Here is a 57,671-nt window from a genome sequence, read left to right as displayed (position 1 = left end):
CATCGGCGAGGGCCGATGCTCACCGAGCAGCGCGAAGAACGAAGAGCTCACGGACCTGGCCACGGTGTTCCTCCGGATGGGCATCTTCGTGGCGAACGCGTCGATCACGTTCCAGCCCACCACGCGCGGCTGGTCGGCTGAGCCCCTGGGTGAGCTGAGTGAGCGGGCCCTGCTGGGATCGGGGGACTTCAGGTACTCCCACCTGGGTTATCTCGACGAACCTGAGTACGGCTACGCGTTTGCCTGCCTGTGCGGGCTTCGCCGAGAACAGGATCCTGCGTGGGCGGTTCATCTCGACCCGACTCTCCGCGTCCTGCTGCGGCGTAGTCTCGCGTATTTCAAGAAGATCGCGCAGACATCGTGAGAATCCGCGTTCTGCGGAGGCTTCCGAAGCCGGCACGCGCCGGTGTCGGTAGTGTGCCGCCATGGGTGATCAGGTACGGCTGCGGCCGATCGTGGAGGCAGACCTGCCGGTGATGAGCGGGCTGTACGACGACCCCGTCGAAGCCTCGGAGTTCGGTTTCTTCGGGTACCGCAATCCGGGGACGCTGCGCCGAATGTTCGAGCAGGGGTTCTTCGACGACAACGGCGGCAGGCTGGCCGTGGTGCGTGACCTGGCCCCCGCCGAGGGCCCGGGCGGTGCCGAGTCGGCTGAGGTGTTGATCGGCGACGTCGGGTGGCGCAGCGTGCAGACCGCACCGAATTCGGCCACGTGGAACATCGGGATCGGGCTTCTGGCGGCCGAGCGGGGGAAGGGGTACGGAACGATCGCGCAACGGCTGCTCGTACGTTATCTGTTCTCGTACACGCGGTACCACAGGATCGAGGCCGGGACCGAGACCGCCAACCTGGCCGAGCAGCGCGCCCTGGAAAAGGCCGGGTTCACGCGCGAGGGCGTCGCGCGCGGCGCCTGCTTCCGGGCCGGCGCATGGCGGGACATGGTGCAGTATTCGATTCTGCGCCCGGAAACGGACCTCACACCCTGAGGCGAGCAGCAGCCCCGCGTGGGCCGGCCCGGAGCGCGCGCAGCGGCCCGCAGCGGCGGGCGGGCAGCGGCTATTTGAGGGAGGCCACCTGTACCTCCGCCGCGTCGAGGGCCGCCTTGAGCCGTGCCCGCAACTCCCGAGCCACCTCGAAATCCTTCTGCGGCGCGGTGCGCGCCTGTATGCGGATCACCACGTACGCACCGTCCAGTGACTCAACGCCGACCACCTTCGGCTTGTCGTCGGTGAAACGGTCGCGCCACGCCTCGTCCGAGAACAGTTCGTCCGCGGTCAGCGCCATGATTTCCCGCGCCCTGCCCACATCCTCGGTGTAGGCCACCGGCACGTCCACCACGACGCGGGACCAGCCCTGCGACTTGTTGCCGACCCGGTTGATCGAGCCGTTGCGCACGTACCACATGACGCCGTCCGCGTCCCGCAGCTTGGTGATGCGCAGGCCGACCTCCTCGACCGTGCCCTTTGCCGCGCCCGCGTCGATCACGTCGCCCACCCCGTACTGGTCCTCGAAGACCATGAAGATCCCGGAGATGAAGTCCGTGATCAGGCCCTGAGCACCGAGGCCGAGAGCCACCCCGACCACCGAGACCGAGGCGAGGATCGGTGCGATCGGGATGGTGAGCACCGAGACGATCATGAGTCCGCCGATCACGAAGATGATCGCCGAGGCCAGCGAGCGCAGCACCGAGCCGATCGCCTGGGTGCGCTGACGCGTGCGTTCGCCCGCGATCAGGCCGGTGCCGCCGAGCAGCCGGCCGGCCCCCTGCGCGGCCCGGGTCGCGTGCCGCACCACCCGGTTGATCGCGCGCGTGGTCGCCACCCTGATCACCACACAGGCCACGATGATCGTCAGGATCTGAGCCCCGTGGCTGATCAGCAGCGAGCCGTGCACCGAGAACCAGTGCCCGAGGCTGCTCGAGTCGATGTGGGAGGACATGGACGTGGCGGAGGGCGACGGCGGGTTCACTATCGGGAACGCGGCCGGGAATGCGGGCACCGGTCGTGTCATCCTTTCGGGCCAAGGGGGTGGCGGGACGGTCCGACCGTAGCCGAAACCCGGACGTCAACGACCAGATTCCGAGGGGATCAGGAACTATTCATGCCGTTAAGTCCGTTTGATCCCGCGATGCGGCGCCGAATTCGTGCACTCCGCGTTGAAACACGGTGGCGTGGGAACAACACAGGCAGCCACACTGGATACACGCCCGACGACGGGCGGCTGCGGTCAGGCTTGGCAAGCCTGCTGCGCGGCGGATGGGCCATGGTTCCGTCATGGCCGGACCGCCCGCAGGGCTCGACGCCTTCGGGCACCGCACCACCCTCCCGTCGGGTACCCGGAGCCCGGTGCGAGCCACGCGCCGGGCGCTGATAGGAGGAGGCACCCGTGCCCCACTCGCTGGTCCTGAACGCTTCCTACGAGCCACTCTGCGTTGTCCCGCAGCGGCGCGCGGTGGTCCTCGTCCTCAATCTAAAGGCCATAACCCTCGAAGAGGCCGGCTCCCCGCTGCACGCGGCCTCGTTCGAACTGCCCGCCCCCGCGGTGGTCAAACTGACACGCTATGTCCGCGTTCCCGTGCGTCGCGGCGTGCCGCTGACCCGCAGGGCCGTCTTCGCACGCGACGCCGGGCGCTGCGTCTACTGCGATGCCCCGGCGACCAGCATCGACCATGTCATCCCGCGCTCGCGCGGCGGTCGGCACGCCTGGGACAACGTGGTCTCCTCCTGCCGCAGGTGCAATCACGTCAAGGCCGACCGGCCCCTGATCGAACTGGGCTGGAGGATGAAACGGCAGCCGGTCCAACCGAGCGGGTCCGCCTGGCGGATCCTGTCCTCGGGAAGGACCGACCCCCGCTGGATGCCGTACCTCAGGGGATACGGTGCCGATGTGGAACTGCTGCCGTTCGAGCCGCACTGGCCGGACGGCATCGTCGTCTCTGAGGGCGCGAGGAGCCAGCGTCTGGCCGCGTGACCGGCCGCGGGCTCAAGGGTTCCGAGGCGGCGTCGCCCGGCGGCACGGCCGGCTCCCGAGACGATCGGACAAGTGAATGATGGAACCGCCGCGATGGGGTACCGGGCGTTGTGAGCGCTTCGCAACACCGGCTTCCAGAGCGGCGGATTCCGTCTGTAACGGCGCTGTGAGAACTTGGTAACCATGAACTCCGTGACGCGGCATGGCGCGGATCAGGACGTCCGAGACCGGCGGATCGACGAGCGCGAGCAGTCGGGTACGGTCGGCTCGCCGGCCGTCTGGCCCGAACTGATCGAGACGGCGCGCGCCTACCGGATCGCCACCGACTATCACGACTGGCACGGCAGACGCGTCGAGGTCCCGGTCGAAACCCTGATCGCCGTGCTGGCCGGCTTCGGCGTGGACGCTTCGACCCCCGCCTCCTGCCGCGACGCGCTGCGGGAGCTGACGGACCGTCAGTTCCGGGCGCTGCCGCCGTGCGTGGTGGTGCGTCAACTGCCGGAGCGGGCCGGGCACGCGGCGCAGGCCACCGCGGTACCGCGGGTGACCGTGCACGCGCCGCCGGGCTCGCCGCCCGTGCTCTGGATCGCGCTTGAGGACGGCGGCCGGCGCTACGACGTGGCCCTGCTCTCGTCCACGCCCACCGAGCGTCGTGGTTTGACCGCTTATACGTTCGCCCTGCCGATAGCGCTGCCGATCGGCTGGCACACGCTGTTCGCCCGGATCGGCGGCGAGGTGAAGCAGACGTCGCTGGCCGTCGCGCCGCACCGGTTGACCACGCCGACCCGCCGGCGCGCCTGGGGCTACACGCTTCAGTTGCATTCGGTGCGCTCGCGCCGGTCGTGGGGGATGGGCGATCTCGGCGACCTGGCCGAGTTGGCCGCGATCGCCGGCCACGACCTTGGCGCGGGCTTCCTCGTCGTCAATCCGCTACACGGCAGCAGCGGCGTACCCCCGGTCGATCCCTCGCCGTACCTGCCGGCGACCCGGCGCTATCCGGACCCCATCCACTTGCGCATCGAGTCGGTACCTGAGTACGCGTATGTCCCGACCGAGGTCCGCGAGCAGATCGACCAGATCGGAGCGGAGCTGCGCAAGCGGGATCTGTCCGATGACCTGATCGACCGTGACGATGTGTGGGAAGGAAAGGCGCTGGCACTGCGCCTGCTGTACTCGACGCCACGCACGGCTGGACGCTCGGCGGCGTACCGCGCTTACCTCGCGCGTGAAGGCCGCGCGCTGCGACTGCACGCGACCTGGTTGACCCTCGCACAGTTGTACGGAGGCAACAGCGCCGCGTGGCCGGAGACGCTGCGGCGGCCCGATACGGACGCGGTCGCGCAGTTCGCGGAGTTGCAGCAGGCGGAGATCGACTTTCACTGCTGGCTCCAGTGGTTGCTCGACGAACAGCTCGCGGCGGTCCGCACCGCCTGTGCACACGCCGGGATGCCCTACGGCGTCTTCCACGATCTGGCCGTCGGCGCGCAGGCGGATGGCGCGGACACGTGGGCGGATCTGGACGTTTACGCGCGGGGCGTCACCGTCGGCGCGCCCGCTGACGAGTTCAACCAACTCGGCCAGGACTGGAGCTCGCGGCCGTGGCGGCCGGACCGCCTCGCCGAGACGGGGTATCTGCCGTACCGCCAGATGCTCGCCGGGGTCCTCCGGCACGCCGACGGTGTGCGGATGGACCACGTCATGGCGCTGTTCCGGCTCTGGTGGGTGCCGGCCGGCGCGAAAGCCAGCCAGGGTACGTACGTCTACTACGACCACGAGGAACTGCTGGCGGTCCTCACGCTGGAGGCGCACCGCAGCGGCGCGCTCGTGATAGGGGAGGACCTCGGGACCGTCGAGCCCTGGGTCCGAGAGGCGCTGGCCGATCGCGGCATCTTCGGCACCAACGTGCTGTGGTTCGAGCGCGACGCCGACGGCAGCCCGCATCCGCCCGGCCGCTGGCGGGAGAACTGCCTGGCCGCGGTGACGACGCACGACCTGCCGCCGACCGCGGCGCTGCTCAGCGGCGCCCATCTGCAACTGCGCGACCGGCTCGGCCTGCTGGCCCGGCCGCTGCACGAGGAGAAGGAGGCGGACCGCGCCAACGTCCAGGCGTGGATCGACCTGCTGCGCGGCTGCGGGCTGCTGCGCGCGGGCGCCGGCGAACAGGAGACGATCGAGGCGCTGCACCGCTTCCTGGCCTGGACTCCGGCCCGGCTGATCGGCGTTTACCTACCCGATGCGGTCGGTGACGTGCGGCCGCACAACCTGCCCGGCACCTCCGGCGAGGTGTACCCGAACTGGCGGCTGCCGTTGGCGGACTCGGGCGGCAGGCCGGTGCTGCTCGACGAGTTGGCGGCGCATCCGCGGGTGCGGTCGCTGGCCCGGGTGCTGCGCGCGCTCGCGTGACGTGCCTTCAGCACAGTCGGGAGGCGGGTCTGTCCCGCGGCGGTACGGCGGCTCGGCCGCGATCGGGGCGCGAACCACGCCCGAATGCGGACCTGAACGCAAGGCGGCTTTCGTTTTGAGCTACCGTTTTCACGTGTCCATCACCACGCTCTTCCGTACGACGTCCCAGGCGCGACTGCGCGTTGCGGCCCGGGCGGGTGCCGTCGCCGCGGCGACCGCTGTCCCGCTGCTGGCCGCGTCGAGCGCGTTCGCCGCATATCACCATTACGACGGCGAGGATTCCGGGCCGGGCCTGAGCGTCCTGCAGACTCTCGGCATCTATCTCGGCATTCCGCTGGCGCTGTTCCTGCTCATCTCCTTCCTGGTGGTGATGCCCGGCTGGGTCCGCGGCGACCGCAACCGCCGCGAGGTCGGCTGGGCCGGCCAGAGCGGCCAGGCCGAGGCATCCACCTCGGAAAACGCGCCGGGGTCCGGTTCGTCGTCCTCCGCGCAGCAGGGTGTGGGCGCGGGCAAGTCCCCCGGGAGCGGTGGGGCCAGTGGCTCCTGGTGACCGGGCGACCTCCGACGACGTGTCCGGCGAGCAGGTGACCCCCGTAGCGGCCACCACGGGCGCCGCCGCGGATCGCGCCGCCGCGTCCGCTTCGGCCCCGCACGGTACCGCCGTGAACAGTCCGGTCCCGAGCACTGCCGGGTCCGTTCGAGCGGCCGGCCCGCTGATCGACTCGACGCAGATCCGCCGGGCCATCCGGCTCGCCGAGAAGCGCACCGACCTGAACTGGTCGGTCTTCATCGGCACCCTCGGTGAGAACCCGCGCGCACAGGCCGAAGCCCGGCACGCCGAACTCGGTCCGGCCGCGGACAAGTCGGTGCTGATCGCGGTGGACCCGGCCGTGCACCGGCTGGAGATCGTCACCGGCACGAACGCACGCGCCCTGCTCGACGACCGCTCCTGCGCCCTCGCCGCCGCTTCGATGACCTCGGCCTTCTCCGTGCGTGACCTGGACGGCGGCATCGCGCACGGCATTCTCGCGCTGGTCGAGCACGTCCGGCACCGACCCACCAGGTGAACCGCGCTCCCGACGGCGTGAGCCGGATCACACTGGCAGCTTAGTTACTCGCCAGTAAACTCCGCAGCAGAGGCGTCGACCACGTGTGGCGGCGACGATGAAGCGGAGGTCTGCTGACACCATGGTGCACGCGGTGGAATCTGCCGGGCCCGCTCGCCGGGACCGGCCATGGGTCATGCGCACGTATGCCGGCCACTCGACCCCGGCCGAGTCGAACGCGTTGTACCGGCGCAATCTCGGCAAGGGGCAGACCGGCCTGTCGGTGGCTTTCGACCTGCCCACGCAGACCGGCTACGACCCCGACGCCGACCTGGCGGCCGGGGAGGTCGGCAAGGTCGGCGTGCCGATCGCGCATGTCGGCGACGTGGAGGCGTTGTTCGACGGCATTCCGCTGGCCGCGATGAACACCTCGATGACCATCAACGCCACCGCGATGTGGCTGCTCGCGCTCTACCAGGTGGCCGCCGAACGACAGGGCGCCGACATCAGCGCGCTGGCGGGAACCACGCAGAACGACATCGTGAAGGAATACCTTTCGCGTGGCACCTACGTCTTCCCGCCCGGTCCCTCGCTGCGGCTGACCACGGATCTGATCGCGTACACCGTCAACGCCCTGCCCAAGTGGAACCCGATCAACATCTGCAGCTACCACCTGCAGGAAGCCGGGGCTGATCCGGTGCAGGAAATCGCGTACGCGCTCTCGACCGCCATCACCGTGCTCGACGCGGTACGCGACAGCGGACAGGTGCCGTCGGACGAGTTCGACCGCGTCGTCGAGCGGATCTCGTTCTTCGTCAACGCCGGCGTCCGGTTCGTCGAAGAGCTCTGCAAGATGCGCGCCTTCACCCGGTTGTGGGACGAGATCACGCGCGAGCGTTACGGCGTGACCGATCCGGCGAAGCGGCGCTTCCGCTACGGCGTTCAGGTCAACTCGCTCGGCCTGACCGAGGCGCAGCCGGAGAACAACGTCGCCCGGATCATGCTGGAGATGCTGGCGGTCACGCTGTCCAAGGACGCGCGTGCGCGCGCCGTGCAACTGCCCGCCTGGAACGAGGCGCTGGGGCTGCCGCGGCCGTGGGACCAGCAGTGGTCGCTGCGGATGCAGCAGGTGCTGGCCTTCGAGTCGGACTTGCTCGAGTACGGGGATCTGTTCGCCGGTTCACCGGTCGTGGAGGCGAAGACCGCGCAACTGGCCACCGCGGCACGCGCCGAGATCGAGCGGGTGCAGGCGATGGGCGGGGTGGTGGCCGCGGTGGAGTCCGGCTATCTCAAGGCCCGACTGGTCGCCCAGCATGCGCTGCGCCGCGCCCGCATCGAATCCGGCGAGCAGATCGTGGTGGGCGTCAACGCGTACACCGAGACCGAGCCGAACCCGCTGACCGCCGACCTCGATGCGGCGATCCAGAGCGTGGATCCGCGGGTACAGGAGCATGCCGTCGACGCGCTCCGCGCTTGGCGTGCGGCCAGGGACACCGCGGCGGTCGAGGCGGCGCTGGCCCGGCTGCGCGCCGACGCGGCCGACCCGGCGGTGAATCTGATGCCTGCGACGCTGGCCTGTGCGCGGGCCGGGGCCACCACCGGCGAGTGGTCCGGGGCGCTGCGGGAGGTGTTCGGCGAGTACCGTGCGCCGACCGGTATCTCAGCGGACGCGCCGACCGCGAACGCCTCGTCGGAACTGGTGGCGCTGCGCGAGTACGTGCGCGAAGCGGGCCGCGAGCGCGGGCGCAGGCTGCGCATCCTGGTCGGGAAGCCGGGGCTGGACGGCCATTCGAACGGCGCCGAGCAGATCGCGGTGCGCGCGCGCGACGCCGGATTCGAGGTCGTATACCAGGGCATCCGGCTGACCCCGGCGCAGATCGCGGCCGCCGCCGTCGCGGAGGACGTGCACTGCGTCGGCCTTTCCGTGCTCTCCGGCTCGCACCTGCGGCTGGTCCCGGAGGTGATCGGGCGGCTGCGCGCGGCCGGTGCCGGCGATATCCCGGTGGTGGTCGGCGGGATCATCCCGGACGCCGACGCGAAAGTGCTCAAGGAGTCGGGCGTCGCCGAGGTCTTCACGCCGAGGGACTACGACATGACGCGGAGCCTGACCCGCATCGTGGACCTGATCCGCGCCTCCTGACGCATCCGCGCACACCGTCGTGTGCGCGTTCCGTCATGTGCGCATCCTGACGCGTCACCGCCCGGGCCAGGGCGTCTCGCGCCTGTGCCCGGGCGGTCGTGTGCTGCTTCAGGAAGCGGCCGCGGCGGGCGCGGGCTGGCCGTCCACCAGGTCGTGGGCCTTGATGAACTCGTCGCCGAGCACCTCGTGCGCGGCCTTCAGGTGGTCGAGGTCCACTTCGCCGTGCTCGGCCGCGTGGCCGTCGAGCGCGCCGAGGATCCGCTCCACCGGGCCGTGGTCGCCGCCGAGCCGCTGCTCGGCGTACACCGCGATGCCCAGCTTGAGGAACAGCTTCGCGCCGTGCCGGTGGATGTTCCACTGCTCGATCGCGTGCTCGGTTTCCTCGAAGCCCTTCTCGGTGACTTCCAGAATCTTGTCGAACATGCTCATATCGGGTCCCCTCACTTCCGCTTGGGAGGCGAGGTGAATCACCGTCACCGTCCCCCCTGTGGCAACAACTTCGGCCAGACTTTACAACCAAACGGGTGATAGAGGCCGGGTCGGCTCCGAACCGTGACGTGTCACCGTCCGTATGCCGTCGCGAACGCTCGGAGCGGATCGGTGACGCCCGGGACGGATCCGTGACGCCGGAACGTTCCCGGACGTTCCGGACACCTCGGACGGGATCAGGACACGGCGCCGTTACCGAGGGCCACGTAGTTGTAGTTGCTGCCGTTGTTCGCGCTGCGGTTGCAGCTCACGATCAGCCGGTCCACGCCGGAAAGCGGGATGCGCACGACGGCCGGCTGGCCGATGGCGGTCTTGTTGACCGACAGCACCTTCCCGTTCTGGTCGGAGAAGGTCATCGTGACGGTCGCCCCGGTCGCGCCCGAAGCGTTGTCGGGGATGCCGAGCGTGGCGGTGAAGACCGAGTAGCCCGCGACGTTCCAGTCGATCGCGGAGTAGCTGGGGCAGTTGAAGCGGGAACTGTAGGGGTAGTCGGTGCCTGAGATGACCACGTCGGTCTTGGTGTCCACGTTGTTGCTCCCGTCTACCGGCGTGCCCAGGTAGGCGACGCCGTTGACGGGCGAGAACGCCGGGTTCGGCGCGCTCGAAGCCGTGCTCTGGGGGCTGGCGCCCGACGTCGCCTCCCCGGACGCGGTGGGGCTCGGCCCGCCGGCCGGCTCGGTGGGCGACAGCGCGGCCGACGGTGACGGCGAAGCGGAGGGCGCCGTCGCGGTCGCGCTCGCGCTCGGCGAACCGGTGGCCCCGGCCTCGGCGGCTTTGGGCGATGTGTGCTTGAGCAGCGCGTACAGCAGCCCCGCGACCAGCGCGAGCAGCAACACGAGCGTGAGCAGCACCCACAGCGCGGTTTTGCGCGGAACCGGAATCGTCTTGGTTGGCGCGCGTTCGACCGGCCCGGGAATACGCACGTCGATCCCGCTGTGCTCCTCGTGCGGAACGATTTCGCCCTCGACCGTGGGCAGCGCCGCGGTCTCCTGTTCCGGTTCTTCCAGCGGCTCGCCGCGCTCTCCCCGCGGCCGCGGGTTGGACTGTCCTGACACGCTCTCCCCTTGACGATGCTCGCAGCTGAGTTGTGCTGGCCACAGTGTCGCGGAGAAACTGATGCACCGTCAGGTATTGGCGCAATCGACGCATCACGGTTGTGCATCAGAGGTGGCGGAAGCGGCGTCGCGGCCGCGGCGATACTTCTCGAACACGGCCTCGGTCAGAAGAGCCGTGAGCTCGGGTCGTCGCGGCCACGCATGACTTCGTAGTCGAGCACGGCGCAGGTGATCCCGCGGTCGACCGCCAGCACCCGGGCCTGCGGCTTGATCTCCTGGGCGGCGAAGACCCCGCGGACCGGGGCCAGCAGCGGGTCCCGGTTGAGCAGTTCCAGGTAGCGGGTCAGCTGCTCCACGCCGTCGATCTCGCCGCGGCGCTTGATCTCCACGGCGACGGTGGCGCCCGCGGCGTCGCGGCACAGGATGTCCACCGGGCCGATCGGCGTCGGGTACTCGCGGCGGATCAGGCGCCAGCCCTTGCCGAGCGTCTCGATCTGCTCGGCCAGCAGCGCCTGCAGGTGCGACTCGACGCCGTCCTTGCGCAGGCCGGGATCGACGCCGAGCTCGTGGGCCGAGTCGTGGAAGACCTCTTCTATCGCGATCACCAGCTGCTCGCCGGCCTTGTTGGTGACCGTCCACACCAGAGCGTCGCCGCCCTGGCCCTCCTCCTTGAGCGTGCATGGCGGTGACATCCAGTTCAGCGGCTTGTACGAGCCTCCGTCGGAGTGCACCAGCACGCTGCCGTCGGCCTTCACGATGAGCAGGCGCCGGGCGCTGGGCAGGTGAGCGGCGAGCCGTCCGGCGTAGTCGACGCTGCACTGGGCGATGACAAGTCGCATGGTTCGAAACCCTAGCCCAGAGCGCTTCGGGGCGTGCGGCCGCATGTCGTTTCGAGGATCGTGCGAAGAGTCGATCAGTGGATCTGACAGCCCATCAGTCATCCGGTGAGGCGTGATTGTGACGAGGTCTCGGCTGAAGGTGTGAGCCCGGCGGCGCGGGGTCATTGAAGTTGTGTGAGCGTTGCGTGACTGACGGGAACGTAACGCAATGACAGCGGGCCGGCGGTGGACGTGGCCGCCGGGCCGGAACCGGCCGGTTGTGGGAAGGAGTGATCGATCGCGGTGACCGAGCGGACCCGGTGATGAGGGTTCACCTGATTCCCACCTCAGGCGGGGAGTCGCCGTCGTGACGGTCTGCGTGGCGCTGTGGAGGACGCCGCGTGGGGAAGAGCCGCTATGACGGGGACGGTGGACGGAAGGCGGGCCGGACCAGGCGCACTCACGGCGCCGGGCCGGCCCGCCCGCGCGTCTGGGCGCGGCGCCCGGTCGCGTGGCACGGTCACTCTGCGCGGTCACCTGGGCGGCCAGGCTGCACGGTCAGGGCGCCGCACGGGCGTGGACCGGCGTGAGCAGCCTCACAGCCGAACCGGCGCGGTCGGGCGCGCTCCAGCACTGGCGCGAGCCGGTCCCGCTGGGGATACTCATCGGTAACAAGCGCCCAGCGCAAGCGGATGCGGGCGACTTTCCAACCCTCAGGGAGTGCGCAATGGGGCGCGAGATCGCCACAGTCGGGGTCGTCGGACTCGGCACGATGGGCGCCGGCATCGCCGAGGTGATGGCCCGCAACGGCCTGCGCGTACACGCGGTGGAGATCGACGCGGCCGCCCTCAACCGGGGACGCGCGCACATCGCGCACTCGACCCGGCGCGCGGTGGCCCGCGGCAAGCTCACCGCCGAGCAGGCCGCCGAACTGCTCGACCGGATCGAATACACCGTGGACCTGGAGCCGCTGGCCGGCGCCGACCTGGTCGTGGAGGCCATCCCGGAGCGGCTCGAACTCAAGCGGGAGCTCTTTCGCAGGCTGGACGGGATCTGCTCGGCCGAGACGATCTTCACGACGAACACCTCCTCACTGTCGGTGACCGAGATCTCGGTGGCCACCTCCCGCCCGGCGCGCGTCGTAGGCCTGCATTTCTTCAACCCGGCCCCGGTCATGAAGCTGGTCGAGGTGGTGCGCACGGTGGTCACCGACCCGGGCGTGCTCGCGGATGTCGAGGCGCTGGCGGCGCGGCTGGGCAAGTCCCCGGTGACCATCGGCGACAAGGCCGGGTTCATCGCCAACGCGCTGCTGTTCGGGTACCTCAACCACGCCGCGTCGTTGTACGAGGCCAAGTACGCCACGCGTGAGGACATCGACGCGGCGATGCGGCTGGGCTGCGGGCTGCCGATGGGCCCGCTGGCGCTGCTCGACCTGATCGGCCTGGATACCGCCTACGAGATCCTGGACACGATGTACAAGCAGTCGCGCGACCGGCTGCACGCTCCCGCCCCGGTCTTCAAGCAGATGAAGACCGCCGGCCTGCTGGGCCGCAAGTCGGGCCGCGGCTTCTACACCTACGAGCAGGCCGACGTGCCGACCGTCGTCGCCGACGCGCTCACCCCGGTCGAGGGCGCGGCCGGCGAAGGCGCGCGCGACGTCAGCCGGGTGGCCGTGGTCGGATCCGGGACGATGGCGAACGGCATCGCGGAGGTCTTCGCCAAGGCCGGGTACGCGACCGTGCAGATCGCGCGCAGCGAAGAGAAGGCAGCGGCCGCGCGCACGGCGATGGGCAAGTCGCTCGCGCGTGCGGTGCAGAAGGGCAAGCTGAGCGCCGAGGACCGCGACGCGGCGCTGGACCGGCTCGTCTCCAGCAGCGCGCTGTCCGACGCGGCCGACTGCGACCTGGTGGTGGAGGCCGTCGTCGAGGACCTGGGCGTCAAGACGGCGTTGTTCAAGGAACTGGACGCGGTGTGCAAGCCGGGCGCCGTGTTGGCGACCACGACATCCAGCCTGCCGGTGATCGAGTGCGCGATGGCCACGGGCAGGCCGCGCGAGGTCGTCGGCATTCACTTCTTCAACCCGGCGCCGGTGATGAGGCTGGTCGAGGTGGTGCACACCGTGGCCACGGCCGCGGACGTGCGGGCGACGGCGCACGCGGTATGCGAGCGGCTCGGCAAGCACGCGGTGGACTGCGGCGACCGGGCCGGGTTCATCGTCAACGCGCTGCTGTTCCCGTACTTGAACGACGCGGTGAAGATGCTGCAGGCGCACTACGCGACGGCGGACGGCATCGACACGGCGATGAAGCTCGGGTGCGGCTACCCGATGGGGCCGTTCGAGTTGCTGGACGTGGTCGGGCTCGATGTCGCGCTGGCCATCGAGCGCGCGCTGTACCTGGAGTTCCGCGAGCCGGGCTTCGCGCCCGCGCCGCTGCTGGAGCACCTGGTCACGGCCGGGTACCTCGGCCGCAAGACCGGAAAGGGCTTCCGCGACTACGGGGCCTGACGTTCGGTGCGATCGGGGCCCGCCAGGCGATAACGGTTCGGTAACCTGGTGCGGTGAGCCCGAGGAGGAACGACGCGCGCGCGAGCGGCCGCGGGCGTTCCCCGGGCCGGGGCGCGGCGCCGGGGGGCGGTGAGCCGCGGGACATCGAGAAGGCGTTCGGCTACCAGCGGATCGAGTCGGCGCGTGACGGCGAGTGGATCGTGCGTTCGGTGACCGGCGCGAGCACGGCGAAGACTTACCGCTGTCCCGGCTGCGACCAGGAGATCAGGCCCGGCGTGCCGCACCTGGTCGCCTGGCCCGCGGACACCGAGTTCGCCGGCTGGCACGGCGGCGGCGGGCTCGACGACCGGCGGCACTGGCACACGCCCTGTTGGAACGCGCGCCTGCGCCGCCGGTAGCCGCACCCGGCTCGGGCCGCCGCGGTTGATCAGGCGTCGCGCCGCACCAGCAGCCAGGCCGAAACGGCGAGAAGTACCGCCGTCCACAGCCCGAAGACCCCGAAGCCCTGCCAGGCGCTGAGGATCTGGTCCTTCGGATAGATCTGCATGATCTGCTGGCCGGCGTTGGTCGGCAGGTACGCCGAGACGTGCTTGCCGATATTGCCTGGCAGTAGACCGGCCAACGGGACGAGCACCAACACCAGCGCGATGACGGTGGTGATCGCGCCGGCGGTATGCCGGATCAGCTGCCCGATCGCGAGCGCGAACAGCCCGAGCACCGCCAGGTACAGTCCCTCGCCGACCACCGCGCGCATCACGTGCGGGTCGCCCAGCGAGGTACGCACCTTCGACGCGAGGATGGACTTGCCGATGCCGTAGCTGGTGAAACTGAGCACCTCACCGACGATCAGCACCGGGATCGTGAAGACGACGCACTTGGCGCAGAGCATCCGCAGCCGGTGCGGCGCGGCCAGCAGCGTCGAGCGGATCATGCCTGTGGAGTACTCGGACGTGGCCACCAGGACGCCGAGCACGCAGATCGCCAGCTGGCCGAGGAACAGCCCGCTGCCGAGGATCTGCGGCACCGGGTCGAGTTCGGCCTGTGCGCGCGCGTCAGCGCCCATCTGCGACCACTGCTGCACGGTCAGGAAGGTGAACAGCGCAGTGAACCCGAGGACCGCGACGATGAGGATCGCGAACGACCACACCGTGGAACGCACGGTCCGCAGCTTGGTCCATTCCGCGGTCATCAGCCTGCCGAAGTTCGCGTGCCCGGTGCCGGTGGACGGCCGGGCGAGCGTGCTGCTGGTCATGACGCGCCTCCGCTCTGCGGCGCACCCTGTGCCGCCGCGGCCTGGCTCTGTGCCGCCGAACCCGGTACCGCATCCCACGTGGCCATCGCCGGTGGATGCTCGGCCGGGCCGTGGAACTCCACGTCCGCGCGGGTCATCTCCATGAACGCCTCCTCCAGCGAGCCGCGCTGCGGGGAAAGCTCATGCAGCACGATGCCCTTGGACGCGGCCAACTCGCCGATCGTCGCCGCCTCGACCTTGTTGACCAGCAGCGCCCCGTCCGGCTGCGCCCTGACCTGCGCCCCGCTTGCCCGCAGCGCCTCCGTCAGGACCTCGGCCTGCGGCGAACGCACCAGCACCACCTGCTCCGCGTGCCGGGCGATGAACTCCTCCATCGGCGTGTCCGCGATCAGCCGGCCGCGGCCGATCACCACGACATGGTCCGCGGTGACCGCCATCTCGTTCATCAGGTGCGACGAGACGAAAATGGTGCGGCCCTCCGAGGCCAACTGCTTGAGCAGCGTGCGAATCCACACGATGCCCTCCGGGTCGAGCCCGTTCACCGGCTCGTCCAGGATCAGCAGCCGCGGGTCGCCCAGCAGCGCCGCGGCGATACCGAGCCGCTGGCCCATGCCCAGCGAAAAGCCCTTCGTCCGCTTCTTCGCCACAGCCGAGAGCCCGACCAGGTCCAGCACCTCGCTGACCCGCGACTTGGGCACGCCCTGGGTCTGCGCGAGGTAGAGCAGGTGGTTGAACGCGGTGCGACCTGGATGCACCGCTCGCGCTTCAAGCAGCGCGCCGACATTGCGCAGCGGGTCCGGCAACTCCCGGTACGGCTTACCGTCGATGAGAGCTCTGCCGGACGTCGGCCGGTCAAGGCCGAGGATCAGGCGCATCGTGGTGGACTTGCCGGCCCCGTTCGGGCCGAGAAAGCCCGTGATACGGCCCGGCTCCACGGTGAAGCTCAGGTGGTCCACCGCGGTGGTCTCCCCGTACCGCTTCACCAGGTCTTTGACTTCGATCATCGGTTACCCCCATTCGCGAGCCATCCTTCCACGATCCGCGCTTGTGCACAGCTCAGACACGGCCGACGGCCGTCACAAGCGGGGGAGCCGTGTGACAGCCGCCGGTTCGTCCGCTGCCCGGCCACGCCGGAACGGCGCGGCCGGGCAAGGGGGCTGACGACGCCTGACCACCTGTCAGGCGTCCCGGTTGCGGAAGACGTAGGCGCCGAGAAGCACGGCCACCGCGCCGTAGATCATGAACACCCCGAAGCCGGTCCACGCGCTCAGGTCGTTGCCGGGCACGTGCTGCGTCGCCCAGACCTGGCCGCCGGAGTTGAACGGCAGCCACTTGTCGAGGTGCTGCTGCCAGTTGTCCGGCAGGAAATTGGCCAGGATGGTCACCACGAACAACAGCCCGACGCCGCTGGTGATCGCGCCGGCCGTGTGCCGCAGGATCGCGCCGAGGCCGAAGGCGAGGATCGCCGAGCCGGCCAGGTACAGCCCGCCGCCGATCACCGCCTGCATCGCGTGCGGGCTGCTCAGGCTGAGCGAGATGCCCTTCGAGCGCCAGAACGAGGAGGAGATCAGGAACGAGACGAACGAGATGACCTCACCGATCACGAACGCGACGAACGAGACGACCAGCAGCTTGGCCGCGAAGACCGGCGCGCGGCGCGGCTGCGCGGTCAGCGAGGTGCGGACCATGCCGGTGGAGTACTCCGAGGTGATCGCCATCGCGCCGAACACGACCATGATCAGCTGGCCGAGGATGATGCCGAAGAGCGTGCGCTGGGTCAGGTCCTCCTGAGCCAGCCTGGCCGCGTTCGCGCCGGAGTGGTTGGCCCGGCCCCAGTTGCCCAGCACGCTGATCCCGATGGTGACCACGACGGCGGAGCCGAGCGTCCACATCGTCGAGCGCACCGAGCGGATCTTGGTCCATTCCGAGCGCAGCGCGCCGCCGAAGCCGGCGCGGCCCGAGGCCGGCGGCAGCGCGGTCAGGCCGCCGAGGGCCGAGGAGGTGGTAGCGGTGGTCATGTCAGCGCCCTCCGTGCTGAATCGCGCCGGAGACGACTTCGGTGGCGACGGCCGCGGCGTCGGCGATCGCGCCGGCGGCCGGCCGTCCGGGCACCGCGGCGTGGTACTCGACGCTGTCCTTGGTCAGTTCCATGAACGCCTGCTCCAGCGATGCCTGGATCGGTGAGAGCTCGTGCACCCGGATCTGGTTGTCGAAGGCCAGGTCGCCGATCTCGGTCATGCCGAGCCTGGTGATGCGCAGCGCGTCCTCGCCGTCGTGCGCGACCACACCGCCCTTCCCGGTGGCCAGCCCGGCGAGCCGGTCCCGCTCCGGGGTGCGCACCCGGATGGTCAGCTCGGAGTTCTGGTCGATGAACTCCGTCACGGTGCAGTCCGCGACCAGGCGCCCGCGGCCGATCACGATCAGGTGGTCCGCGGTGTTCTCCATCTCGCTCATCAGGTGCGAGGAGACGAAGACGGTGCGGCCCTCCGCGGCCAGCGCCTTCATCAGGTTCCTGATCCAGAGGATGCCCTCCGGGTCCAGGCCGTTGACCGGCTCGTCGAACATCAGCAGCTTCGGATCGCCGAGCAGCGCGGCGGCGATACCGAGCCGCTGGCTCATGCCCAGCGAGAAGCCCTTGGCCCGCTTCCTGGCCACCTCGCTCAGGCCCACCAGGTCCAGCACCTCGCCGACCCGCGACTTGGGCAGGTTGTTGGTCTGCGCAAGGCAGACCAGGTGGTTGTACGCGCTGCGGCCCCCGTGGATCGCCTTGGCGTCAAGCAGCGCCCCGACCTCACGCATCGGGTACGCGACCTTCGAGAAGGGCCGGCCGTCGATGGTGACGGTGCCGGAGGTGGGCGCGTCGAGGCCGAGGATCAGCCGCATCGTGGTGGACTTGCCCGCGCCGTTCGGGCCCAGGAAGCCGGTCACCTGGCCCGGCTTGACGGTGAACGTGAGCCTGTCCACCGCCAGCCGTTCGCCGTAACGCTTCGTGAGGCCGTTCGCCTCGATCATCTGGAAATCCCTCGTGTAGTTCAGAACCGTGGATAGTCGTCCGTAGCAGACTTGCGACACCGTATCGGCGGCGCGTGCCGCACCTCGTCCACCCACGGGACGGTCTTTGCGCGGCACCGTCCTACGACTCCAGGTGGACCCACCCTTAAGGTGGATATCGAAATGGCTACCGAAATCACCGCGCACCTGATCCTGCCCGCTCGTCGCGAGCCGATCGAGCTGAAGACCGCAGACGGCCTGACCCTCGTCGGCGAGCTGGCCCTGCCGCTGGAGCGCGAGCCGGTGGCCACCCTGGTCACCTTCCACCCGCTGCCCACGCACGCGGGGATGATGGACAGCCACGTGCTGCGCAAGGCGGCCTGGCGGCTGCCCGCGCTCGCGGATCTCGCGGTGCTGCGCTTCAACACCCGCGGTACCGCCTCGGCCCGCGGGCGCAGCGAGGGCGAGTTCGGGGCGGGTGTGACAGAGCGCTTCGACGTGGCCGCGGCCTTCGAGTTCGCCGAGGGCCTCAACGACCTCGGCCTGCACCTGCCGAACCTGTGGGCGCTGGGCTGGTCCTTCGGCACCGAACTGGTGCTCAAGTACGGCTGCGAGCCGGACGTGCTCGGCGCGATCCTGCTCTCCCCGCCGCTGCACCGCGCTCAAGCCGAGGATCTGAAGGCCTGGGGCGAGTCCGGCAAGCCGGTGACCGTGCTGGTGCCGCAGTTCGACGACTACCTGCGCCCGGCCGAGGCCCGCGAGCGCTTCGCCCCCATCCCGCAGGCCGAGGTGATCGGCGTCGAGGGCGCCAAACACCTGTGGGTCGGCGAGAAGTACGTGCGCATCGTGCTCGACCACATCGTGCGCCGGCTCAACCCGGCCGCGGCGCCGCTGCCGGTCTCATGGGACGGGCCGTACGAGAAGTACGCGGCGCCGATGGGGACACACGCGCCCGGCCGGCCGTAGGCGGGTGCTCGCGGCCGGAACATCCCGCGGCGCCGCGCGAAAGTTCCACGCCCGCGGACCGGCGTGTTCGACGAATCATCGACGTTCGTTCGACGGCGCGCCGGGCGGGGCGCGAGTGTAATTTTCGCGCATATCGCGCCGCGAGTTGGGCCGACCCGGGCGTATCGGGCCGAAGTGTTGACGCGCGCCGCGCGGCCCGTACCTTCCGATCACGAAGAGGCGCGCGGCCTGAGCCGACCGGGACGCGTCGCGTCCGCACGCCGCCGTACCCACCGGCGGCCCACGACCCGATACGGAAAGGCCCGACCCATGATGGTCAGACCACTGAGACGGCTGCGCCTGGTGCTGGCGGCCGCACTCGGTCTCGCCCTGCTGACCGCGCCCGTCACCGCGGCGCGCCCCGCGCACGCCGCCAGCACCCTTGGATCAGGTTACTGGCATACCAGCGGGCGGCAGATCCTGGACTCGGCGAACCAGCCGGTGCGCATCGCCGGACTCAACTGGTTCGGCTTCGAGACCTCGAACTACGTCGCGCACGGCCTGTGGAGCCGCGACTACAAGAGCATGATCGACCAGATGAAGTCGCTCGGCTACAACACGATCCGGCTGCCTTACAGCGACGACATCTTCAAGGGCACCCAGCCGCAGAGCATCAACTACTCGGGCGGTATGAACGCCGACCTGGTCGGCCTCAACTCGCTCGGCGTGATGGACAAGATCGTCAACTACGCCGGCGCGGTCGGCCTCAAGGTCATCCTGGACCGGCACCGCCCCGACGCGAGCGGCCAGACGGCGCTCTGGTACACCAGCTCCGTGCCCGAATCCACCTGGATCGCGAATCTCAAGGCACTGGCCTCCCGGTACCAGGGCAACACCGCCGTCGTCGGAATCGACCTGCACAACGAGCCGCACGACCCGGCCTGCTGGGGCTGCGGCGACACCACGATCGACTGGCGGCTGGCCGCCGAGCGCGGCGGCAACGCGGTGCTGTCGGTGAACCCGAACCTGCTGATCTTCGTCGAGGGCGTCCAGACCTTCAACGGCAGCAGTTACTGGTGGGGCGGCAACCTGCAGGGCGCCGGCCAGTACCCGGTACAGCTGAACGTGGCGAACCGGGTCGTCTACTCCGCGCACGACTACGCCACCAGCGTCGCGCAGCAGAGCTGGTTCACCGACCCGTCCTTCCCGTCGAACATGCCCGGCATCTGGGACCAGAACTGGGGCTACCTGTTCAAGCAGAACATCGCGCCGGTGTGGGTCGGCGAGTTCGGCACCACGCTCGCCTCGACCACCGACCAGACCTGGCTCAAGGCCCTGGTGACCTACCTGCGCCCGACCAGCCAGTACGGCGCGGACAGCTTCCAGTGGACCTTCTGGTGCTGGAACCCCGACTCCGGGGACACCGGCGGCATCCTCAACGACGACTGGACCACCGTCAACACGACCAAGGACGCCTACCTCGCCAGCATCAAGGCGCCCGGGTTCGGCGGCGGCAGCAGTTCGGGAGGCGACTACACGCCGCCCTCCACCCCGAGCGGCCTCCAGGTGACCGGCGTGACCGGATCGAGTGTCTCGCTGACCTGGACCGCGTCCACGGACAACGTCGGCGTGGCCGGGTACAACGTCTACCGCGGCTCGACGCTCGTCGGCACCTCCAGCGGCACGACGTACACCGACGCCGGCCTGACATCGGGGACTGCGTACACGTACTCAGTCGCCGCCTATGACGCGGCCGGCAACGTGTCGGCCAAGTCCACCGCGGTCACCGCGACGACCTCGAGCGCGTCGTCCGGCGGCGGCGGCTGCCTGGCGAGCATGCACGTCGACACCAGCTGGACCGGCGGCTTCAACGCGACGGTGACGGTGACCAACACCAGCACCAGCACCGCGACCAGTTCCTGGAAGGTCAGCTGGACCTGGTCCGGCGGCCAGACGGTCGGCAGCATGTGGAACGCCGTGAGCACCGCTTCCGGAAGCACCGAGACCGCGACGAACGAGCCGTACAACGGCGCGATCCCGGCCTCGGGCTCGACCAGCTTCGGCTTCCAGGCGAACGGCGGTTCCGCCACCCCGATCCTCACCTGCACCGCGACCTGAGCGGCCGCGATCGTCGTGAGTTAGAGCACTGACACGGCGGCGGACCGGGCGCATCCGCTCCCGGTCCGCCGCCCGTCGGTCAGGCTGCTCACGATCGGTCCTGCCGCGGCAGCAGCACCTCGCGCACGATGTAGCTCAGGCCCGCGGACAGCGGGATCGCCAGCAGCGCACCGACCACACCCAGCAGCGCCGCCCCGATCAGGGCGGCTATCACGGCGATCATGGGCGGTACGTCCACCGAGCGGGCCATCACCCTCGGGTAGATCACGAAGTTCTCGAACTGCTGGTACACGACGAAGAAGATCGCCGCGACCACGGCCTTGACCGGGGAGTCGAACAGCACCACGAGTGTGACGATCAGCGCCCCTATCGTCGCGCCGACCATCGGCACGAAATCCGTCAGCGCGATCAGCAGTGCCAGCGGCAGCATGTACGGCACGTTCAGCACGGCCAGCATCAGGTAGGCGGCCAGGCCCGCGAGCCCCGCCACGGTCACCGCCCCCGAGACGTAGCCGCCGATGCGCGCGAGCACGCCGTCGGCCAGCGCTCCCACGCGCGGGCGCCGCGAGGCGGGCACGAGCTGGTAGGTGGAGTGCTTGATCGCGGGCAGCGAACCGAGGAAGTAGATCGTCATCACCAGCACCGTGAACGCCTTGAACACCGAGGAGATCAGGAACTCCCCGAAGCCGAGGATGCCGCCGGCGATCATCTTCGCGGTGTCCGCCTGCGAGATCAGGTTCTGCAGGCGCCCGACGACGCCGTACTTCGCGTCGAAGCGGCGCACGGTGGCGTTGCGGCCGAAACGTTCCAGGTGCTGCGGCAGCGAGGCGATCAGGCTGGAGGTCTGATCGGCCAGCGGCTGTGCGATCGCGGCGACGAAACCGGCGAACAGCAGCAGGCAGGTGCCCGCGACGATCAGCACGGCCCAGCGTCGCTGCAGGCCGCGCGCGGTCAGGCGCTCCACGAAGGGGTTCAGGCCGACCGCGAGGAAGAGGGCGACCACGATCAGCACCAGCACGCCGGTCAGCGAGACCAGCGCCTGCGCGAGGTAGTAGGCCAGGATCAGGCCGAGGCCGCCGACGAACCCGACGTAGTACGGGTGCGAGCGGCGCAGCGGCCGGCCGGGGCGGCGTGAGGCCGCGGCGGGGGCTTCGACGTCGGCTGACGCCGCGTCAGCGGGGCCGTCCGTCAAGGCGGACCCGGACTCGGCCGCGTCGGTCCGCTCGGTCACGTCGGACGCTTCCTCGACAGCCATACCCGGGATTCTGCCACTGCCCGTACGGCCGCGGCCGAACGCCTGCGTGGCGTTCGGCCGCGGGAACGCGCGGGCTGTGCCTGCTGCTGTTGCGGCTGCGGCGCGGTTACCGACCCTGCGCCGGGACCGCGGAGTTGTCGTCCGACTTGTCGCTGTCCAGGTTGAGCCCCGCCAGCGCGCCGCCGACCGCCCCACCGGTGAGAGTGGCCAGCATCTCGCGCACGTTGTGCAGCTGAGCGTTGATCGAGTCGCGCCGGTGGGTGAGGGCGGCCAGTTCCCGCTCGGCCTCCGAGCGGATCCGGTCCGTCTTCGCCCGCGCGTCGGCCACGATGTCGTCGGCCTGGCGCTGCGCCGTCTCGATGGTCTGGCGGGCGCGCCGCTCGGCGTCGGTGCGCATCTTCTCCGCCTCCAGGCGGATCTGCTCGCTGCGGGTCTCCACCTCGGCCAGGTGCTTCTCCGCCTTCGCCTGGCGGGCGGCCAGGTCGCGCTCGGACTGCTCGCGCCGCTTGGCCAGCTTGGTCTCGAAGTCGGTGGCCGCCGCCGCCGCCGAGGCCCGGATGTCCTCGTAGTGCGCCTCGGCCTCGGCCCGCTTGGCCGCCGCGTCCTTCGCGGCCTCCGCGCGGATCTGGTTCGCCTCGTCCTTGGCCTTCTCGTTGAGGCGGATGCCCTCGGCCTCGGCCTTGGCCCGGCTTTCCTTGGCGTACGCCTCGGCGTCCGCGCGCACCTGCCCCGCCGCCTGCTCGGCCAGCTCCCGATGCTGGTCCGCGGCCCGGCGGGCTTCCTCGCGCAGGTCCTTGGCCTCCTCCTCGGCAAGCCGCAGGATCTTCTCCACCCGAGCGCCGAGCCCGGCGTACGAGGGCTCCGAGTCGCCCATCTGCGCCTGGATCGACTGGTTCTCCAGGTGCAACTCCTCGATCCGCTTCTCCAGCGCGGTCACCCGGTTGATCGCGCCGTCGCGCTCGGCGGTGAGCTTCGTGATCCGGTCGTTCGTCTGCGGGATGTCATAACCCTTGCGAACGATCTCCAGACCGAGGGGCGATGTGGTCTCGCTCATCTTCTTCAATCTCCTGATGACCGTCGAGGTCGGTGGGGCCGTGCTGGGGTCCGCGTAGGCGCTCCGCGCCTACGCGAAGCGGTCCGCCGGGCCGGGATCGTGCCGATACCGAATCCTGGCACGTTTCCGGCGGGCGCCGGGCCGGCTCAAACGGATTGGCGGTAGCCATCGCCCGACGGGGTGGCCGCATCGGAGCGTCCTTTCCGTCCCGGGCCGCGAAGCCGCCGCGATGCGACTCCGGCCGCACCGCCGGACCGCAACGGGATGGGCCGCTCCCTTAGCGTCATCACCCTAACCGCTGAGCGTGCCGGATCGGCAGGCATCGCGGGGGTTTTTCTGCGAACGGCACCGATCCGCCGAGAGCGCGTGGGGCATGTGTGACGCAACGAACCCTGATTCATCGCGTGCGTGTTCGCCACGAAGCGCCTGTGTGCCGTGGGTGAGAGCCGCTGCGCGTATGGGTAGGCGACGCCCGGTTCAGCGCTGAGCGCCGACTCATCGGGACGTGTCTCCGGACGGCTTCGAAGCGGCCGGGGGCTGCGCCTGAGGTTTGACGATCGGGCCGGCCAGCGCGTCGAGCACGCCTTGGACCCGGCTCATCTCCGCCTTGATCTCCTCGCGGCGGATCTGCAGCGCCTCGACCTCCCGGCGCGCCTCGCCCATCAGTGTCTCCGCCTTCGCGCGCGCCTTCGCCACGACGGCCTCCGCGGCCTTGTCCGCCGCCGCCTTGAGCGTCTCGGCGTCGCGCGCCGCCTCGCTGCGTACACGCTGCGCCTCGCGCTGCGCCGTGGCGACCTGCTCGGCGACCTTCGAGCGCAGGGCGTCCGCGCCCGCCTGCGCGTCCGTGGCGATCTTCGTCGCCTCGGTGGTGGCTTTCTGCAGCTGGTTGCGGGCCTCGGTGACCAGTTCGTCGGCGCGTTTGGCGGCGCTTTGCAGCGTCTCGGAGGCCTGCCTGCGGGCGGCGCTGGTGGTCTGGTCGGCCTCGGCGGCGGCCGCCGCGCGGGCGCGCTCGGCCTGCGAGGTGGCGTCGGCCCGGACGCGCGCGGCCTCCGCCTGCGCCGCCGAGGTGGCCGCGCTCGCGTCGGCCCGCGCCCGCTCGGTGACGCCCTGCGCTTCCTTGCGGATGCGGTCCACCTCGGCGCGGGCCGCCGCGGTGATCGAGTCCGCCTCCGCACGGGCCCTGGCGACCAACTGTTCGGCCTGGTCCTTGGAACCGCGGGCGAGTTTGCCGGCCTCTTCGCGCGCGGTGGCCACCAGCATGTCCGCTTCCCGCGCGGCCTTGGCCAGCCGCTCCGCGGCGTCCCTGCGGGCCTGCTCGGCGACCGCGCCGGCCTCGTCGCGCAGCCGCTGGGCGACCTCGGCCGCCTCCGCGCGCACCCGCTCGGACTCGCCGCGTCCGGCGGTGAGCATGGCGTCGGCCTTCGTGCGCGCCTCGGTGAGCAGCGCGCTCGCCTCCGCCTTCGCGCGGTCCAGCACGCCGTCGGCGCTGGAGCGGATCGCGGCCACCTCGTCCTTGGCGGCCTGGACCGCCTGCGCGCTCTGCGCCGCGGTCTCCTCGGTGAGCCGCTGCGCCGCGGCCTTCGCCTTCGCGGCCAGTTCGGCGGCGTCGGCCCGGATCCGGCCCGCGTCCCTCTCGGCGTCGGAGCGGCGCCGGGCGGCGTCCTCGCGGGCTTCGGCCAGCAGCCTCTCGGCTTCGCCGCGGGCGTCGGTGAGCGCCTGGTCGGCCTGCCGGCCCAGCGCGTTCGCGGCGGACTGTGCCTCGGCCCGAGTGCCGGCGGCCTCGTCCCGGGCTGCGGCCAGCAGCCTTTCGGCGTCCGCGCGGGCGTCCACCAGCGCCTTCTCGGCCTGCTGACGCAGCGAGAGCGCGGCGGACTCGGCCTCGGCGCGGGTGGTCGCGGCCTCCTGCTGGGCCTTGTCGATCAGGCCCTCGACCGCCTTGCGCACCGAGTCCGCCTCGGCGCGCGCCTCGGCCAGGGACTTCGAAGCCTGAGCCCCGGCCTCGGCGAGGGTGCGCTCGGCCTCGTCCCGGGCGGCCTGCCTCGCGGCGTCGGCGTCCCGGGCGGCCTGCGCCTCCAGGTCCGCGATCCGCGCCTCGTTCTTCTGCTTGAACTGGGCGATCTCGGCCCGGGCCGCGTTGCGCATCGCCTCGACACCGGCCTCGGTGTCCAGCCGCAGCTTCTCCGCCTCGGCGCCGGCCCGGGCGCGCACCTTGTCGGCCTCGGCGGCGGCGCGCGCGGCGCTCTCCCCGGCGGCGGCCGCGGCCCGTGCCTCGACCTCCCGCGCGTCCGCGGCGGCCCGCTGCGCCGTCTGCTCCGCTTCCGCGACCGCTCGGGCCGTGAGCTGCTCAGCCGCCTCCGCGGCGCGCTGCGCCGTCTGCTGGGCCTCGGAGCGGGCCGTGGCGAGCGCGGCCTCAGCCTCGGCCCGGGCGCGCCCCAGCGCCTCCTCAGCCTCGGCACGGGCCCGGCCGACCGTCTCCTGCGCCTCGGCGAGGCTCTGCTGCCGGGTCTGCTGCGCCGCCCGGTCGGCCTCCGCCTTGAGCTGGTCGGCCTCGGCCCGCACTCGCTGGGCGTGCGCTTGGGCCGCCGCGCGCAGATCTTCCGCCTGCGCCGTGGTTTCGGCGCGCAGCCGTTCCGCGGCCGCGGCCGCGTCGTCGCGGATGCTGGTCGCCTCGCCGCGCAGCCGCTGCGCCTCGCCCGCGGCGTCCGCGCGCAGCCTGGCGGCCTGCGCCTCGGCATTCTCCCGGTGCTGCGCCGCTTCCGCCTCGACCTGCGCGCGGTGCTGTTCGGCGGCGGCCTGGGCGGCATCGGTGATCTTCCGGGCGGCCTCGGTGGCGACGCCGTGCGCTCCGGCCGCTTCCTCGTGCAGCCGCTTTGCTTCGCCGTGCAGGTTGTCGGCCTGCTCCCGCAGCGCCGCGACCTCGGCCCGCACGCTCTCGTCGTGCCGGCGGGTCTGGTCGGTGGCGTCGGCGATCAGTTTCTGCGCCGTCGCCGTGGCCTTCTCCAGGGTCTGCGCGGCCTTCTGCTCCGCTTCGGCGGCCTGCTGCGCGGCCTGCTCGCGCTGCGCGTTCGCGGCCGCGGTGGCCTCCGCGACGGTCTGCGCCGCGTTCGCGGCGGCCTCGGACCGTACCCGGCCGGCCTCGGCTTCCGCGTCCGCCTTGAGCTGCTCGGCCAGCGCCGCGGCCTCGGACCGGACCCGTTGGGCCTCGGTCTGCGCCATCGTCATCAGCTTCTGCGCGCTGGTCGACGCCGAACCGGCCTGCTCCGCGGCGTCCCGCTCGTGCTTGGCCGCGCGGGTCGTCGCCGCCTCGGCCGCCGCCTGCGCCTCCGCGAGGACGCGCTGCGCCTCGGCGTTGGCCTTCGCCACGACCTGGTCGGCATGGCTGCGTGCCGCGGTCGCGGTCTGCTGCGCCTCGGCCTGGAGCGAGGCGCGCATCTGCTGGGCGTACTCCTGCGCCTGCCGCACCTCGTTCGCGGCCTGCTCGCGCAGCTGCCGCAGCTCCGACTCGATCTGCGTGCGGGCCTGCTCGGCGGCCTGCCGGCGCATGTGCTCGGTCTCGCTGCGCACCCGCTCGGCCCAGGCGACGGTCTCGTTCACCTCGGCCTCGCCGCGCTGCCTGCGCTCGGCAAGCTCCGCCTCCAGCACCCGGCGGCGCTGCTCGAAATCGGCCTGGAAGCGCTGCGCATCCTGCTGGGCCTGCGCGCGCACCTGGTCGGCCTGCGCTTGCGCGCTGCGCAGCATCTGGTCTACCTGGCCGGAGATGTTGCCGTAGTTCGCCCCGGCGCCGTTGCGGCGCAGCTCGTGCAGCTTCGAGCGCAGCACCTCGACCTGGTACCCGAGGTCCTCCCCGTGCGCTATAGCCTCGTCGCGCTCGCTGCGCACCCGTTCCAGGTACGCTTCGAGCTCGTCGAGGTGCGCTTCGACCTCGTACCGGTCATAGCTGCGCATACTCTGCTCGGGACCCGCCTGCTCCCAGTCGTCGCGCGGCCGACCGGTGCCGCGGTCGGCCGTCTTACCGCGCCTGCCCGGCGAGTGCGGAGTCGACTCATCCCGGCCCGGCTCCCAGACCCTGCGCGGGTCCGGGTCGGCGTAGCCGGATTCGTCCGACTGCGCCGTGTAGTACTCCTGGAACCGTACGTCACCGGAGGCGTCGTGGGGAGGGCGGGAACCATAACCGGTTCGCTCGTCCACGCGCCCATATCCCATGACAGACAATCCTGTCAGATTCCGGGCCGGGGAGCCTTAGACGTTACGAAAGCGTTCGATCGCGCTCCGGTGCCGCTCCCGCAGTGCGCTGTCACGCACCCCCAGCCCTTCCTCTGGTGCTAGACACAGTACGCCCACTTTGCCCTGATGCAGATTCCGATGAACGTCGAAGGCCGCCTGACCGGCGTCGGCCAGCGGGTAGGTGCGGGAGAGCGTCGGGTGGATGCGGCCCTTCTGCACCAGCCGATTGGCCTCCCACGCCTCGCGGTAGTTCGCGAAGTGCGAGCCGATGATCCGCTTGAGGTTCATCCAGAGGTAGCGGTTGTCGTACTCGTGCTGGAAGCCGCTCGTCGAGGCGCAGGTGACGATCGTGCCGCCGCGCCGCGCCACGTAAACCGAGGCGCCGAAGGTCTCCCGGCCCGGGTGTTCGAACACGATGTCAGGGTCCTCGCCTCCGGTCAGCTCGCGGATGCGGGCGCCGAAGCGCTGCCATTCCTTCGGGTTCTGCGTCGTCTCGTCGCTCCAGAACCGGTAGCCCTCAGCGCTGCGGTCGATGATCAGCTCGGCGCCCATCGCGCGGCAGATCTCGGCTTTCTGCGGGGAGGAGACCACACACACCGGGATCGCGCCGCCGTTCAGCGCGAACTGCGTCGCGTAGGATCCCAGGCCGCCCGACGCGCCCCAGATGAGGACCACGTCGCCCTGCTTCATCCCGGCGCCGTTGCGCGAGACCAGCTGCCGGTACGCGGTCGAGTTCACCAGCCCCGGACTGGCCGCCTCCTCCCAGGTCAGGTGCGCCGGCTTGGGCATCAGCTGGTTCGTCTTGACCAGCGCGACCTCGGCCAGGCCGCCGAAGTTGGTCTCGAAGCCCCAGATGCGCTGCTCCGGGTCGAGCATGGTGTCGTCGTGCCCGGCGGCGTCCTCCAGTTCCACGGACAGGCAGTGCGCGACCACCTCGTCGCCGGGCCGCCACTTGTTCACTCCGGCCCCGGTGCGCAGCACCACGCCGGCCAGGTCGGAACCGATGACGTGGTACGGCAGGTCGTGCCGCTTGGTCAGGGCGGACAGCCTGCCGTACTTGCGCAGGAAGGCGAAGGTCGGCACCGGCTCGAAGATCGAGGTCCACACGGTGTTGTAGTTGATCGCGCTGGCCATCACCGCGACCAGGGCCTCGCCGGGGCCCAGCTCCGGCAGCGGCACGTCCTCGACGTGCAGGGCGGCGCGGGGGTCCTTCTCCCGGGTGGCCAGGCCCTCGAACATCGCGGTCTCGTCCGCGTGCACCGTGACCGCCCGGTATGCCTCGGGCAGGGGCAGTGCGGCGAAGGCCTCCGGCGCGGTGTCCCCGGCGTTGATCGCGTCGAGGATCGCTTTGAGCTGCGGGGAGGAAGGTGCGCACGTGGATGCGGGAGCTGGGTTGATCGTGCTCATGGGGGTCGGCCTCCAACTGGATGGTCGCGTGAGCGTCGTGTGCTGTGCGTAGGTGTACTCGGACCGGCATGTAACGGGGTTTTGTGGCCGTCGGCTGACAGCGATGTGTTACTTGCGAGTAACTATGCCGCCGACCGCCGCCGTTGGCTAGATGGGTGCGCCACACAGTCGGGGTGGTGCGGATCACAGCGCGGGACCTGGCACCGTGGCCGGGACCGGGACGTGGCCGGAGGCGTCGGGCCGGATCCGGGATCCGCCGCCGGCCGCCCCGAACGGACCGATCGGCGTCGGCCTGATCGGTCCGGGGGCGGGGCGGCACGAGACGGACGCCGCGCGGTCAGTCCGTCATGGCGCCGGCAATGGTGTCGGTCCCACGCGGTCCGGAGCCCGGTCGGCAGATATAAAGCCTCTGCGTCGCGCGGGTGAGGGCGACATAGAGGGTGCGCGTCCCGGCCGGTGACTCGCCCTCGATCTCCTCCGGATCGAGCACGACCGCGGCGTCGTACTCCAGGCCCTTCGCGTCGAGGGCGTCGATGACCACCAGCCGGCCATCCGCCGCGTCCACCCGCGCGCCCAGGCGGCTGGCCGTCGCCCGCGCGGTTCCGAGGGCGGTGATGACGCCGACCGTGCCCTCGACCGCCGCGAGCGCTTCGTCGACCGCTGATTCGAGGTCCTCGCGGTGTTCCGGCGGGATACCCGTCGAACGCACCGCGTCAGGCAATGACGCCTCCGGGGCCGCCTTCCTCGCGTACTGCGCCGCGTATGCGAAGATCTCGGCCGAGTTGCGGTAGTTGGTGCGCAGCTCGTGCACGTAATGCGTGCGGTCACCGAGCGCCACCCGCATCGCCGCCGCCGACTCCTGCGGATCCGGCCACGCGGACTGCACCGGATCGCCGACGATCGTCCAGGTCGCCCGGCGCCCGAGGCGCCCGAGGACGCGCCACTGCATCGGAGAGAGGTCCTGGGCCTCATCGACGATCACGTGGGCGAAGCTTTCCCGCACGCGGTCGCGACGGCCGGCCTGCGCCGTTCGGTCCGCCCATGAGGAGACCTCTGCGACACTGCTGCCCTCGAAGAGGTTTGAGTACAGGTCCTCCTCGTCGTCGTCCTCCTGGGGCGCGGTACCGAGCAACTGCGCGAGCTCGTCGAGCAGCGGCACGTCTTCGACGGCGAAGTCGCGCGCGCCGTCGTCGCCGCGACCGCGCCAGGACTCGGCGAGCGCCTCGACCTGGGCGCGGTCCAGGTGCCGGCCCGCGTAGCGCGCCAGGGTCTGCGGATCACCGCACATGCGCAGCACCTCCTGCGCAGTGCGGTAGGGCCACCACTGCTGGACGAAGAGCTCGAAGTCGGAACGGTCGCGCAGGTCCCGATCGAAGATCGCGCGCTCGGTGCGGCGGCGTTCGCGCAACTCGGCGGGCAGCCGCTCCCAGGCGGCTTCGACCAGCGCGGTCTCGGCGTTGGCGCGGGCCGCGTTGGGGCGCGAGTTGCGGTGCAGGACCGTGCGGCGCAGGTCGTCCAGGCGATGGCCGTCGAGTTGGATGACATGCCCGTGGTACGTCGCGCGGAACTGTCGCGGCGTGCCCGGCGGTGTGGCGCGCACCGCCCGGCCGAGCACCGGAAGCAGCGCGCCGGAGCCCTTCAGTTGGGCGAGGTCGGCCGGGTCGTGCCGGGTCGCGCGCACCCCCTCGACCAGTTCGCCGAGGGAACGCAACGCGGCGGTGTGCTCGCCGAGCGAGGGCAGCACCTGTTCGATGTAGGACACGAATACCGCGGAAGGCCCGACGATCAGCACGCCGCCGGACTCGAATCGCTTGCGCTCGTTGAAGAGCAGGTACGCCGCACGGTGCAGCGCCACCGCGGTCTTGCCGGTGCCCGGTCCGCCGGTGATGATCGTCGCGCCCTCGGCCGGCGAGCGGACCGCGAGATCCTGCTCCTTCTGGATGGTGGCGACGATGTCGTGCATCGCCGCGCCGCGCTTGCGCGTCAGCGCGGCCATCAGCGCGCCGTCGCCGACGACGGTCAGTTCCAGCGACCGCGCCCGGTCCGGGTCGAGCAGGTCGTCGTCGAGGCGGGTGACCTTGGCGCCGACGCAGCGGATCGTGCGCCGACGCACGACGTCCATCCGCTCGGCGGGTGTGGCCCGGTAGAACGCCGCGGCGGCCGGCGCGCGCCAGTCGACGACAAGCGGTTCGTACTCCTCGTCGCGAACCCCGATCCGGCCGATGTGCCGGATCTCCCCGTCGTCGAAGTCGAGCCGGCCGAAGACCAGCCCCTCCTCCTGGCTGTCCAGCCGCCGCAGCCAGACCGCGGCCTGGTACACGATCGCGTCCCGCTCCACCAAGCCGCCCTCGTTGCCGAACAGGGCGCGCCGGTGCCCCTCGGCCTCGTACGCACGGGCGTGCCGGCGCATCACCTCAAGGCGCTCGTGCACCCGGTCCACGTGGCGCTGCTCGGCTTGCATCTCGGCGCGCTGCGCCCGATCAGGCGCGCCGGTGCTCGTCGCGGGCTGAGGCAAGGGAAGGACGACCTCCGATAGGACTCTTGGACGCGGTCCAACGCGCCTGGACCTGGTTCAGGCAGGACCGGACAGTCTATCCGGGCGAGCGGACACGGAGGGGAAGCGGCCGGCGGGGACAACCGGCCCGGCCGCAGACGACCTGACGCTTGATCGCAGACGCCTGAAGCCCGGCCGCGGTTGCTCAGCGGTGTTCAGCGGTGTTCAGCTGTGATGCGCGTCGGCGGGGTCGGCTGCCTGGACGAGTTCCGTGAGCACTCCGTGGCAGTCCTTCGGGTGCAGGAAGTTGATGGAGGAGTTGGACGTACCGCGCCGGGGAGCGGGGTACAGGGCGCGAATCCCGGTGCTCGTCGCGGCTTCGGTGGCGGCGACGACATCGGCTGTGCCGAAGGCGATGTGGTGCACGCCCTCGCCGTGCTTCTCGAGGTACTTGGCGATCGCGCAGTCGTCGCGGATCGGCTCCAGCAACTGGAGGTAGGACGCGGCGCCGTCGTCCGTGCCGTTGATGCGGAGCATGGCCTCGCGCACACCCTGCTCCTCGTTGACCTCGCTGTGCACGACCTCGAAGCCGTGGGCGCGCCGGTAGAACTCGATACTCGCGTCGAGATCCCGGCAGGCGATGCCGATGTGGTCGATGCGAGTGATCATGGATGCCTCCAGGGTCGCTGGGTGTTGTACCTGACGGATGCTGCCCGAAGCGGGGCTCACGGCCGGGCTGGGTTCATGCGGGCGGCCCCGGCACTGCGGTCAAACCGGCACTGCGGTCAAACCGGCACTGTGGTCAAACCGACAGTGACAGACCCTACTGGGGGGTAGCTAAATTGTGGATAGTGTCGAACACGACACTCGACCGCCATCTTCAGGAGGCGTACCGATCATGGCCAGCTCTGTCATCGTCGCCGGAGCGCGCACCCCGATGGGCAAACTACTCGGCGCGCTGACCCCGTTCAGCGGGGCGGACCTCGGCGGATTCGCGATCAAAGGCGCGCTGGAGCGCGCCGGGGTCGCCCCCGACCAGGTCGACTACGTGATCATGGGCCAGGTGCTTCAGGCCGGCACCGGGCAGATGCCGGCGCGGCAGGCCGCGGCGAAGGCGGGCATCCCGCTGCGCGTGCCCGCGCTGTCCATCAACAAGGTCTGCCTTTCCGGGCTCGACGCGATCGCCCTGGCGGACCAGCTGATCCGGGCCGGCGAGGTGCAGATCGTGGTCGCCGGCGGGCAGGAGTCGATGACGAACGCCCCGCACCTGCTGCCCAACGCCCGTACCGGATACAAGTACGGTTCGATCGAAGTGCTGGACGCGATGGCCTTCGACGGGCTCACCGACGCCTTCGACCACGTCCCGATGGGCGAGTCCACCGAGCGCTACGTGGGCAAACTCGGCATCAGCCGGCAGGAACAGGACGAGTTCGCGGCGCGCTCGCAGCAGCGCGCGGCCGCCGCGCAGAAGAACGGGGTGTTCGAGGCCGAAATCGTGCCGGTGGAGATCCCGCAGCGCAAGGGCGACCCGATCGTGGTCAGGGACGACGAGGGCGTGCGCGGCGACACCACCGCCGAGGGCCTGGGCAGGCTGCGCCCGGCCTTCGCGAAGGACGGCACGATCACCGCGGGCAACGCGTCCCCGATCTCGGACGGCGCGGCTGCCGTGGTCGTGATGTCCAAGGCCAAGGCCGAGGAACTGGGGCTGGACTGGATCGCCGAGATCGGCGCGCACGGCATCGTGGCCGGCCCGGACAACTCGCTGCATTCGCAGCCCTCGAACGCGATCAACGCGGCGCTGGCCAAGGCCGGGCTGACGGTCGGCGATCTCGACCTGATCGAGATCAACGAGGCTTTCGCGGCGGTCGGCATCCAGTCCATGCGCGATCTCGGGGTGGGCGAGGAGAAGGTCAACGTCAACGGCGGCGCGATCGCGCTCGGACACCCGATCGGCATGTCGGGCGCGCGGCTGGCCTTGCACCTGGCGCTGGAGCTCCAGCGTCGCGGAGGCGGCACGGGCGCGGCGGCGCTGTGCGGCGGCGGCGGTCAGGGCGACGCGCTGATCATCACCGTGCCGAAGCGTGGCTGAGACGGTCGCGGGAGACGGCCACGACGACGCCCCGAGATTGACCGGCATGGATAGGGTCTTGAGTCGTGACTGACGTCCATGCTCTGGTGGACCGCGCGCGCGGTGGCGACCCGCGCGCGGTCGCCCGCCTCATCTCCATGGTCGAGGACGGCTCGCCCGCGCTGCGTGAACTCATGGCGATCCTCGCGCCGCACACCGGCGGTGCGTACATCGTGGGGTTGACCGGCGCCCCGGGCGTAGGCAAATCGACGTCCACCAGCGCGCTGGTCACGGATTACCGGGCCCGCGGCAAACGGATCGGCGTGCTGGCCGTCGATCCCTCCTCGCCCTTCTCCGGCGGCGCGTTGCTCGGCGACCGGGTGCGGATGCAGGAGCACGCGACCGACCCGGAGGTCTACATCCGTTCCATGGCCTCGCGCGGTCACCTCGGCGGGCTGTCGGCGGCGACCCCGCAGGCGCTGCGGGTGCTCGACGCGGCGGGCTGCGAGGTGATCCTCGTGGAGACCGTGGGCGTCGGGCAGTCCGAGATCGAGGTCGCCTCGGCGGCGGACACCTCGGTGGTGCTGCTGGCGCCGGGCATGGGCGACGGCATCCAGGCGGCGAAGGCGGGGATCCTGGAGATCGGCGACGTGTTCGTGGTCAACAAGGCCGACCGGGACGGCGCCGATGCCACCGCGCGCGAGTTGAACCACATGCTCGCGCTCGGCGAGCGGCGCGAGGCCGGCGACTGGCGGCCGCCGATCGTCAAGACCGTGGCCTCGCGCGGCGAGGGTGTCGGCGAGGTGGTCGAGGCCCTGGAGAAGCACCGGGCGTGGCTGGCCGAGACCGGAAAGCTCGCGGTGCGCCGCAGGGCGCGCGCGGCGGCGGAGATCGAGGCGATCGCGTTCGCGGTGCTGCGTTCGCGCTTCGGTTCGCTGCACGGCGATTCGCGGATCGCGGTGCTGGCGGACCGGGTGGTGTCGGGCGCGCTGGACCCGTTCGCGGCCGCCGACGAGTTGTTGGAGAGCGTCGAGTAGAGGCCGGTCCGGGCCCGTCTGAAGGGTGCGCAGGTTCCTCAGACGGGCCCGGCGTCATCGGCTGGGAAACCGGCGAACGTCCGTCGGGCTCAGTTCGCCGGCGGGACGCCGTCGTCGTAGTAGCCGAAAACGTCCACGATCAGCTGACTGGTCCCTGCGCTGCCGTTGAACAGCTTGATTCCGTTGTACTCGAGCGCGCTGACCGTCAGGTTGGGCACGGTCTTGCCGGCCGTGAAGTTCAGGGTCGAGGTGCCCGGCGGCGTCGTGAGGTAGTTCGGGTAGACGGTGATGTATCCACCGCTCGTCGGCTGCGTCACGGTGACGTTCGCTGCGATGGCTCCGACGTCCGTGGCCGGTAGCGGTGCGACCCCGATCGTCTTCAGGTTGACTGTGCCGTTCGGTGCCACGGCTGCCGCCGGCGCTCCGATTCCCTTCCGCGTGTCGAGCATCCGGGTCGGCGTGATGGGTACGTAACCGGCGCCGCCGAAGGTCGTGAATTCGGCGACGATGTCTGCGACCAGGTCGGTCGTACCGCCGCTGCCGTTGTAGAAGTCGATCTTGCCGTCCGCGCCCACCGGGACGACCACCATATTGGCGATCGCCTGCCCCACGCCGAAATTGAGGTTCGACGCGGTCGGCCGCGTTGTGGCGCCCGGATAGGCCGTCAGGTAGCCGGAGGCCTTCGGGTTGGTGATGGTCACGTTCAGGACCACGGCGCTGACACCGGTGAACCAGTCACTGCCGAAGCTCAGCGTGCCTCCTGCCGTGATCGGCGCCTTCGCCGTTCCGGTGCCGTTGCGCGTGTCCAGGATGCGCACAGCACCGCTGCCGAGCGCTCCGGCGCCGCTCCCGCTGCCCTGGCCGTAGTAGCCTGCCACGTCGGCGATCAGGTCGGCCGTCCCGCCGCTGCCGTTGTAGAGGGCGATCTTCCCGTCCGCGCCCACGGGAACGATGGCCATGTTCGGCACCGTCTGGCCTGCGGTGAAATTGAGGTTCGAGGTAGCCGGCCGGCCCGTGGCGTCGGCGTATGCGGTGATGTACCCGTCGGCCTTGGCGTTGGTCACGGTGATGTTCACGGCGACCGCGGTGACGCCGCTTGCCGGGATCGAGTCGGCGCCCTCGATGGTCACGGCCTGCGTACCGCCGGGTTGCAACGGCGAGATGACGCCGTTCGTACCGGTTCCCTTACGGGTGTCCAGGACGCGACGCGGCGAGAGCGGGTGATAGGCGCCTGAGGCCAACATCGAAACCCGGGTGGTGGCCGACGCGGTTCCGTACGAGTCGGTTCCCGTGACGGTCACCGTGAAGGAGCCGGACTTCGTGTAAGTGTGGCTGATCACCGAAGGCGACGTCGTGCCCTGCTTCGCGCTTCCGTCACCGAAGTCGATCGTCCATTTGCTCACCGGGGACCAACCGGCCGTGGCCACCGATTCGGTCGCCGTGAATGTCGCGGGCGCCGTCCCGGTCTGCGAGTCGAGGGCCACCGCGACGGCCAGCGGGTCCTGGTACTCGACTGCGCCCCGGTCGTAGTAGCCGGCCCCGGTGCCCGTGTTCGCGGCGTTCGGGTCGTCGACCCGCGCGGCGCCGGCGTAGTCGGTGCTCAGTTCGCCCGGCGCGTTCGCGTCCGCCGAGTCGACGAGCGGGGAACTGTCGCCCGTCGGCCCGTAATCGATGCCGAGCTGGAAATCCGTGTTGATGTCGTGTGCGGCTTGACCGGTGACTCGGTTCAGGTCCGTCGCGCTCGAGTAGGACGCGCCGGCCCAGGTGTACAAGTCCGCGTTGGACTCCAGCACGTTGTAGTCCACGGTGGTTCCCGAGGTCGCGTCAGCGTCGACCTCGATGTCGGTTTGCGGGTCGGTGGACGTCAGGCACGAGTTGTACGTCGCCGGCTCTTCCACCATGTAGATCGCGTTGTTCTCGATCGACGCACCGGTCGAGGCGCCGTGCAAGGTGATCGCCTGGTTGCACACGTAGTAGAGGGAGTTGCTGGCGATTACCGCGTCAGTCGCTCCGTTGACGACGATCCCGCCGCTCAATCCGTCGAACACGTTGGTGGTCACCGTGTCATGCGCGCTACCGCTGTCGATCTGGATCGCCGCGCTGTGCCCCTCCGTGCTGAAACGGCTGCGACTGATGGTGGCGTACGTCGAGGTGCCGGTGATCTCGACCACCGGGTGTGGGTCCGTGTTCCCCAGGATGTCCTGGACGCCGTCCATCGTCACGTGCGAGGAGTTGTCGATGACGACGGTCTGCCCGCTGGTGGCGCTGACGTCGAAGCCTTCGAGAGTGACGTAGGCGGCGTTCGACACCGTGATCGCGGGTCCGGTGTCGATCTCGATGTCCGCCTGGTCCTTGACCACGGAGCTGATGGTGATGGGAGCGTCCGCGGTCGCGGTCTTGGAGATGTCGACCGGCGAGGCGTAGAAGCCCGGCTCGACGAGCACCGTGGTTCCGGCCGTCGCCGCGTTCACGGCCGGCTGGATCTTGCAGAACGGCGTCGTGCTGCTGCCCGTCCCCGAGTCGGAGCAGTTGGCTGAGGGTGCGTTGTTGACGTAGAGAGTGCTCCCCGTAGCGGCCGCGGCGTGTGTGACCGGGGCGAGTGAAGCTGCTGTCAGGAGCAGAACGGTCGATGCTGTGATTCGGCGCAGGCGCACCGTATCCCCCTAAATGAATGCACTGACACCTAGCGGAGCGATCTGACTATACGCTCACGCGCCGCGTTGTTCCGCCGAGATTTTGCGGCCAGTCGCAGGATGCTGCGGACAGGCCGTCGCGCACGTCGCAGAAGCGGCCGGGCAACGCCCGGCCGCCGCCATCCCCATGCTTTCCGCCGGATCAGTGCCCTACGGGCGGTTCAGTGCCGCGCGAGCCGCGCGCAGGCGTTGAGCGGTATAGGCAGCCAGGCCGGCCGGTTCGCCGCCTCGTAACCCACCTCGTAGACCGCCTTGTCGATCTCGAACGCGCGCAACACCGCGGCCTGCGCCCGAGGATCGTAGCCGAGCGACTCCGCGTAGCCGCGGCAGAAGGCGTCGCGGTTGCGCGCCGCCCACTCGGCGGCCCGTACGGTCATCAGTTCGGTCGCCGCGGGCGGCTGGTCCGCCAGCGTCGACATCGTGCCCAGCAGGTGATGCGCCGCGTAGTCGAAGGAACGCAGCATTCCGGCGATGTCCTTGAGCGGGCTGACCATGGCCCGCCGTTCGGTCAGCGACCTGGCCGGCTCGCCCTCGAAATCCAGCAGGATCCAGCCGGTGACGGTCCGCATCGCCTGTCCGAGGTGGAAGTCCCCGTGCACGCGCTGCACCGGCAGTGGACCGCCGAGCGCCGCGAGCCGGTCTATCGCCTCGCCGAGCCCCGGTGCGTACGGCAGCAGCTGCGGCACCTGACGCGACGTCAGTTCCAGTTGGCGGCGCATGCTTGCGGCCAGCTGCTCAAGCTCCTCGCCCTCCAGCCAGCCGGTCGGCAGCGTGGCGGCCAGTGCCCGGTGCACCCGCGCCGTCGCCATGCCGAGCCGGTGCGCCTCGGGCGCGAAATCCGCCCCCGCGCGCGCCGCCGACACGTCCGGCTCCGCGGCGAACAGATCCCGCACGCTGGTCAGCGCGAGCGCCCATCCGTCGGTCGCGCTCGGCAGGAAGGCCTGAAGGGTCAGCAGCGTCATCGGTTCGTCGAGATCCGGGTCGGCGTACTCGGCCCAGCCGATCGGCGGCGCTATGTGCGGTGACTCGGCCACCGCCAGCGCCAGGCCCAGCTCCAGTTCCGGGCTGCGGCCGGGGGCCGGGCGGCGGAACACCTTCGCGATGTACCGGTCGCCGTACACCACCGAGGTGTTCGACTGTTCCCCGGTGAGCACGGTCCCGCGCAGGTCCGTGCGCAGCACCTGCCCGGCGAACCTGTCGAAGCGCAGCGGCCCGACCGTGTCCCGCGCGGCGAGTCGCTCCAGCAGCCAGGCGGCCAGGTGCGCGTCGTGCAGCCCGTCGTAACAGTGACCACCGAGTTCCGGCACCGCCGTGCCCGGGTCGCCGATCGCCGCGTGCCGCAGCCGGTCCGGCAGGGAGCGCCGCACACCCACGAAGACCTGGTAGGTCTGCGGCGCCTCGCCGTTGTTCGCCCCGTCCGGATACGTCACCTGCGCCAGCACGTGCCAGAGCCGGACCTCTTCGCCGTGGTCGTCGCCGATCCCCGGCGTGGCCAGGCAGGAAGCGAGGGTGACCGACTGGATCCGCCGGCCCTTGCCGCCGAACCAGCGCTGCTGCGGCAGCCAGCCCGCCAGCAGTTCGGCCAGCCGGTCGGCCGCGCGGCCGTCCAGCGTGGCGTGCGCCATGTCGATCGTCGACGTCATCGTCGGTCATCCTTTCCGCCGTGGCTGTCTCGCCCAGCACCCGCACTCCGGGGCACGTCGATACCGCGCCTCCTACCCTGCTTTCGGCGCGGTAATTGGGTGCGCCGACCGGCGATCCCGCCCAGGGCGCTTCGCAGTTCCCCGGGCAGGAGCCGTGAAACGGCGGCTAGGGTCGTTGCAGCTTGAACCAGTAGAACCCGTGCCCGCCCAGCGTGAGCAGGTAAGGCAGCTCGCCGATCTTCGGGAAGTGCACCCCTCCGATCAGTTCCACCGGCTCGATCGCCTCGAAGGCGCGCAGGTCCAGCTCGGTCGGCTGCGGGAAGCGGGAGAGGTTCATCACACACATCACCAGGTCGTCGGTGCCCTCGGCGCCGCGCGGGGCGTCCTTGCCCTTCAGCTCGCGGATGAACGCCAGCACCGAGGGGTTCGTCGAGCCCAGTTCCTGGAAGGTGCCCAGGCCGAAGGCCGGATTCTGCCGCCGGATCTCGATCATGCGCTTGGTCCAGTGCAGCAGCGAGGAGGAGCTGGCCATCTGCGCTTCGACGTTCGTCGACTGGTAGCCGTAGACCGCGTCCATGATCACCGGCAGGTTCAACCGCCCTGGGTCGCACGAGGAGAACCCCGCGTTGCGGTCCGGGGTCCACTGCATCGGGGTGCGCACCCCGTCCCGGTCGCCGAGCCAGATGTTGTCGCCCATCCCGATCTCGTCGCCGTAGTAGAGCACCGGCGAGCCGGGCAGCGACAGCAGCAGCGCGGTGAACAGCTCGATCTGCCGCCGGTCGTTCTCCAGCAGCGGGGCCAGCCGCCGCCGGATGCCCACGTTCGCCTTCATCCGCGGGTCCTTGGCGTATTCCGCGTACATGTAGTCGCGGTCCTCGTCGGTGACCATCTCCAGCGTCAACTCGTCGTGGTTGCGCAGGAAGATGCCCCACTGGCAGTTCGACGGGATCTGCGGGGTCTGAGCCATGATCTCGGAGATCGGGTAGCGCGACTCGCGGCGCACGGCCATGAAGATGCGAGGCATCACCGGGAAGTGGAACGCCATGTGGCACTCGTCGCCGCCCGCCCGCGGATCCCCGAAGTACTCCACCACGTCCGCCGGCCACTGGTTCGCCTCGGCCAGCAGCACCGTGTCCGGGTACTCCGTGTCGACCATCTTGCGCACCTTCCTGAGGAACTGGTGCGTCCTGGGCAGGTTCTCGCAGTTCGTGCCCTCCTCCTGGTAGAGGTACGGCACGGCGTCGAGCCGGAAGCCGTCGATGCCCAGGTCGAGCCAGAACCGCAGCGCCGCCAGCATCTCGGCGTGCACCTTCGGGTTCTCGTAGTTCAGGTCCGGCTGGTGCGAGAAGAAGCGGTGCCAGTAGTACTGCTTGCGCACCGGGTCGAAGGTCCAGTTCGAGGTCTCGGTGTCGACGAAGATGATGCGTGCGTCCGCGTACTGCTTATCGTCGTCGGCCCACACGTAGTAGTCGCCGTACGGGCCGTCGGGGTCGTTGCGTGAAGCCTGGAACCACGGGTGCTGGTCGCTGGTGTGGTTGACCACGAAGTCGATGATGACCCGGATGCCGCGGGCGTGTGCCTGCTCGACGAACTCCACGAAGTCGCCCAGGTCGCCGAACTCCGGCAGCACGTCGGTGTAGTCGGACACGTCGTACCCGCCGTCGCGCAGCGGCGACTTGAAGAACGGCGGCAGCCAGATGCAGTCGACGCCGAGCCACTGCAGGTAGTCCAGCTTGCTTGTCAGGCCCTTGAGATCGCCGGTGCCGTCGTGGTTCGAATCGTGGAAGGAGCGGACCAGGACCTCGTAGAAGACGGCGCGCTTGAACCACTCCGGATCGCGTTCGCTCTTCGGAATGTCCAGCGGTGAGTCTGATACCGGTTCGTTGACGATCACGGTCACTCCAGTAGTGCCGGGAGCACCATGTGGTGCGCGGATGAGGGTGGACTGCACACGGCCGCCGACCGCCCGTGGAACCGCACCGCGGGCCGGGGCCCCGTACCGCTTCCGATCAGGGCTCTACCTGATCAGGGTGAGCAGATGGGCCGGCTGATCGTGCGGGTCGAGCCGGACGTAGTTGTCCCGGCCCCAGTGGAAGACCGCGCCGGACAGCTCGTCGCGTACGGTGAGTCGGTCGTCCCAGCCGAGGCCCAGCTCGGACAGGTCCAGGGAGACGGTGGCCTCGACCGTGTTGTGCGGATCGAGATTGACGACCACCAGGACCAGATCGGTGGCTGTGCGCTTGGAGTAGCACAGCACAGCATCGTTGTCGGCGGAGTGAAATTTGAGATTACGTAACCCTTGCAGTGCAACGTGTTCACGACGCAGTGAGTTCAGGCGCGCGATGAACGGCGCCAGCGAGCGGCCCTCGGCCTGCGCGGCGGCCCAGTCGCGCGGCCGCAACTGGTACTTCTCCGAATCAAGGTACTCCTCGCTGCCCGGTCGCACCGGAACGCTTTCGCACAGTTCGTAGCCCGCGTAGACGCCCCACGAGGGGCTGAGGGTCGAGGCGAGGACGGCTCTGATCTTGAAGCCCGGGCGGCCAGAGTACTGGAGGTACTCGTGCAGGATGTCCGGGGTGTTGACGAACAGGTTCGGTCGCAGGAACGGCGAGCTGGACTGGCTCAGCTCGGTCAGGTAGTCCTGCAGCTCGGACTTGGTGTTGCGCCAGGTGAAGTACGTGTACGACTGGTGGAAGCCGATCTTCGCCAGCGTGTGCAGCATCGCGGGGCGGGTGAACGCCTCGGCGAGGAAGAGCACGTCCGGGTCGGTCGCGTGGATCCGGTCCAGCAACCTCTCCCAGAACAGCACCGGCTTCGTGTGCGGGTTGTCGACCCGGAAGATGCGCACGCCGTGGCCCATCCACAGCCGCAGCACCCGCTCGCACTCCTCCAGGATCGCCGGCAGCACGCCCGGGCCGTCGAAGTCCAGCGGGTAGATGTCCTGGTACTTCTTCGGCGGGTTCTCGGCGTAGGCGATGGTGCCGTCGGCGCGGTGCGCGAACCAGTCCGGGTGTTTCTCCACCCAGGGGTGGTCCGGCGAGCACTGCAGCGCGAAGTCCAGCGCCACCTCCATGCCCAGCTGCCCGGCCCTATCGACGAAGTGGTCGAAGTCGGCGAAGTTGCCCAGGTCCGGGTGGATCGCGTCGTGCCCGCCGTCCGGGGAGCCGATCGCCCACGGCGAGCCGACGTCCAGCGGCCCGGCCGTCGTGGTGTTGTTCGGGCCCTTGCGGAAGGCCGTGCCGATCGGGTGGACCGGCGGGAGGTAGACCACGTCGAACCCCATGTCGGCGACGCCGGGCAGCCGCTCGGCGGCGGTGCGCAGCGTGCCCGGGACCGGGGGCGTGGCACCCGTCGGGTCCACCTGCGCGCCCTCGGAGCGGGGGAAGAACTCGTACCAGGACCCGAACAGGGCACGCGCCCGGTCGACGCGCAGAGGGCAGCGTTCGCTCTCGGTCAGCAGATCGCGCACGGGGCGCGCGGCCAGCGCGCTGTGTACCCGCGGTTCCTCGACGGCGGCGAGCCTGGCCGCCGCGGGAACCTCGACGTCACGCAGCAGCCGAGCGGTCTCAAGCAGCAGCCGCACCTCGGGGTCCGAGCTGTCCGGTTCGGCCGCGACGGGCGCGGGGCCGCCGTTCATGCGTGCCCGTCCGGCAAGATCGCCGAGAGTGGCCTCCACGCGCTCGATCACCGCTTCGGCCGCGGAGCCGGCGGCCGCGCTCGTCCCTCCGAGTGAAGCAGTCGGCGCGCTGGGGGAGCGCTTGGGGCTCATGGGGCGCATGTGGGTGATGGGTTCTACTCCATCTGTGTTATTTCTGTGACCTTCGCCACCTCCCCTGGACGGACGCCCGGCGGCGGGACCGGTGACCGGGTCCGCGGCCGCCGCGCGCTCGAACAGCTGCGCGCCCTCCTCGAAGACCAGCTCCACGTCGATTCCGGCCGGAATCTTGACCCGCGCCGCGTGGTACCAGGTGGCGAGCGGGTCCGACCACGCCTCGACGTGGAAGGTCCACTCCCCGCGCCGGTCAGCGGCCACCTGCGCGCCGTACCGGTCGGTTCCGGGGGTCAGTTCGCGCATCGGGGTCCACGGCCCTCGTTCACCGTCCGGGCCGGTCAGCACGACGTTCGCGGCGACCGCGTCATGCCCTTCCCGGAACACGGTCGCCGTGACGGTGAACTGCTCGCCGGGCACGGCTTTGACGGGGCGCGCTCCGTCGAGGATCCGCGGCTGGATGTCGAGGATGGGGATGCGTCCGATGCTCATGCCGGATTCATATCCGATTTAGCGCGATGCACGCGACATGCGGGGCCGTGGAGGTCGTCCGGCGCACCGCTCGCGACCCGGTCGACCCGGGGGCGTTCGGGAGTGTACGCCAGCGCGCCGCCGCCGAACCTGAGCGACCGTGTCGCGAAACCCGGTGACCAGCCGCTACTGTCGCGAGGCATGAGGGCTATCCGACGCTTCACCGTCCGCACTGTGCTTCCCGAACCGCTCGCTGCGCTGGCCGAGTTGGCGGCGAACCTGCGCTGGTCCTGGCACGCGCCCACGCGGGAGCTGTTCGCCGCGGTGGACCCCGGGCAGTGGGAGGCCGTCGGCTGCGATCCGGTCCGCCTGCTCGGCGCGGTGCGGACCGAGCGGCTGGCCGCGCTGGCCGCCGACGGCCGGTTCACGGCGCGGATCGCCGACGCGGCCGCGAACCTGCACGCTTACCTGACCGAGCCGAAGTGGTACCAGAGCCTGACCGACGCCCCGCGCTCCATCGCCTACTTCTCCCCGGAGTACGGCATCACCGCGGTGCTGCCGCAGTACTCCGGCGGCCTGGGCATCCTGGCGGGCGACCACCTCAAGGCCGCATCCGACCTGGGCGTCCCGATCATCGGCGTGGGCCTGCTGTACAAGCACGGCTACTTCCGCCAGTCGCTCTCCCGGGACGCCTGGCAGCTGGAGACCTATCCGCTGATAGACCCGGACAACCTGCCGCTGACCAAGGTCCGCGAGCCGGACGGCACCGCGCTGCGCGTCACCATCGGCCTGCCCGGGCTGCGTGAACTCGTCGCGCAGGTGTGGCTCGCGCAGGTCGGCCGCGTGCCGCTGCTGCTGCTCGACACCGACATCGAGGAGAACGCGGACGGCGGCCGCGAGATCACCGACCGGCTCTACGGCGGCTCCAGCGAGCACCGGCTGCATCAGGAGATGCTGCTGGGCATCGGCGGTATTCGCGCGGTGCGCGCCTACTGCCGGATCACCGGCGTCCCGCAGCCCGAGGTCTACCACACCAACGAGGGGCACGCCGGCTTCCTCGGCGTCGAGCGAATCAGGGAACTGACCGAGGAGAGCGGTCTCGACTTCGCCGCCGCGCTGTCCGCGGTGCGCGCCGGCACCCTGTTCACCACGCACACCCCGGTCCCGGCCGGAATCGACCGTTTCTCGCACGACCTGGTCGCCGAGAACTTCGGCGGGGACAACCAGTCGCCCGCGGTGCAGATGGAGCACGTGCTCGGGCTCGGCGCGGAGGACTACCCCGGCGGCGACCCGGGCTGCTTCAACATGGCGGTGATGGGCCTGCGCCTGGCCCAGCGCGCCAACGGCGTCTCGGTGCTGCACGGCGCGGTCTCCCGGGAGATGTTCGGCGGCCTGTGGCCCGGCTTCGACTCCCCGGAGGTGCCGATCACCTCGGTGACCAACGGCGTGCACGCCGAGACCTGGGTGCACCCGGCCGTCTTCGAACTGGTCGAGCGGGAACTGGGGCCCGGCGCGCTGGGAGAGGACCCGTTCGCCGCGGTGGACCGGCTCTCGGACAAGGCGATCTGGGAGATCCGCTGCGTGCTGCGCGCCGCGCTGGTCGAGGAGGCGCGCCAGCGGGTCAAGGACTCCTGGATCGCCCGCGGCGCGTCCGAGGCCGAGCTGGGCTGGACCGCGGACGTGCTGGATCCGGACGTGCTCACCATCGGCTTCGCCCGTCGGGTCCCGTCGTACAAGCGACTGACGCTGATGCTGCGCGACCGCGAACGGCTCACCTCGCTGCTGCTGGACCCGCAGCGCCCGATCCAGTTGGTCATAGCCGGTAAGGCGCACCCGGCCGACGAGGGCGGCAAGCGGCTGATCCAGGAGCTGGTCCGGTTCGCCGACGAACACAAGGTGCGCCACCGGATCGTGTTCCTGCCCAACTACGACATGGCGATGGCGCAGACCCTGCTGCCGGGCTGCGACGTGTGGCTGAACAACCCGCTGCGGCCGCTGGAGGCCTGCGGCACCTCCGGGATGAAGGCGGCGCTCAACGGCGGACTGAACCTGTCCATCCGGGACGGCTGGTGGGACGAGTGGTTCGACGGCGAGAACGGCTGGGCCATCCCGACCGCGAACGGCGTGGACGATCCGGACCGGCGCGACGAACTGGAGGCGTCCGCTCTCTACGAGCTGATCGAGGCGTCGGTCAGCCGCCGCTTCTACGACCGCGACGCGGCCGGCCTGCCGACCCGATGGATCGAGATGGTGCGGCACACCCTCAGCACGCTCGGCCCGAAGGTGCTGGCCAGCCGGATGGTGCGCGACTACGTGCGGCAGCTGTACATCCCGGCGGCCGCGTCGGCGCGCGCGGTGACCGCGGACGGCTATAGCGGCGCGATCGAGCTGTCGCAGTGGGCGCAGCGGATCAAGAGCAGCTGGCCGCAGCTGCAGATCGAGCACGTTGACGCGGTCGCGGACAGCGACGGAAACGGCGAGGGTGCGCCGCGGCTCGGCGGCACGCTGCACGTGCGGGCGCTGGTCCAGCTCGGCTCGATCACCGCGGACGACCTGGAGGTCCAGGCGGTCTACGGCCGGGTCGACGAGACGGACCAGTTGCGTGACACGCATGCGGTCGCGCTGGAGCGCAACGGCGTGGACGATCTCGGCCGCGCCCGGTACGAAGGGGTCGTCGAGCTCGACCGGTCCGGTCCGTTCGGCTACACCGTGCGCGCCGTGCCCAAGCATCCGCTGCTGTCCACCGCCGCGGAGTTGGGACTGGCTGTGCTGCCGACCGAGGTGACCGTCTCCACCTCGGGCGACGGCGAGAACAACTTCATGCGCTGATGCGCACCGGCTGAACCCCGCCGTTTTCGAGGTTGGGAAGCGTCGAGCGCGGCCGCGGCCCACGCCGCGGCCGCGCGCACGATCCGCTGCCGCGGCCTCAGGTGGCCGACCAGGACTCGGGATCGGCTCGCAACAGCAGCAGCGAGCGCGGCGCGAGGTCGACCTCCAGGCCGCCGCCGAAGGTGACGTTGTCCCGCGCGCCGGGGTCTCCCTCCAGCGTCGTGTCGATCACCGTGTGGTACCAGCGCGCCCACGGATCGCCGGGCAGCACGAAGGGCAGTTCCTCCGTGCCCGCGTGCACCAGCAGCAGGAAGCTGTCGTCGGTGATGCGCTCTCCGTGCGGCCCGCGGCCTCGGATGTCCTGGCCGGAGAGATAGACCCCGAGCCCGGATGCCGGGGCGAACCAGTCTCCGTCGGTCATCTCCTCGCCGTCCGGCCGGAACCAGGCGATGTCCTGGAGACCGCCCGGGTGCGCGGGCTGCCCGGAGAAGAACACCCGCTGACGCAGCACCGGATGCCTTTTGCGCAGGTGGATCAGGCGCCGGGTCAGATCGAGCAGGCTGGACCACTCGCCCTTGTCCAGCAGCGACCAGTCGACCCAGCCGACCTCGTTGTCCATGCAGTAGGCGTTGTTGTCGCCACCCTGCGTACGACCGAACTCGTCCCCGGCCGTGATCATCGGCACGCCGGTGGACAACACCAGCGTGGTCATCAGATTGCGGATCTGACGCCGGCGCAGCTGGTTGACCGCCTCGTCGTCGCTCTCGCCCTCGACCCCGTAGTTGGACGAGCGGTTGTCGTTGGTCCCGTCGCGGTTGTTCTCGCCGTGCGCCTCGTTGTGCTTGTGGTTGTACGTCACCAGGTCGCGCATCGTGAAACCGTCGTGCGCGGTGACGAAGTTGATCGACGCGTAAGGGCGGCGACCGTCGTCCTGGTAGAGGTCTGAGGAACCGGACAACCGGTAGGCCAGGTCCCGCACGTCGGTGCGCGCCCCGCGCCAGAAGTCGCGGACCGTGTCGCGGAACTTGTCGTTCCATTCGGTCCACAGCGGCGGGAACTCGCCGACCTGGTAACCGCCCTCGCCGACGTCCCACGGCTCGGCGATCAGCTTGACCTGCTGGAGCACCGGGTCCTGCGCGATGACGGTCAGGAACGCGGAGAGCTTGTCGACGTCGTGGAACGAGCGGGCGAGGGCGGAAGCCAGATCGAAGCGGAAGCCGTCCACGCCCATCTCGGTGACCCAGTAGCGCAGCGAGTCGGTGATCAGCTGGAGGACGTGCGGCTGCACCACGTTGAGCGTGTTACCGCAGCCGGTGTAGTCGGCGTAACGGCTCGGGTTCTTCTCGTCGAGCCGGTAGTAGCTCTCGTTGTCGATCCCGCGGAAACACAGTGTCGGTCCGTCACCGCCGCCTTCCGCGGTGTGGTTGTACACCACGTCGAGGATGACCTCGATGCCGGCCGCGTGCAGGGCCGCCACCATCTCCTTGAATTCGCGCACCTGCGCGCCGCGCTCGCCGCGCCGGGCCGCCGCGGAGTACGGCGCGTGCGGGGCGAAGTAGGCGATCGAGTTGTAGCCCCAGTAGTTGGACAGCCCTCGTTCGAGCAGGTGCGGCTCGGAGACGAAGTGGTGGATCGGCAGCAGTTCCACCGCGGTGACGCCTAGGTGCACCAAGTGGTCGATGACTGCCGGATGTGCCAAGCCGGCGTACGTGCCGCGAAGCTCCTCGGGTACGGCCGGGTGCCGCATGGTGAAGCCGCGTAGATGCAGCTCGTAGATGATCGTCTCGGCCCACGGCGTGTGCGGCCGCAGACCTGTGTCGACGTCGACCTGGCCGATCACGATGCCGTGCGGGACGTGCGGGGCCGAATCGCGGTCGTCGCGCGCGTGCGAGTTCGCGGTCGAGCCGTGCTTCGCGTGCGCGTACACGGCGTCGTCGAGGACGAAATCGCCTTCCAGCGCCCGCGCGTACGGGTCGAGCAGCAGCTTGTCGGCGTTCCAGCGGCGTCCGCGGGCCGGATCCCAGGGGCCGTGCACGCGGAATCCGTAGCGTTGACCCGGCTGGATGCCGGGCAGGTGGCTGTGCCAGATGTGAAACGTGGACTCGGCCAGCGGGACTCTGTGCTCGTCTCCGGAGTCGTCGAACAGGCACAGTTCCACGGCCTCGGCTCCGGCCGCCCAGAGCGCGAAGTTGACGCCCTGTCCGTCGTGGTGCGCGCCCAGTGGGTGCCAGCTTCCGGGCCAGGGCCGGTCCCATTGTTCCGCGCGATACGGATCGCCAGCTTGGTCACTCATGGTGTCCATTGTGCCTTTTGGCGGGTCGCGCCGGGCCTTGCCGGCGCGGTGATTTCCGCGACCGCGCGCTCGTGGTTGGATGAGCGGCGCAGGCTGACGGCGATCCGAGGGAGTGTCATCGTTGACTGAGCCGAACGAGGGCGCTGTGTCCGGCGTCCGGACCGTGTGGAGCGCCGAGTACGTGCGGATCGAGGTCGCCGAGCAGAACCCCAGGGTCGCCACGATCCGCATCGACCGGCCGAAGCTCAACCCGCTGGACTCCCGTGTACAGGCCGAGCTCAAGCAGGCGGCGCAGCACGTGACGGGCGACGACGGCCTGCGCGCGGTGGTGCTCTACGGCGGCCCGGTCGCGTTCGCGGCCGGGGCGGACATCAAGGAGATGGCGCAGCTCTCCTACACCGACATGGTGCGGCGGTCGGGGGCGTTGCAGGACTCCTTCACCGCGATCGCCCGCATCCCGAAGCCGGTCATCGCCGCGGTCACCGGTTTCGCGCTGGGCGGCGGCTGCGAACTGGCGCTGTGCGCCGACCTGCGGGTCGCCGCCGTCGACGCGAAGTTCGGGCAGCCGGAGATCAAGCTGGGACTCATTCCGGGCGCGGGCGGCACACAGCGGCTCGCCCGGCTGGTCGGCCCGGCCCGGGCCAAGGATCTCGTCTTCACCGGCCGGATGGTCGGCGGCGAGGAGGCGCTGCGCATCGGTCTGGTGGACCGGGTGCTGGCCCCGCAGCAGGTGTATCCGAACGCGCTGGCCTGGGCCGCCGAGCTGGCGGCCGGACCGGCTTTCGCGCTGCGCGCGGCGAAGGAGGCGATCGACCGCGGTCTGGAGACGGACCTGGCCACGGGCCTGGAGATCGAGCGGGCGCAGTTCGCCGGGCTGTTCGCCACCCCGGACCGGGCCACCGGCATGCGGTCCTTCATCGAGCACGGCCCGGGCAAGGCGCTGTTCGACTGACGTCGGATTCAGGCTCGCAGCGCGCTTCGCGACCGACCGGCCGAGCTGTTTGTTCGATCTTCCGGGCAGGTTCGCGTCCGCGCGGGCCCGCGATGCCATACGCTGCCGTTGAGCGCACTTCCGTCTCCGACCGGGGGTCCGATGACAGAGCAGAGGGACGCCGTCCTGCCCGGGTTGGCCCGAGCGCGCATGGCGGAGATCAACGCCAGCCACACCTGGGGTTCCGCGTTGAGCACGCAGGAGTTCGCCGCCATCACGGGCGCCGGGTTCGACCCGGTCGGGCAGGTGCTGGGCACCGCGGTGTTCCACATCGGCTTCGCCGGGCGCTGGGGCTGCTCGGGCGCCTGGTCGTACTACGGCGGCACCGAGGTCTCCTCATCCGCCTACGCCCCGTTCTCCCAGTTGGTGCGCACCATGTACGGCGCGCGCCGGCTGGCACTCGCGCGCGCGATGGCCGAGTGCGAGGCGCTCGGCGGGGACGGCATCGTCGGTGTGAAACTGCGGGTGGGCCACTTCTCGGCCGGAGGCATGGAGTTCACCGCGCTCGGCACGGCGGTGCGCGCCCGCTCGAAGGCGCGGCCGGCGAAGCCGTTCACCTCACATGTCACCGGACAGGAGTTCGCCAAGCTGCTGCACGGCGGCTGGGTGCCGACCGGCCTGGTGCTGGGCATCTCGATCGCTACGCGGCACGATGACTGGCGCACGTACGGGCAACTGCGCTGGACTGCGGGCAACCAGGAGGTCGACGGTTACACGCAGCTGATCAACCACGCCAGGCACGACGCCCGTCACCAACTCCAGCTCGACGCGAAGGCGCACGGCGGCGACGGGATCGTGGTCGACGAGATGGAGTTGCGTGTACGCGAGCGGGAGTGTCCGTCCTACGAGAACCAGCGCGACCACATCGCGGAGGCCGTGTTCGTCGGCACCTCGATCGCGCGTTTCGACCGCGCGCCCGGCGGCTCCGGGCCCAAGCCACTGACCATCATGACCCTGAATCGGGAGCGCTGAGGATGACCGAGCAGTCCATCCAGCAGGAGACCGGGGACCTGGTCGCGCAGGGAGTGCCCGAGGACGCCATGCGCCGGCTGGCCCAGCTGCGGCCGGGTAAGGGCTCGATCTTCACCTCGGACCTGACGGTGAACGAGTTCCTGCTGGTGCGCGAGGTCGGGTTCCGCCCGCTGGGGCTGGTGCTCGGCTCGTCGATCTACCACGTCGGCCTGCAACTGGGCCGCTGGTCGAAGAACCAGGAGATGACCACGCTGTCGCAGGCCATGTACCACGCCCGCGAGCTGGCGATGAGCCGGATGGAGGCCGAGGCGAGCGCGCTGGGCGCGGACGGCATCGTCGGCGTGCGGCTGGAGGTCGAGTTCAAGGAGTTCGGCAACGACATCGCCGAGTTCATCGCGGTGGGCACGGCGGTGAAGGCGGACGGAGCGGACCCGGGCGCGCACGGCAGCTGGCGCAACAACAAGAACAAGCCGTTCACCTCGGACCTGTCCGGCCAGGACTTCTGGACTCTGGTCCGCGCCGGTTATGCTCCCCTTGACATGGTCATGGGCTCGTGTGTCTACCACATCGCGCATCAGCGTTTCGGCCAGGTGATCGGCAACGCGGGCCGCAACGTGGAGATCGAGCAGTTCACGCAGGCGTTGTACGACGCGCGCGAGCTGGCGATGAGCCGGATGCAGGCGGAGGCCGAGGCGCTGGACGCCGAGGGCATCGTCGCGGTGCAGCTACGCCAGCACTCGCATACCTGGGGCTCGCACACCACCGAGTTCTTCGCGATCGGCACGGCGGTGCGCCCGCTGCGTCCGGATCACGTCATCGACCGCCCGACGATGGTGCTCAGTCTCGACGCCTGATCCGCGCAACGACGTCAAGAAGCAGGATTGCGACATGGCTGAATCGCAGGAATCGAGCGATCTGGTGCCCGGCGGCGAGGGCCGCGAGGGCCGCGAGGTGCAGCGCGCTGAACCGGAGCGCGGCATGGACGTCGAGTTGCTGGCGGCCGCGCTGCGCCGCGACACGGCGGACCTGGAAATGTACGCGAAGGTGCTGTCGGTCACACTGGCCGACTCACTGCCGCGGGGGGCGGTCCAGGTCGAGCGCAAGCGCACGATGGCTGATCGTGTGGCCGGCCGTGAGGGCGCGGTGAGCAGCCTGGACGTGGCGCTCGGCGAGCAGCGCCTGGGCCTGCGGCTCGACCGGGGACGCATCAGCGGTGAGGTGTGCAAAGAGGTGCGCGGCATCGTGCTCTCGCGTCAGCAGGTGGGTCTGGACGAGTGGATCGCGGCCCTCGCCCGGGCTCTGGCCGCGACGGCCGAGTCGAGCGCGCGCGCCCGCGAAGCGCTGGAGCGTTTCCTGGAGATCTGAGTCGACCTTCATGTTCCGGTCGGAGAGCTTCACTGTTGGGCCGGATCGCTGCTGTGCAGAGATCTCCGCGCCGGCTAAGGCAGTTCTGGAATGACGTTGAAGTTGCTGGGATTCTGAAGTAAGTGGCGAGTGCCGCGTCTGATCAGGCTTCCAGTGACCGTAACCGTGACCCCAGATTCGTGAGCCCGGGTAGCACGCGAATAATCGTCCTCTGCCAACTCGACCCAGACGCGCCGAAGACGATCGTTCAATCCTCCTTCGACGATTCCTGCGATGCTGACCTCGCCGGCTCCGAATGCTCCGTCTCGGTGCAGGCGTACCACGGCACCGACGACTGTCACGTCTTCCTCGGGCGCCTGCGCTCGAAGCTCCTGCGCAGCTTCCTTCAGAACTGTGCGCTGATCGCGGGAGACGTAAATCGGCGGAGATGGTTCGACGGGACGGGAAAGCGCCCAGGAAAAATCGATCGCCACATCCCTGGCTGTTTCTGAGGAGAGACCGGCGAGCGCCTCGCAGAGGTTGGCATTAACACCACTGGCGGCGCGCCGGGTAAATGCGTCCATATCTTCTCGCCGTTGAATCACCTCACTCGCCGCATTCAACGCCTCTCTCGTTGCCTTTCTTAAACTCAACGAGACGCGTCGCTCAAATGGTTGTGTGGCAAGATTATGCCGGGGATCCTCCATCTCTATCGCAGTCTGCCCGATGAGAGGTGGGATGGGGATATAGACGGTTAGTACGTAGCTGCCTTCCAACGTCGGACCTAGCCGCACAGTGCGCATGAAATCTAACGCCGGTACCGGTTTGCGAGACGGTTGCACCAGACGGGGAAGATCACTGCTTGCGAACACGGCACCAGAAAGGACCCACTGGCGTAAACATTCAAAGGATCTCACGCCATCGTTAATCGGCGTGGTGCCGGGATCCGAGTCGGCATCGGTATGTACGTACTGCACGTCCGCGTCCGATGACGAGACCTCTAAAGTGATTTGAGCCTGACTGCGATCCTCGGCTGTTGAAAGCGTCTTGAGGACATCCTCGATATACTTTGCGTAGCCGCGCATCCTCACTGATTTCGGAACGAAGACCTGAAACTCCTCGTCAAGCGAGGTCCAGAGAGTTCCTCCGGGATCGTCATCCGGAACCCAGCCGCGCGAGGAGAGGTAGAGTGAAATACGCTGCGGATCTGGCGCGTGGGAGAAATGAAGGGCGTTCATCCCGACAAACATCTCAGTTACCTCCTTCGCCAATCGTTCCCTTAACCAGGTCTTGGAGACTGCCGACAGTCAGAAGATTCGCTTTAGGGATATGAATACTCTTCGTGGCTTGTTGAGCGGGGTCTATGGGTTGCTCGTCCATCAGATCCACCCAGTAGACGGCGTGACGAAAGTGAGTCGAGGCGGAGGATGAGTCCACGTAGTCCGTCTTTGCCGCTGGTGCGTGGACCAAGAACAGATAACGTCTCACAGGGAAGTCGGTTCCCACGGTCCCGATCAGATCATTGAAATTCTTAATTGGGATCGAGTACGAGAAGCAGTCGTTCACGTAGGTCGGGTTACTGCAAGATTTGACTTGGGCCTCGATCTGCGGATATCGCCGGGTCTCAGCCTTACCCGGGAAGCTGATCTGGACGTCTACCCCGTCAACGTCGAGGACGCGCTTCCCCGGATTTAGCCCAGCCGCACATGCCAGCGCCCAAACAAGCCCTTCTGCGAAGTGGCCCTGCCAAACCTCGCCATTCAGCGCCACGCAGCCGCTCCCCACCACCGCACTCGGTTCAAGCACACCAACTGTCTCAGTGTGGATGCTAGGCGCTGAATCGTGACCAAGCGAGGATGCTGAGAGCGTGTCGAGTGCTGACATAGTCCCCTCCGTCCGCGCGGCTCACGGATCCCGCTTGGCTGCCTCAGCATTCGGCCGTTCTCACGTCATTGTGTACGCCGCACTGGCAGTGGTCGATGGGGCGATGAGACGAGGGCGTGCAGATGACAGCTTCTTCGGTCTACTGCTTGTGTCTCACCGTCTGATCCGCCGCAGCGATCGAAACCGGAAGCGCGACGCGGTGCGACACCGCGAGATCCTCGCCGCTGCCGTCGCAAGCGAGCCACCGCCCTCTATGACGGGCGCCGTTGGTCCCGGACGGCGTCGTCAGGCAGCTCGGCCATGCGGCTGAGCAGCGGCACAGCCGCCGCCACGACGCGTTGTTCCTCGGCGGTCAGCTCGCTCGCGATGGCCTGATGCAGCCAACCGGCGCGACGCACCCGCCCATCGCGCACTGCTTCTCGTCCGCTCTCGGTCAGCACCACCAGCGTCTTGCGGCGGTCGCTCGGATGCGGCTCGAACCGCACTAGACCCTCCTCGGCGAGTTGTCCGACGGTGCGAGCCATCGACTGCGGGCGCACGCGTTGGGCGTGCGCGAGATCGCTCGTCGTCATCGGTCCGTCGCGGTCCAGGAAGCCGAGGGTGGCGCGATGCGCGAACGGCTCGTCCTCCATCACCCGCACCCTGCGGACGAGCTGTCCGATCACCAGGCGCAACTGCGCGGCGAGAGCCGAGGAGTCGCTTTCCTCCATGCTCACCCACCACCTCTCCCAAGATCCGCCGTCGCGCGTCATCCACAGGATACCGCGGAATCTCCAGCGAAGCTGTACAGTCTCGCTGTATAGTTTTTCGTGGCAGGTGCACGCTGAGCGAAAGGTGATTGGTCATGCGGGTCACATGGTTGGGTCACGCGGGGCTCCGCATAGAGCGGGACGAATACACGCTGGTGGTCGATCCGGGCGCGTTCTGCGACCAACAGGCGCTCGGTTCAGCGCTCGACGATGCCGACGGCCTGCTCATAACGCACGAGCACTTCGACCACTTCGCCGCCGACCCGGTCAGGGCCGCGCTGGCGCGAAAGAACCGGATCGAGGTGTGGACGAACAGTTCGGTGGCTGCCCTGCTCGACGGGACGCCCGCGACGGTGCACACCGTCGCGGACGGATCCGCGTTCGCGGCGGGCGGCATCGAGGTGCGGGCATTCGGCGAGTGGCATGCGCGAATCCATCGCGACATCCCCCTCGTGCGCAACACCGGCTTCCTGATAGACGGCAAGGTCTTCCACCCCGGGGACGCGCTGACCGACCCGCAAGTGCCGGTCGAGTTGCTGCTCGTCCCATCGCACGGACCGTGGACCCGTACCGGGGACCTGATCGACTTCGTCAGGGAGTTGAAGCCGAGACGGATGTCGCCGATCCACGACGCGATGCTCAGCCCCATCGGCAAGAACGGACTGGAGGCGTTCCTCAGCGAGCAGCCAGGCTATGGCCCGGGCACGGGCGTGCCCTATAGCCGGCTCACACTCGGTGAACCCTTCGAGATCTGACATTCGCGGTCTGTATTCGGGAGCGGCGTTCGGGATCCGGCACGGCGTGCCTGGAGGGTGTCCGGTCCGGTTTCGGGGGGAAACCGGACCGGACACCGATCGCCCTCTCGGCTTCGGCGGTCAGAACCGGGCCGGCTCCGTGTATGTGCCGTAAACGTCCTTGAGCACACCGCAGATCTCGCCCAGGGTCGCCTCATTCCGCGCCGCGTCGAGCATCGGCGGGATCAGGTTGACTCCGTCTCGCGCCGCGCCGTCCCGGAGCGCGGCCAGAGCGGAATGCACCGCGCCCTCGTCGCGCTCGGCGCGTCGCTCGGCCAACACCCTGTTCTGCTCCAGCTCGACCTCGTGCGAGACCCGCAGGATCTCCAGCGGCGCCTCGATGGTCTCGGTGTGCGCGTTGACCCCGACGATCCGCTTGTCGCCCTTCTCCACAGCCTGCTGATACCGGAAGGACGCCTCGGCGATCTGCCCGGTGAAGTACCCCTCGTCGATGCCGCGCAGCAGACCGGAGGTCATCGAGCCGTCCTGGCCGAGATCCTTGATCTGCTGGAAGATATCCTCCGCCTCGGCCTCGATCCGGTCGGTGAGCGCCTCGATGTACCAGGAGCCGCCGAGCGGGTCGGCCACGTTCGCCGCCCCGGTCTCCTCCAGGATGACCTGCTGCGTGCGCACCGCGATCTCGGCCGCCTTCGCGGAAGGCAGCGCGAGCACCTCGTCGAGCGCGTTGGTGTGCAGAGAGTTGGTGCCGCCGAGCACCGCCGCGAGTGCCTCGATCGCGGTGCGCACGATGTTGTTCTCCGGCTGCTGCGCGGTGAGCGACACCCCCGCGGTCTGCGTGTGAAAGCGCAGCCACTGCGCCTTGGTGCTCTTCGCGCCGTACACGTCCCGCAGCCACCTGGCCCAGATCCGCCGGGCCGCCCGGAACTTCGCGATCTCCTCGAAGAAATCGATGTGCGCGTCGAAGAAGAAGGACAGCCCCGGCGCGAACAGGTCGATGTCCAGGCCGCGCGAGAGCCCGAGCTCCACGTAACCGAAACCGTCGGCCAGCGTGTACGCCAACTCCTGCGCCGCCGTGGACCCGGCCTCGCGGATGTGGTAGCCGGAGACCGACAGCGGCTTGTACGCGGGGATGCCCTGCGCGCAGTACTCCATCAGGTCGCCGATCAGGCGCAGATGCGGCTGCGGGGGGAACAGCCACTCCTTCTGCGCGATGTACTCCTTGAAGATGTCGGTCTGCAACGTGCCGTTGAGCTTTCCCACATCGACGCCCTGGCGCTCCGCCGCGACGACGTACATACAGAAGACCGGCACGGCCGGGCCGCTGATCGTCATCGAGGTGGTGACCTCACCCAGCGGGATGCCGCGGAAGAGCACGTCCATGTCCGCGGCGGAGTCGATCGCGACACCGCAGTGCCCGACTTCGCCGAGCGAGCGCGGGTCGTCGGAGTCGCGCCCCATCAGCGTCGGCATGTCGAAGGCGACGGACAACCCGCCGCCGCCGGCCGCGAGGATCGCCCGGAACCGCTCGTTGGTCTGCTCCGCGCTGCCGAAACCCGCGAACTGCCGGATGGTCCACGGCCGGCCGCGATATCCGGTCGGGTACAGCCCGCGCGTGTACGGGTACTGACCGGGCCAGCCGATCCGCTCGAAGCCGGGTACCGGCGAGCCCGGCGGCGGGCCGTACACCGGCTCGGTCTCCTCGCCGGAGATCGTGGTCGTATCACGGTCGGTCTTCGGCGCCCGGTCGTAGGCCGCACGCCAACGCTCGCGGCCCGCGGCGATGCTCGCATCATCCATGCGACCAAAGTACTAGGACGTCCTAATATCTGTCGACGCGGCGGGCGCACCCGGCCGCCGTCCTCACCCCTCCGGCACCGCCGCGTCGTCCGGCTCGGCGAAGTCGCCGGCCGCGAGCCGCAGCTCGCGCAGGGTGTCGAACAGCGCGAGGTGCCGGTCCGCATCCAGCGAGCTCAAGCCGAACTGGGCGGCCATCAGGTCGGCCGTCGCCTTCTCCACCACGACCCGGCCCTGCGCGGTGATCTCGGCCAGCACGCCGCGACCGTCCTGCGGGTTGGGCCTTCGCGCCACCAGCCCCGACTTCGCCAGCCGGTCCACGATGTTGGTCACCGAGGTCGGGTGGACCTGAAGCCGCTCGCCCATCTTGGACAGCGGCAGCGAGCCGCGACGGCTGAAGGTGAGCAGCACCAGGGCCTCGTACCTGGCGAACGTCAGGTCGTACGGCTTCACTATCGCGTCCACCTCCGCCAGTACCAGTTGGTGCGCGCGCATCAGCGAGGTCACCGCGAGCATCGAGGTGGACGTGCCCCAGCGCCGCTGCCACAGCTCGAAGGCCCGCAGGACCGGATCGAAGGGCAGGCGCTCGCCGCGACTGGGCTGGTTCGCCATCGACCGTCTTCCTCTTTCTCCTCGGCTGCGGGAACGTGGCCGCGCCCCCGCGCCTCAGCCTTCCAGTTTGGAGCGGTCGCGCACCGCCCCGGTCGCCGCCGAGGTGGCCAGCAACGCGTACGCCTTGAGCGCCAGCGAGACCGGACGCTCGCGCCCGGCCGGCCGGTAGCCGCCCTCCGCCTCCAGGGCGGCGCGGCGCGCGGCCAGTTCCTCGTCCGGCACGTCGAGGGTGATCGAGCGATCGCGGATGTCGATCGCGATCTCGTCGCCCTCGCGGACCAGCGCGATCGTGCCGCCCGAGGCCGCCTCGGGGGAGACGTGGCCGATCGACAGGCCCGAGGTGCCGCCGGAGAAGCGTCCGTCCGTGATCAGCGCGCACTTGGCGCCCAGTCCCTTGCCCTTGAGGAACGCGGTCGGATACAGCATCTCCTGCATGCCGGGTCCGCCCTTCGGCCCCTCGTAGCGGATCACCACGACGTCGCCTTCGACGATCCGGTTGCCCATGATCGCCTCGACCGCCTGCTCCTGGGACTCGAACACCCGGGCCGGTCCGCGGAAGGACCAGATCGACTCGGCGACGCCGGCGGTCTTGACCACCGC

44 protein-coding genes (2 of these 44 running past the window's edge) are annotated in these 57,671 nt (G+C 69.9%); 19 read left to right on the top strand and 25 right to left on the bottom strand.

The features are described from left to right. Window positions 1–364: the end of a hypothetical protein gene (locus tag KGA66_RS02370; protein WP_211463959.1), read on the top strand. It extends 464 nt beyond the left edge of the window; only the last 364 of its 828 coding nucleotides appear in the window; its start codon lies beyond the left edge, outside the window; its stop codon occupies window positions 362–364. Between the two features lie 61 nt (window positions 365–425). Then, the gene (locus KGA66_RS02365) at window positions 426–986 is read left to right on the top strand and encodes a GNAT family N-acetyltransferase (protein WP_211463957.1); all 561 of its coding nucleotides are present in this window, start codon (window positions 426–428) and stop codon (window positions 984–986) included. Between the two features lie 70 nt (window positions 987–1,056). Here the strand turns inward: KGA66_RS02365 and KGA66_RS29625 are convergent, their stop codons facing one another. After that, window positions 1,057–1,998 (bottom strand): mechanosensitive ion channel family protein, encoded by a 942-nt coding sequence (locus tag KGA66_RS29625; RefSeq protein ID WP_211463955.1) that lies wholly within the window; start codon window positions 1,996–1,998, stop codon window positions 1,057–1,059. A gap of 387 nt (window positions 1,999–2,385) precedes the next feature. On the opposite strand from KGA66_RS29625, the gene KGA66_RS02355 reads away from it, so the two are divergent. The 5 genes from KGA66_RS02355 to KGA66_RS02335 all read left to right on the top strand — a co-directional run bounded on the left by KGA66_RS02355 (window position 2,386) and on the right by KGA66_RS02335 (window position 8,559). After that, on the top strand, window positions 2,386–2,970 hold the full coding sequence (locus KGA66_RS02355; protein ID WP_211463953.1) for an HNH endonuclease: 585 nt from the start codon (window positions 2,386–2,388) through the stop codon (window positions 2,968–2,970). 192 nt (window positions 2,971–3,162) lie between these two features. Further along, entirely contained in the window at window positions 3,163–5,373 is a 2,211-nt protein-coding gene (malQ, locus tag KGA66_RS02350) for a 4-alpha-glucanotransferase (protein WP_211463951.1), read from the top strand. Between the two features lie 133 nt (window positions 5,374–5,506). Then, window positions 5,507–5,923 (top strand): hypothetical protein, encoded by a 417-nt coding sequence (locus KGA66_RS02345; protein WP_211463949.1) that lies wholly within the window; start codon window positions 5,507–5,509, stop codon window positions 5,921–5,923. Continuing rightward, entirely contained in the window at window positions 5,910–6,440 is a 531-nt protein-coding gene (locus tag KGA66_RS29620) for a DUF5130 family protein (protein WP_211463947.1), read from the top strand. Before KGA66_RS02345 ends, KGA66_RS29620 begins: the two co-directional genes overlap by 14 nt. 175 nt (window positions 6,441–6,615) lie before the next feature. Continuing rightward, the gene (locus KGA66_RS02335) at window positions 6,616–8,559 is read left to right on the top strand and encodes a protein meaA (RefSeq protein WP_246506898.1); all 1,944 of its coding nucleotides are present in this window, start codon (window positions 6,616–6,618) and stop codon (window positions 8,557–8,559) included. A 108-nt stretch (window positions 8,560–8,667) separates the two neighbouring features. Here KGA66_RS02335 and KGA66_RS02330 read toward each other — a convergent pair whose 3' ends face one another. The 3 genes from KGA66_RS02330 to nucS form a co-directional block, all read right to left on the bottom strand. Next, on the bottom strand, window positions 8,668–8,982 hold the full coding sequence (locus KGA66_RS02330; protein WP_211463943.1) for a hypothetical protein: 315 nt from the start codon (window positions 8,980–8,982) through the stop codon (window positions 8,668–8,670). Between the two features lie 242 nt (window positions 8,983–9,224). Beyond that, the gene (locus KGA66_RS02325; protein ID WP_211463941.1) at window positions 9,225–10,103 is read right to left on the bottom strand and encodes a hypothetical protein; all 879 of its coding nucleotides are present in this window, start codon (window positions 10,101–10,103) and stop codon (window positions 9,225–9,227) included. Between the two features lie 164 nt (window positions 10,104–10,267). After that, on the bottom strand, window positions 10,268–10,942 hold the full coding sequence (nucS, locus tag KGA66_RS02320; RefSeq protein WP_211463939.1) for an endonuclease NucS: 675 nt from the start codon (window positions 10,940–10,942) through the stop codon (window positions 10,268–10,270). A gap of 706 nt (window positions 10,943–11,648) precedes the next feature. On the opposite strand from nucS, the gene KGA66_RS02315 reads away from it, so the two are divergent. Both KGA66_RS02315 and KGA66_RS02310 read left to right on the top strand, forming a co-directional pair. Next, complete coding sequence (locus KGA66_RS02315) at window positions 11,649–13,427, top strand: 3-hydroxyacyl-CoA dehydrogenase family protein (protein WP_211463937.1); 1,779 nt, start codon at window positions 11,649–11,651, stop codon at window positions 13,425–13,427. A 53-nt stretch (window positions 13,428–13,480) separates the two neighbouring features. Further along, a complete protein-coding gene (locus tag KGA66_RS02310; RefSeq protein WP_211463935.1) occupies window positions 13,481–13,825 on the top strand; it encodes an Rv1322 family protein in 345 nt (114 codons plus the stop codon). 29 nt (window positions 13,826–13,854) lie between these two features. Here the strand turns inward: KGA66_RS02310 and KGA66_RS02305 are convergent, their stop codons facing one another. The 4 genes from KGA66_RS02305 to KGA66_RS02290 form a co-directional block, all read right to left on the bottom strand. Beyond that, a complete protein-coding gene (locus KGA66_RS02305; RefSeq protein ID WP_211463933.1) occupies window positions 13,855–14,679 on the bottom strand; it encodes an ABC-2 transporter permease family protein in 825 nt (274 codons plus the stop codon). Further along, on the bottom strand, window positions 14,676–15,683 hold the full coding sequence (locus tag KGA66_RS02300) for an ABC transporter ATP-binding protein (RefSeq protein ID WP_211463930.1): 1,008 nt from the start codon (window positions 15,681–15,683) through the stop codon (window positions 14,676–14,678). The genes KGA66_RS02305 and KGA66_RS02300 overlap by 4 nt, the downstream gene beginning before the upstream one ends. A 174-nt stretch (window positions 15,684–15,857) precedes the next feature. Further along, a complete protein-coding gene (locus tag KGA66_RS02295; protein WP_211463929.1) occupies window positions 15,858–16,697 on the bottom strand; it encodes a DUF2705 family protein in 840 nt (279 codons plus the stop codon). 1 nt (window position 16,698) lies between these two features. Then, window positions 16,699–17,691 (bottom strand): ABC transporter ATP-binding protein, encoded by a 993-nt coding sequence (locus tag KGA66_RS02290; protein WP_211463927.1) that lies wholly within the window; start codon window positions 17,689–17,691, stop codon window positions 16,699–16,701. Between the two features lie 162 nt (window positions 17,692–17,853). On the opposite strand from KGA66_RS02290, the gene KGA66_RS02285 reads away from it, so the two are divergent. Then, window positions 17,854–18,636 carry an alpha/beta hydrolase gene (locus tag KGA66_RS02285; protein WP_211463925.1) on the top strand — a complete coding sequence of 261 codons (783 nt, stop codon included), beginning with the start codon at window positions 17,854–17,856 and terminating at the stop codon, window positions 18,634–18,636. Between the two features lie 312 nt (window positions 18,637–18,948). Next, window positions 18,949–20,733 (top strand): cellulase family glycosylhydrolase, encoded by a 1,785-nt coding sequence (locus KGA66_RS30775; protein ID WP_369015795.1) that lies wholly within the window; start codon window positions 18,949–18,951, stop codon window positions 20,731–20,733. Window positions 20,734–20,821: 88 nt separating this feature from the next. Here KGA66_RS30775 and KGA66_RS02270 read toward each other — a convergent pair whose 3' ends face one another. From KGA66_RS02270 to mce, 6 genes are all read right to left on the bottom strand, one after another. Further along, window positions 20,822–21,988, bottom strand: coding sequence for an AI-2E family transporter (locus KGA66_RS02270; RefSeq protein ID WP_211463921.1), 1,167 nt, complete (start codon window positions 21,986–21,988; stop codon window positions 20,822–20,824). Window positions 21,989–22,094: 106 nt separating this feature from the next. Then, the gene (locus tag KGA66_RS02265) at window positions 22,095–23,042 is read right to left on the bottom strand and encodes a coiled-coil domain-containing protein (protein ID WP_211463919.1); all 948 of its coding nucleotides are present in this window, start codon (window positions 23,040–23,042) and stop codon (window positions 22,095–22,097) included. A 495-nt stretch (window positions 23,043–23,537) separates the two neighbouring features. Beyond that, a complete protein-coding gene (locus KGA66_RS02260; protein ID WP_211463917.1) occupies window positions 23,538–27,245 on the bottom strand; it encodes a polarized growth protein Scy-related protein in 3,708 nt (1,235 codons plus the stop codon). A gap of 36 nt (window positions 27,246–27,281) precedes the next feature. Further along, entirely contained in the window at window positions 27,282–28,673 is a 1,392-nt protein-coding gene (ccrA, locus tag KGA66_RS02255) for a crotonyl-CoA carboxylase/reductase (protein ID WP_211463915.1), read from the bottom strand. Window positions 28,674–29,010: 337 nt separating this feature from the next. Continuing rightward, window positions 29,011–31,188: a HelD family protein gene (locus KGA66_RS02250; protein ID WP_211463913.1), complete on the bottom strand. Its 2,178-nt coding sequence runs from the start codon at window positions 31,186–31,188 to the stop codon at window positions 29,011–29,013. A 204-nt stretch (window positions 31,189–31,392) separates the two neighbouring features. Then, window positions 31,393–31,836, bottom strand: coding sequence for a methylmalonyl-CoA epimerase (mce, locus tag KGA66_RS02245; RefSeq protein WP_211463911.1), 444 nt, complete (start codon window positions 31,834–31,836; stop codon window positions 31,393–31,395). Window positions 31,837–32,065: 229 nt separating this feature from the next. On the opposite strand from mce, the gene KGA66_RS02240 reads away from it, so the two are divergent. Both KGA66_RS02240 and meaB read left to right on the top strand, forming a co-directional pair. After that, window positions 32,066–33,256: an acetyl-CoA C-acetyltransferase gene (locus KGA66_RS02240; RefSeq protein WP_211463909.1), complete on the top strand. Its 1,191-nt coding sequence runs from the start codon at window positions 32,066–32,068 to the stop codon at window positions 33,254–33,256. 65 nt (window positions 33,257–33,321) lie between these two features. Continuing rightward, window positions 33,322–34,272: a methylmalonyl Co-A mutase-associated GTPase MeaB gene (meaB, locus tag KGA66_RS02235; protein ID WP_312886700.1), complete on the top strand. Its 951-nt coding sequence runs from the start codon at window positions 33,322–33,324 to the stop codon at window positions 34,270–34,272. Window positions 34,273–34,361: 89 nt separating this feature from the next. On the opposite strand, the gene KGA66_RS02230 is transcribed toward meaB, so the two are convergent. From KGA66_RS02230 to KGA66_RS02215, 4 genes are all read right to left on the bottom strand, one after another. Next, a complete protein-coding gene (locus tag KGA66_RS02230; RefSeq protein ID WP_211463907.1) occupies window positions 34,362–36,743 on the bottom strand; it encodes a PKD domain-containing protein in 2,382 nt (793 codons plus the stop codon). 383 nt (window positions 36,744–37,126) lie between these two features. After that, on the bottom strand, window positions 37,127–38,608 hold the full coding sequence (locus KGA66_RS02225) for a maltokinase N-terminal cap-like domain-containing protein (RefSeq protein WP_211463905.1): 1,482 nt from the start codon (window positions 38,606–38,608) through the stop codon (window positions 37,127–37,129). Window positions 38,609–38,774: 166 nt separating this feature from the next. Then, the gene (gene treS / locus KGA66_RS02220; protein WP_211463903.1) at window positions 38,775–40,502 is read right to left on the bottom strand and encodes a maltose alpha-D-glucosyltransferase; all 1,728 of its coding nucleotides are present in this window, start codon (window positions 40,500–40,502) and stop codon (window positions 38,775–38,777) included. 123 nt (window positions 40,503–40,625) lie between these two features. Further along, on the bottom strand, window positions 40,626–42,869 hold the full coding sequence (locus KGA66_RS02215) for an alpha-1,4-glucan--maltose-1-phosphate maltosyltransferase (RefSeq protein ID WP_211463901.1): 2,244 nt from the start codon (window positions 42,867–42,869) through the stop codon (window positions 40,626–40,628). 180 nt (window positions 42,870–43,049) lie between these two features. On the opposite strand from KGA66_RS02215, the gene glgP reads away from it, so the two are divergent. Beyond that, a complete protein-coding gene (glgP, locus tag KGA66_RS02210; protein ID WP_211463899.1) occupies window positions 43,050–45,677 on the top strand; it encodes an alpha-glucan family phosphorylase in 2,628 nt (875 codons plus the stop codon). Between the two features lie 97 nt (window positions 45,678–45,774). Here glgP and glgX read toward each other — a convergent pair whose 3' ends face one another. After that, complete coding sequence (gene glgX, locus KGA66_RS02205; RefSeq protein ID WP_438822014.1) at window positions 45,775–47,979, bottom strand: glycogen debranching protein GlgX; 2,205 nt, start codon at window positions 47,977–47,979, stop codon at window positions 45,775–45,777. A gap of 154 nt (window positions 47,980–48,133) precedes the next feature. Between glgX and KGA66_RS02200 the strand changes: the two genes are divergently transcribed. The 4 genes from KGA66_RS02200 (at window position 48,134) to KGA66_RS02185 (ending at window position 51,298) form a co-directional block, all read left to right on the top strand. After that, the gene (locus KGA66_RS02200; protein ID WP_211463979.1) at window positions 48,134–48,922 is read left to right on the top strand and encodes an enoyl-CoA hydratase/isomerase family protein; all 789 of its coding nucleotides are present in this window, start codon (window positions 48,134–48,136) and stop codon (window positions 48,920–48,922) included. A gap of 141 nt (window positions 48,923–49,063) precedes the next feature. Beyond that, the gene (locus KGA66_RS02195; protein ID WP_211463889.1) at window positions 49,064–49,933 is read left to right on the top strand and encodes a heavy metal-binding domain-containing protein; all 870 of its coding nucleotides are present in this window, start codon (window positions 49,064–49,066) and stop codon (window positions 49,931–49,933) included. 68 nt (window positions 49,934–50,001) lie between these two features. Then, window positions 50,002–50,787 (top strand): heavy metal-binding domain-containing protein, encoded by a 786-nt coding sequence (locus KGA66_RS02190; protein WP_369015794.1) that lies wholly within the window; start codon window positions 50,002–50,004, stop codon window positions 50,785–50,787. A gap of 34 nt (window positions 50,788–50,821) precedes the next feature. After that, window positions 50,822–51,298, top strand: coding sequence for a hypothetical protein (locus KGA66_RS02185; protein WP_246506896.1), 477 nt, complete (start codon window positions 50,822–50,824; stop codon window positions 51,296–51,298). 74 nt (window positions 51,299–51,372) lie between these two features. Here the strand turns inward: KGA66_RS02185 and KGA66_RS02180 are convergent, their stop codons facing one another. The 3 genes from KGA66_RS02180 to KGA66_RS02170 all read right to left on the bottom strand — a co-directional run bounded on the left by KGA66_RS02180 (window position 51,373) and on the right by KGA66_RS02170 (window position 53,871). Beyond that, entirely contained in the window at window positions 51,373–52,527 is a 1,155-nt protein-coding gene (locus tag KGA66_RS02180) for a hypothetical protein (RefSeq protein ID WP_211463883.1), read from the bottom strand. A gap of 1 nt (window position 52,528) precedes the next feature. Beyond that, window positions 52,529–53,161 (bottom strand): DUF4365 domain-containing protein, encoded by a 633-nt coding sequence (locus tag KGA66_RS02175; protein ID WP_211463882.1) that lies wholly within the window; start codon window positions 53,159–53,161, stop codon window positions 52,529–52,531. Window positions 53,162–53,412: 251 nt separating this feature from the next. Continuing rightward, a complete protein-coding gene (locus KGA66_RS02170; RefSeq protein WP_211463881.1) occupies window positions 53,413–53,871 on the bottom strand; it encodes a MarR family winged helix-turn-helix transcriptional regulator in 459 nt (152 codons plus the stop codon). Window positions 53,872–54,005: 134 nt separating this feature from the next. Between KGA66_RS02170 and KGA66_RS02165 the strand changes: the two genes are divergently transcribed. After that, the gene (locus KGA66_RS02165; protein ID WP_211463879.1) at window positions 54,006–54,665 is read left to right on the top strand and encodes an MBL fold metallo-hydrolase; all 660 of its coding nucleotides are present in this window, start codon (window positions 54,006–54,008) and stop codon (window positions 54,663–54,665) included. 120 nt (window positions 54,666–54,785) lie between these two features. On the opposite strand, the gene icmA is transcribed toward KGA66_RS02165, so the two are convergent. The 3 genes from icmA to ilvD form a co-directional block, all read right to left on the bottom strand. After that, window positions 54,786–56,462: a coenzyme B12-dependent isobutyryl-CoA mutase large subunit gene (gene icmA, locus KGA66_RS02160; protein ID WP_211463877.1), complete on the bottom strand. Its 1,677-nt coding sequence runs from the start codon at window positions 56,460–56,462 to the stop codon at window positions 54,786–54,788. A 63-nt stretch (window positions 56,463–56,525) separates the two neighbouring features. Continuing rightward, window positions 56,526–57,071, bottom strand: coding sequence for a MarR family winged helix-turn-helix transcriptional regulator (locus KGA66_RS02155; RefSeq protein WP_211463875.1), 546 nt, complete (start codon window positions 57,069–57,071; stop codon window positions 56,526–56,528). Between the two features lie 54 nt (window positions 57,072–57,125). Next, on the bottom strand, window positions 57,126–57,671 hold the 3' portion of the coding sequence (ilvD, locus tag KGA66_RS02150; protein WP_211463874.1) for a dihydroxy-acid dehydratase. Its footprint extends 1,320 nt past the window's final position; 546 of the gene's 1,866 nt are visible here — the last part of the coding sequence; its start codon lies off the right edge, out of view — the gene reads right to left on this strand; it ends in the stop codon at window positions 57,126–57,128.

The sequence above is a fragment of the Actinocrinis puniceicyclus genome (assembly GCF_018283645.1).
GTDB lineage: Bacteria > Actinomycetota > Actinomycetes > Streptomycetales > Catenulisporaceae > Actinocrinis > Actinocrinis puniceicyclus.
Note: the sequence above shows the minus strand (reverse complement) of the source record. Positions and strands in the feature narration are given on the sequence as shown.

Coding starts and splice junctions, on each gene's coding strand:
- KGA66_RS02365 (WP_211463957.1), top strand. CDS start 426: ATGGGTGATCAGGTACGGCTGCGGCCGATCGTGGAGGCAGACCTGCCG.
- ccrA (WP_211463915.1), bottom strand. CDS start 28,673: ATGAGCACGATCAACCCAGCTCCCGCATCCACGTGCGCACCTTCCTCC.
- KGA66_RS02195 (WP_211463889.1), top strand. CDS start 49,064: ATGACAGAGCAGAGGGACGCCGTCCTGCCCGGGTTGGCCCGAGCGCGC.
- KGA66_RS02170 (WP_211463881.1), bottom strand. CDS start 53,871: ATGGAGGAAAGCGACTCCTCGGCTCTCGCCGCGCAGTTGCGCCTGGTG.
- KGA66_RS02155 (WP_211463875.1), bottom strand. CDS start 57,071: ATGGCGAACCAGCCCAGTCGCGGCGAGCGCCTGCCCTTCGATCCGGTC.
- KGA66_RS02300 (WP_211463930.1), bottom strand. CDS start 15,683: ATGATCGAAGTCAAAGACCTGGTGAAGCGGTACGGGGAGACCACCGCG.
- KGA66_RS02330 (WP_211463943.1), bottom strand. CDS start 8,982: ATGTTCGACAAGATTCTGGAAGTCACCGAGAAGGGCTTCGAGGAAACC.
- KGA66_RS02260 (WP_211463917.1), bottom strand. CDS start 27,245: ATGGGATATGGGCGCGTGGACGAGCGAACCGGTTATGGTTCCCGCCCT.
- KGA66_RS02285 (WP_211463925.1), top strand. CDS start 17,854: ATGGCTACCGAAATCACCGCGCACCTGATCCTGCCCGCTCGTCGCGAG.
- glgX (WP_438822014.1), bottom strand. CDS start 47,979: ATGGACACCATGAGTGACCAAGCTGGCGATCCGTATCGCGCGGAACAA.
- KGA66_RS02335 (WP_246506898.1), top strand. CDS start 6,616: ATGCGCACGTATGCCGGCCACTCGACCCCGGCCGAGTCGAACGCGTTG.
- KGA66_RS02270 (WP_211463921.1), bottom strand. CDS start 21,988: ATGGCTGTCGAGGAAGCGTCCGACGTGACCGAGCGGACCGACGCGGCC.
- KGA66_RS30775 (WP_369015795.1), top strand. CDS start 18,949: ATGGTCAGACCACTGAGACGGCTGCGCCTGGTGCTGGCGGCCGCACTC.
- KGA66_RS02240 (WP_211463909.1), top strand. CDS start 32,066: ATGGCCAGCTCTGTCATCGTCGCCGGAGCGCGCACCCCGATGGGCAAA.
- nucS (WP_211463939.1), bottom strand. CDS start 10,942: ATGCGACTTGTCATCGCCCAGTGCAGCGTCGACTACGCCGGACGGCTC.
- KGA66_RS02175 (WP_211463882.1), bottom strand. CDS start 53,161: ATGTCAGCACTCGACACGCTCTCAGCATCCTCGCTTGGTCACGATTCA.
- KGA66_RS02305 (WP_211463933.1), bottom strand. CDS start 14,679: ATGACCAGCAGCACGCTCGCCCGGCCGTCCACCGGCACCGGGCACGCG.
- glgP (WP_211463899.1), top strand. CDS start 43,050: ATGAGGGCTATCCGACGCTTCACCGTCCGCACTGTGCTTCCCGAACCG.
- KGA66_RS02290 (WP_211463927.1), bottom strand. CDS start 17,691: ATGATCGAGGCGAACGGCCTCACGAAGCGTTACGGCGAACGGCTGGCG.
- KGA66_RS02185 (WP_246506896.1), top strand. CDS start 50,822: ATGGCTGAATCGCAGGAATCGAGCGATCTGGTGCCCGGCGGCGAGGGC.
- KGA66_RS02215 (WP_211463901.1), bottom strand. CDS start 42,869: ATGAGCATCGGACGCATCCCCATCCTCGACATCCAGCCGCGGATCCTC.
- KGA66_RS02225 (WP_211463905.1), bottom strand. CDS start 38,608: ATGACGTCGACGATCGACATGGCGCACGCCACGCTGGACGGCCGCGCG.
- KGA66_RS02315 (WP_211463937.1), top strand. CDS start 11,649: ATGGGGCGCGAGATCGCCACAGTCGGGGTCGTCGGACTCGGCACGATG.
- KGA66_RS02295 (WP_211463929.1), bottom strand. CDS start 16,697: ATGACCACCGCTACCACCTCCTCGGCCCTCGGCGGCCTGACCGCGCTG.
- KGA66_RS02180 (WP_211463883.1), bottom strand. CDS start 52,527: ATGTTTGTCGGGATGAACGCCCTTCATTTCTCCCACGCGCCAGATCCG.
- KGA66_RS02190 (WP_369015794.1), top strand. CDS start 50,002: ATGCGCCGGCTGGCCCAGCTGCGGCCGGGTAAGGGCTCGATCTTCACC.
- mce (WP_211463911.1), bottom strand. CDS start 31,836: ATGATCACTCGCATCGACCACATCGGCATCGCCTGCCGGGATCTCGAC.
- KGA66_RS02265 (WP_211463919.1), bottom strand. CDS start 23,042: ATGAGCGAGACCACATCGCCCCTCGGTCTGGAGATCGTTCGCAAGGGT.
- icmA (WP_211463877.1), bottom strand. CDS start 56,462: ATGGATGATGCGAGCATCGCCGCGGGCCGCGAGCGTTGGCGTGCGGCC.
- KGA66_RS02165 (WP_211463879.1), top strand. CDS start 54,006: ATGCGGGTCACATGGTTGGGTCACGCGGGGCTCCGCATAGAGCGGGAC.